Origin of the sequence: Paraglaciecola algarum (assembly GCF_021532655.1) — a bacterium.
Lineage (GTDB): Bacteria > Pseudomonadota > Gammaproteobacteria > Enterobacterales > Alteromonadaceae > Paraglaciecola > Paraglaciecola algarum.
Genome location: NZ_JAKGAS010000006.1, coordinates 1 through 57,671 on the forward strand (window position 1 = coordinate 1; position 57,671 = coordinate 57,671).

51 protein-coding genes and 1 pseudogene (1 of these 52 running past the window's edge) are annotated in these 57,671 nt (G+C 38.5%); 37 read left to right on the forward strand and 15 right to left on the reverse strand.

Translation table 11 applies throughout. The annotated features are described in order from the left end of the window. Positions 1–774: hypothetical protein (locus tag L0668_RS11765; protein WP_235312809.1), on the forward strand; the 774-nt coding region annotated here is incomplete at its 5' end. Between the two features lie 6 nt (positions 775–780). Here L0668_RS11765 and L0668_RS11770 read toward each other — a convergent pair. Then, a complete protein-coding gene (locus tag L0668_RS11770; protein ID WP_235312810.1) occupies positions 781–1,605 on the reverse strand; it encodes a BrxR family helix-turn-helix transcriptional regulator in 825 nt (274 codons plus the stop codon). A 103-nt stretch (positions 1,606–1,708) separates the two neighbouring features. Here L0668_RS11770 and L0668_RS11775 point away from each other — a divergent pair, with 103 nt between their 5' ends. The 7 genes from L0668_RS11775 (at position 1,709) to L0668_RS11805 (ending at position 9,665) form a co-directional block, all read left to right on the forward strand. Further along, entirely contained in the window at positions 1,709–2,518 is an 810-nt protein-coding gene (locus tag L0668_RS11775; protein WP_235312811.1) for a hypothetical protein, read from the forward strand. After that, on the forward strand, positions 2,511–5,384 hold the full coding sequence (locus L0668_RS11780) for a hypothetical protein (RefSeq protein ID WP_235312812.1): 2,874 nt from the start codon (positions 2,511–2,513) through the stop codon (positions 5,382–5,384). Before L0668_RS11775 ends, L0668_RS11780 begins: the two co-directional genes overlap by 8 nt. Then, the gene (locus L0668_RS11785) at positions 5,374–6,744 is read left to right on the forward strand and encodes a hypothetical protein (protein ID WP_235312813.1); all 1,371 of its coding nucleotides are present in this window, start codon (positions 5,374–5,376) and stop codon (positions 6,742–6,744) included. Before L0668_RS11780 ends, L0668_RS11785 begins: the two co-directional genes overlap by 11 nt. Then, positions 6,737–7,300, forward strand: a complete 564-nt coding sequence (locus L0668_RS11790; RefSeq protein WP_235312814.1) for a condensin complex protein MksE — start codon at positions 6,737–6,739, stop codon at positions 7,298–7,300. Before L0668_RS11785 ends, L0668_RS11790 begins: the two co-directional genes overlap by 8 nt. 18 nt (positions 7,301–7,318) lie before the next feature. Continuing rightward, positions 7,319–8,311, forward strand: coding sequence for an SMODS domain-containing nucleotidyltransferase (locus tag L0668_RS11795; RefSeq protein WP_235312815.1), 993 nt, complete (start codon positions 7,319–7,321; stop codon positions 8,309–8,311). After that, positions 8,311–9,249, forward strand: a complete 939-nt coding sequence (locus L0668_RS11800; RefSeq protein WP_235312817.1) for an S-4TM family putative pore-forming effector — start codon at positions 8,311–8,313, stop codon at positions 9,247–9,249. The genes L0668_RS11795 and L0668_RS11800 overlap by 1 nt, the downstream gene beginning before the upstream one ends. A gap of 116 nt (positions 9,250–9,365) precedes the next feature. Continuing rightward, entirely contained in the window at positions 9,366–9,665 is a 300-nt protein-coding gene (locus tag L0668_RS11805; RefSeq protein ID WP_235312819.1) for a hypothetical protein, read from the forward strand. A gap of 154 nt (positions 9,666–9,819) precedes the next feature. On the opposite strand, the gene L0668_RS11810 is transcribed toward L0668_RS11805, so the two are convergent. From L0668_RS11810 to L0668_RS11840, 7 genes are all read right to left on the reverse strand, one after another. Then, positions 9,820–11,016, reverse strand: coding sequence for a hypothetical protein (locus L0668_RS11810; RefSeq protein ID WP_235312821.1), 1,197 nt, complete (start codon positions 11,014–11,016; stop codon positions 9,820–9,822). A gap of 10 nt (positions 11,017–11,026) precedes the next feature. Further along, positions 11,027–12,064, reverse strand: coding sequence for a nucleoid-associated protein (locus L0668_RS11815; RefSeq protein ID WP_235312824.1), 1,038 nt, complete (start codon positions 12,062–12,064; stop codon positions 11,027–11,029). A gap of 154 nt (positions 12,065–12,218) precedes the next feature. Beyond that, complete coding sequence (locus L0668_RS11820; RefSeq protein WP_235312826.1) at positions 12,219–12,368, reverse strand: hypothetical protein; 150 nt, start codon at positions 12,366–12,368, stop codon at positions 12,219–12,221. 276 nt (positions 12,369–12,644) lie between these two features. Beyond that, the gene (locus tag L0668_RS11825) at positions 12,645–15,845 is read right to left on the reverse strand and encodes an efflux RND transporter permease subunit (RefSeq protein ID WP_235312827.1); all 3,201 of its coding nucleotides are present in this window, start codon (positions 15,843–15,845) and stop codon (positions 12,645–12,647) included. A gap of 11 nt (positions 15,846–15,856) precedes the next feature. After that, positions 15,857–17,152, reverse strand: coding sequence for an efflux RND transporter periplasmic adaptor subunit (locus L0668_RS11830; RefSeq protein WP_235312829.1), 1,296 nt, complete (start codon positions 17,150–17,152; stop codon positions 15,857–15,859). Between the two features lie 55 nt (positions 17,153–17,207). Further along, positions 17,208–18,425, reverse strand: a complete 1,218-nt coding sequence (locus L0668_RS11835) for a TolC family protein (protein WP_235312830.1) — start codon at positions 18,423–18,425, stop codon at positions 17,208–17,210. 82 nt (positions 18,426–18,507) lie between these two features. Beyond that, entirely contained in the window at positions 18,508–18,858 is a 351-nt protein-coding gene (locus tag L0668_RS11840; RefSeq protein WP_235312832.1) for a hypothetical protein, read from the reverse strand. A 165-nt stretch (positions 18,859–19,023) separates the two neighbouring features. Between L0668_RS11840 and L0668_RS11845 the strand changes: the two genes are divergently transcribed. The 5 genes from L0668_RS11845 to L0668_RS11865 all read left to right on the forward strand — a co-directional run bounded on the left by L0668_RS11845 (position 19,024) and on the right by L0668_RS11865 (position 25,778). After that, on the forward strand, positions 19,024–19,923 hold the full coding sequence (locus L0668_RS11845; RefSeq protein WP_235312834.1) for a cation efflux transmembrane domain-containing protein: 900 nt from the start codon (positions 19,024–19,026) through the stop codon (positions 19,921–19,923). Positions 19,924–20,008: 85 nt separating this feature from the next. Continuing rightward, the gene (locus L0668_RS11850) at positions 20,009–20,305 is read left to right on the forward strand and encodes a hypothetical protein (protein ID WP_235312836.1); all 297 of its coding nucleotides are present in this window, start codon (positions 20,009–20,011) and stop codon (positions 20,303–20,305) included. A gap of 73 nt (positions 20,306–20,378) precedes the next feature. Next, complete coding sequence (locus tag L0668_RS11855; RefSeq protein WP_235312837.1) at positions 20,379–21,671, forward strand: TolC family protein; 1,293 nt, start codon at positions 20,379–20,381, stop codon at positions 21,669–21,671. A 71-nt stretch (positions 21,672–21,742) separates the two neighbouring features. Beyond that, positions 21,743–22,639, forward strand: a complete 897-nt coding sequence (locus L0668_RS11860; RefSeq protein ID WP_235312838.1) for an efflux RND transporter periplasmic adaptor subunit — start codon at positions 21,743–21,745, stop codon at positions 22,637–22,639. A gap of 10 nt (positions 22,640–22,649) precedes the next feature. Further along, positions 22,650–25,778 (forward strand): efflux RND transporter permease subunit, encoded by a 3,129-nt coding sequence (locus L0668_RS11865; protein WP_235312839.1) that lies wholly within the window; start codon positions 22,650–22,652, stop codon positions 25,776–25,778. A gap of 83 nt (positions 25,779–25,861) precedes the next feature. Here L0668_RS11865 and L0668_RS11870 read toward each other — a convergent pair whose 3' ends face one another. Together L0668_RS11870 and L0668_RS11875 are read right to left on the reverse strand one after the other, a co-directional pair. Further along, the gene (locus L0668_RS11870; RefSeq protein ID WP_235312840.1) at positions 25,862–26,749 is read right to left on the reverse strand and encodes a cation diffusion facilitator family transporter; all 888 of its coding nucleotides are present in this window, start codon (positions 26,747–26,749) and stop codon (positions 25,862–25,864) included. Beyond that, entirely contained in the window at positions 26,736–27,467 is a 732-nt protein-coding gene (locus L0668_RS11875) for a transglutaminase-like domain-containing protein (RefSeq protein ID WP_235312841.1), read from the reverse strand. Before L0668_RS11875 ends, L0668_RS11870 begins: the two co-directional genes overlap by 14 nt. A 77-nt stretch (positions 27,468–27,544) precedes the next feature. Between L0668_RS11875 and cadR the strand changes: the two genes are divergently transcribed. From cadR to L0668_RS11950, 15 genes are all read left to right on the forward strand, one after another. Further along, positions 27,545–27,934, forward strand: a complete 390-nt coding sequence (gene cadR, locus L0668_RS11880; RefSeq protein WP_235312842.1) for a Cd(II)/Pb(II)-responsive transcriptional regulator — start codon at positions 27,545–27,547, stop codon at positions 27,932–27,934. Positions 27,935–27,976: 42 nt separating this feature from the next. Next, entirely contained in the window at positions 27,977–28,354 is a 378-nt protein-coding gene (locus L0668_RS11885) for a MerR family transcriptional regulator (protein ID WP_235312844.1), read from the forward strand. 61 nt (positions 28,355–28,415) lie between these two features. Next, entirely contained in the window at positions 28,416–28,805 is a 390-nt protein-coding gene (gene merC, locus L0668_RS11890; RefSeq protein WP_235312846.1) for an organomercurial transporter MerC, read from the forward strand. Then, positions 28,793–29,008, forward strand: coding sequence for a GDCCVxC domain-containing (seleno)protein (locus tag L0668_RS11895; RefSeq protein WP_235312847.1), 216 nt, complete (start codon positions 28,793–28,795; stop codon positions 29,006–29,008). The genes merC and L0668_RS11895 overlap by 13 nt, the downstream gene beginning before the upstream one ends. Positions 29,009–29,227: 219 nt before the next feature. After that, positions 29,228–29,605 (forward strand): hypothetical protein, encoded by a 378-nt coding sequence (locus L0668_RS11900; protein WP_235312848.1) that lies wholly within the window; start codon positions 29,228–29,230, stop codon positions 29,603–29,605. A gap of 104 nt (positions 29,606–29,709) precedes the next feature. Further along, on the forward strand, positions 29,710–30,207 hold the full coding sequence (locus tag L0668_RS11905; protein ID WP_235312849.1) for a DUF411 domain-containing protein: 498 nt from the start codon (positions 29,710–29,712) through the stop codon (positions 30,205–30,207). Further along, positions 30,207–31,592, forward strand: coding sequence for a TolC family protein (locus L0668_RS11910; RefSeq protein ID WP_235312850.1), 1,386 nt, complete (start codon positions 30,207–30,209; stop codon positions 31,590–31,592). The genes L0668_RS11905 and L0668_RS11910 overlap by 1 nt, the downstream gene beginning before the upstream one ends. Beyond that, the gene (locus L0668_RS11915; protein ID WP_235312851.1) at positions 31,592–33,346 is read left to right on the forward strand and encodes an efflux RND transporter periplasmic adaptor subunit; all 1,755 of its coding nucleotides are present in this window, start codon (positions 31,592–31,594) and stop codon (positions 33,344–33,346) included. Before L0668_RS11910 ends, L0668_RS11915 begins: the two co-directional genes overlap by 1 nt. 15 nt (positions 33,347–33,361) lie before the next feature. Beyond that, complete coding sequence (locus L0668_RS11920; protein ID WP_235312853.1) at positions 33,362–36,508, forward strand: efflux RND transporter permease subunit; 3,147 nt, start codon at positions 33,362–33,364, stop codon at positions 36,506–36,508. A gap of 39 nt (positions 36,509–36,547) precedes the next feature. Continuing rightward, positions 36,548–36,895, forward strand: coding sequence for a copper resistance CopC family protein (locus tag L0668_RS11925; protein WP_235312855.1), 348 nt, complete (start codon positions 36,548–36,550; stop codon positions 36,893–36,895). A gap of 14 nt (positions 36,896–36,909) precedes the next feature. Beyond that, positions 36,910–37,806 carry a CopD family protein gene (locus tag L0668_RS11930; RefSeq protein WP_035016405.1) on the forward strand — a complete coding sequence of 299 codons (897 nt, stop codon included), beginning with the start codon at positions 36,910–36,912 and terminating at the stop codon, positions 37,804–37,806. 50 nt (positions 37,807–37,856) lie between these two features. After that, positions 37,857–38,087 (forward strand): hypothetical protein, encoded by a 231-nt coding sequence (locus tag L0668_RS11935; RefSeq protein ID WP_235312857.1) that lies wholly within the window; start codon positions 37,857–37,859, stop codon positions 38,085–38,087. Between the two features lie 290 nt (positions 38,088–38,377). Continuing rightward, positions 38,378–38,806 (forward strand): MerR family transcriptional regulator, encoded by a 429-nt coding sequence (locus tag L0668_RS11940; RefSeq protein ID WP_235312859.1) that lies wholly within the window; start codon positions 38,378–38,380, stop codon positions 38,804–38,806. Continuing rightward, on the forward strand, positions 38,799–41,042 hold the full coding sequence (locus L0668_RS11945; RefSeq protein ID WP_235312860.1) for a heavy metal translocating P-type ATPase: 2,244 nt from the start codon (positions 38,799–38,801) through the stop codon (positions 41,040–41,042). The genes L0668_RS11940 and L0668_RS11945 overlap by 8 nt, the downstream gene beginning before the upstream one ends. 11 nt (positions 41,043–41,053) lie before the next feature. Then, entirely contained in the window at positions 41,054–41,407 is a 354-nt protein-coding gene (locus L0668_RS11950; protein WP_235312862.1) for a cupredoxin domain-containing protein, read from the forward strand. A gap of 181 nt (positions 41,408–41,588) precedes the next feature. On the opposite strand, the gene L0668_RS11955 is transcribed toward L0668_RS11950, so the two are convergent. Together L0668_RS11955 and L0668_RS11960 are read right to left on the reverse strand one after the other, a co-directional pair. Next, positions 41,589–42,320 carry a MauE/DoxX family redox-associated membrane protein gene (locus L0668_RS11955; protein WP_235312864.1) on the reverse strand — a complete coding sequence of 244 codons (732 nt, stop codon included), beginning with the start codon at positions 42,318–42,320 and terminating at the stop codon, positions 41,589–41,591. A 618-nt stretch (positions 42,321–42,938) separates the two neighbouring features. Beyond that, positions 42,939–43,544, reverse strand: coding sequence for a DNA-binding protein (locus tag L0668_RS11960; protein WP_235312866.1), 606 nt, complete (start codon positions 43,542–43,544; stop codon positions 42,939–42,941). A 252-nt stretch (positions 43,545–43,796) separates the two neighbouring features. On the opposite strand from L0668_RS11960, the gene L0668_RS11965 reads away from it, so the two are divergent. From L0668_RS11965 to yfbR (L0668_RS11975), 3 genes are all read left to right on the forward strand, one after another. Continuing rightward, positions 43,797–44,147, forward strand: a complete 351-nt coding sequence (locus L0668_RS11965) for a hypothetical protein (protein ID WP_184425365.1) — start codon at positions 43,797–43,799, stop codon at positions 44,145–44,147. A 1-nt stretch (position 44,148) separates the two neighbouring features. Continuing rightward, positions 44,149–44,742 (forward strand): recombinase family protein, encoded by a 594-nt coding sequence (locus L0668_RS11970; RefSeq protein WP_184425367.1) that lies wholly within the window; start codon positions 44,149–44,151, stop codon positions 44,740–44,742. A 155-nt stretch (positions 44,743–44,897) separates the two neighbouring features. Continuing rightward, complete coding sequence (yfbR, locus tag L0668_RS11975; RefSeq protein WP_235312868.1) at positions 44,898–45,491, forward strand: 5'-deoxynucleotidase; 594 nt, start codon at positions 44,898–44,900, stop codon at positions 45,489–45,491. A 118-nt stretch (positions 45,492–45,609) separates the two neighbouring features. Here yfbR (L0668_RS11975) and L0668_RS11980 read toward each other — a convergent pair. Both L0668_RS11980 and yfbR (L0668_RS11985) read right to left on the reverse strand, forming a co-directional pair. Further along, positions 45,610–45,933: pseudogene (locus L0668_RS11980) on the reverse strand (HD domain-containing protein); the annotation flags it as partial. 97 nt (positions 45,934–46,030) lie between these two features. Next, positions 46,031–46,639, reverse strand: coding sequence for a 5'-deoxynucleotidase (gene yfbR, locus L0668_RS11985; RefSeq protein ID WP_235312870.1), 609 nt, complete (start codon positions 46,637–46,639; stop codon positions 46,031–46,033). A gap of 557 nt (positions 46,640–47,196) precedes the next feature. On the opposite strand from yfbR (L0668_RS11985), the gene L0668_RS11990 reads away from it, so the two are divergent. The 4 genes from L0668_RS11990 (at position 47,197) to L0668_RS12005 (ending at position 53,284) form a co-directional block, all read left to right on the forward strand. After that, on the forward strand, positions 47,197–49,389 hold the full coding sequence (locus tag L0668_RS11990) for a bifunctional rhamnulose-1-phosphate aldolase/short-chain dehydrogenase (RefSeq protein ID WP_235312872.1): 2,193 nt from the start codon (positions 47,197–47,199) through the stop codon (positions 49,387–49,389). A gap of 59 nt (positions 49,390–49,448) precedes the next feature. After that, a complete protein-coding gene (rhaI, locus tag L0668_RS11995; protein ID WP_235312873.1) occupies positions 49,449–50,741 on the forward strand; it encodes an L-rhamnose catabolism isomerase in 1,293 nt (430 codons plus the stop codon). Between the two features lie 147 nt (positions 50,742–50,888). Beyond that, a complete protein-coding gene (locus L0668_RS12000) occupies positions 50,889–52,550 on the forward strand; it encodes a purine-cytosine permease family protein (protein WP_235312874.1) in 1,662 nt (553 codons plus the stop codon). A 140-nt stretch (positions 52,551–52,690) separates the two neighbouring features. Next, positions 52,691–53,284 (forward strand): hypothetical protein, encoded by a 594-nt coding sequence (locus tag L0668_RS12005; protein ID WP_235312875.1) that lies wholly within the window; start codon positions 52,691–52,693, stop codon positions 53,282–53,284. A gap of 101 nt (positions 53,285–53,385) precedes the next feature. Here L0668_RS12005 and L0668_RS12010 read toward each other — a convergent pair whose 3' ends face one another. Beyond that, a complete protein-coding gene (locus L0668_RS12010; protein WP_235312876.1) occupies positions 53,386–54,855 on the reverse strand; it encodes a tetratricopeptide repeat protein in 1,470 nt (489 codons plus the stop codon). 423 nt (positions 54,856–55,278) lie between these two features. On the opposite strand from L0668_RS12010, the gene L0668_RS12015 reads away from it, so the two are divergent. Further along, positions 55,279–56,694, forward strand: coding sequence for a sulfatase-like hydrolase/transferase (locus tag L0668_RS12015; protein WP_235312877.1), 1,416 nt, complete (start codon positions 55,279–55,281; stop codon positions 56,692–56,694). A 123-nt stretch (positions 56,695–56,817) separates the two neighbouring features. Then, positions 56,818–57,671 carry the start of an alpha-L-rhamnosidase gene (locus L0668_RS12020; RefSeq protein ID WP_235312878.1) on the forward strand. Its footprint extends 2,023 nt past the window's final position, so only the first 854 of its 2,877 coding nucleotides appear in the window; the start codon lies at positions 56,818–56,820; its stop codon lies beyond the right edge, outside the window.

Here is a 57,671-nt window from a genome sequence, read left to right on the forward strand (position 1 = left end):
TTCGTTTTATCATTTAACACCTCAATAATTGCATTATATTCCATTATTAAAGTGTCCTGTTTAATTAAAGCAGATTATTGCGACATCAAGATTAATAATGTGACTTTCAAAATATTGGCAACGAGAATTATCACGCCATGCATGTTTTCCGATAACAGTTTAAATGAGGTTTTGACAATAAAAGATGAATTTTCAAAATACAGATTTCCTCCATTAATGTGGACAGGATGGAAGAACTGGCAAGATGAGGCCTTAATATTTTATAACTCTTTGGGCCGCGAAAAATCGTCACGCAAGCCAAAGTTTGATAAATTGTCAGAACCTAAAAACAAGCTTCAAAAGATATTCCAAGATAGGCTGTATAAATCAATGACAGCATTATTTTGTGAATTCGTAGGGACGAAAATTCAGTACTGTACGGTTGAGAGGTATATGTTTTACATCATTGGTTTTCCAACTGAAGACGAAATTGAAGTACTAGATTATCCTGACTTTTACCTTACAAATGAGCACATTCAAAACGGTAAATGTTTATTTAATTTTGAAGATAACCTGCTCGCGTTAGAGTTATTTGAAATCAATAAAGACGGCGAGTTTGTGGGTGATGATGATGACTATTACAAAGCCCTTTCAAGTTCTTTACAACAGTTTGAAGAAGCGATGACAAAAAATATTGTAATTGACGGGAAACAATACGAGGCGTACATGCGGCCTTGTACACTTGCTGAATATTCCATATATCAAAAATCAGCCATTATACTTAACCACACATAAACATTATTACAGTGCGTTAATTTTCAGAACTTTGAGGGGGAAAAGCTTATCTGGTAGACAGTCGTACTCCAGCGGAGCAATATTCCAATCAGATAAAAAATAGAACACTAAGGCTTTTCTCATCTTAAGTACTATTTGTCCTGACTCTAATCCGTAATCAAAGGTAATGGTTTCAGGGTTTTTGGGTTTACCATTGATACCAATTGTAATTTCAACCTCTTGATTCCAATCAGGATCAAAAGTTTTGGTCTGATTTTCCTCAACTGAAATCTCAGAGTCACGAGAGGCAACGACTCGATTCAACTTAAAGCTTCTGAAATCTCCTGACTTGTGGTCAAAAGCCCTGATGTACACAAAATTACCTGTTTCGATCAGTGTATGTGGGGCAATTATCCTGCTGGATTCGCCACTGCTACGCGATAAGTAATTAATGTCTACTTTAATTCCAAGGTTGAGTGCTCTGAAAATCGGTGCGACAACCTTTAGCTCCGGCAAAACACTTGGAATTCTATAGCTATTTACGTTTTCGGCGAACTTTGGCTCACACACAAGTCGTTGCGTACCAGAAGAAATTAGATCAATTGCTTCTTCTATTTGATGTTCAAAACAAGGGCTGAACCATTTTGTCGGGGCGTAGGCTCTCAATCGATGATTATAAATAAGATTGTTCTCAGCCATTTCTTGGTAACGCTTAAAGTCACGGGTGGACCAAGCTTCTTTGATTTCAAAACGATTCATTAGCTGACGTCTGTTTGTTGTTCCGAGCACAAAAGCGCATAAATCGATATAACGTAGTCGCCTTTCTTGCCGAATGTCGGTGATGTTTTCCATTGATTAATAAAATCCCAGTTGATCTATCTACATAATATAATATATAGTGCCTACTAATGTATAGTGCATATTAATATACACACCAAGCGTTGTGGGATGCAAAATGAATTACGGCAAGCAAGTTGAAAAGTACTTAAAGAAGATCGATGAAGGAAAGGCAATTGATTATGCTCAATTCCTCAATTTATTGAATTCTCCTGAGTTAAATCTTGACGCAACTAATCGAGACTTTGAAGTAAGAAGGGTTGGAACGAATACCTATAAAGTTACGCGTGTAGCGCTTTGGCTCAGAGTTCAACTTGATAACATCATTGGAGAGATATATAAGGATCGCAATTCAGCAGCTAAACAAAATAACAGCCACGCATACAATGTAAATGGCTCAATGCTTCTCGTCAGAGAAGGGGCAATACATCCTCAGGTAGTAATGTTTGATACTGATGGAAATTACTTACCCAAACGAGAATGGCATGATTACGCATTATTAATTGAAAACAGACAAAACTTCATCAGCATTGATAAAACTTTATCTTTTATAAAAACATACTGCGATATCGGGGATGTAGATTTACAAAAAGCATTAACAGTTTTTACCGAAGGTAACGCAATTTCTAACGCTTTACACCTAAGATTTCTTTGTAAATTCAAGTCGATTTTCCTATTGCTGGATGTAGATGCTGGGGGGCTTCAGATAGCTAGTAACCTCCTCACTCTTTTACCTAATTCAAACGTAGTTTTTCTCGTACCAAGTGACATAAAAGATAGATTGAAAACAGTAAGGGCACCAGCAAAAACAATATCAATTGAGAAAGCCATCAGACTGGGACGAAAACACCCAGAGCTAACTCATGTTGCGCAACTGATTTACAAAACCGAAAGAGAATTGGAGCAGGAGAGCTACCTTGATGAATGATTTTGTTACTGATGGATTATTAGCAGAGGATTACATACTTAAGCGTCTAGTTTACGTTAACTCGGCAAATCATGGATATTCGGAGATATTACTGGATAGACACCTTGCAATGTTTGGCGGGAACAATGTTGGAAAAACCGCGAGTCTCGCTGGCACCAAATTGCTGCTGTATCCAGAAGTTAATTTTAGCCGCTGTGAAAAGAAGTTTAAATTTGTTGGTAATAGAGGAACCTTTTCACAAGAAGACTCCTATGATTTTTACTTTCCTGATTCAACCTCGTTCATCATTCTCGAAGTGCAGAACCCTGAGGGGGCGTTTTGTATGTTGTTATACAAAACTAACAATTACACCTACAGCCGACTTTTCGCACCCTTATCATTCGATGAAATGCGCCATCTTTTTTGGGATGTGGATAAAGATGATTTCAATGACGACTTGAGTGTCAAAACAGTTAAACAGTTTGTTATCGAAAACGACGGTTTACAAACATCGGACGCGGCAGAAATACGATCCTTAATGTTTGAAGGTATGCGTGGTACTAAAAAGCAACGTCGTTTTTGCATTCTACCTATGAAAGATGCTCGTTTGGACTCAATTGAAGCTTTCAGGAATATTTATCAATTAGCATTTGACATTAAAAGCTCAGAGACAGATACCTTACCTAAAGCCATTGCCACACTTCTTGAGATGGGCCGGGGCAGAGATGAAGAGCGACTGAGCGCAGATCTCCTCGACTTAGCAACAGACTACGAACAACTGTTTGCAAAACAAGCGCAACTTCAAACTTTGAAAAATGCTGAGCCAATTTTCAACAGATTGTCATCTAATTTTGAACAACTGACAAACAATTATAAACATTACACACTGGTCCATAAATCGTTACGACACCTGTTAAATGAAGCAAAAGAAAGCTTTGATGAAAGGTACGTCAATATGAAGAATCTTACTGATGAAGCGAATAAACAACAATTTACTACCAGAGAAGAAGTCGCAAAAGCTAACGAAGCTTCAATTAAAGCTAAAAGCCATGTGGAACACTTGGAAGAACAATTATCGCATCAGTCTAAGCGAGTCGTTGAGGTAAAAAATTTATATGCTTCTTTAGGCTTTTCTTCAGTCGAGAAAACTCTTGAGCATCTGGACCATGAATATGACGGCGTGAATACCTTACTAAGAGAACTTCGCAAGGAGAATGGCGTTAAAAGACAACTCCAGAAAGAGCTGACAAAGAAAAAGCAACTTTTAGGTACAAAAAAAGAACTACAAAACATAATTGAAGATCAATCGAGAACGGTTGCGAGTCAGTTAAACAATTCTACAAGTGCGAGTATTTTGTACTCATTGAATCAAAATATTGTCAAAACAATAGTACCTCTGACTGAGAGTCATCGCGATGCGGTTGTCAACTTTACATCATTATTTGACTCTGATAATACAGGGTTACTTACTTTCCTCGATAAGCCGATCAAAGATGTCAGTTTTACAGAGATAAATCCAGAAATAATGGTTGAAGAGGCCACTCTTGAGTTAGCTAGAGTTGAACAGCAACTTGAGATTGTGGAGCAAAATATCACCGAACAAGGTAGAGCTTTAAAAAATAATGATATTGAATCGCTAATAACGAACACTGAACAAGCCTTACAAAAAATTGAAATTCAGCGAGACAATATTCGTGCTTTAAGAGAACTCATAAGAGGCGAAGACGATACATCCAAAAAACTTAAAGATAAACAAGATGTGTATATTAAGGCGAATATCTCGTTTGAAAAAGGGTGTAATAAACTTCAAGAACACACTGCAACTGCTAATCAGTGTCAAAATAAACTTGATACCTTGAAAGATGAGTCGGAGAGACTTAAAAGGTATGAGAGTGTTTTTAATACCATCCAGAGGCATGCCGATATTGACTTTCTGTTTGAAGAGATCTCTGACGAAGTAGTTCTAGATGATTCGTGGTTTGAAAAGCTTTACAAATTAAGCACCGATCTGTCTTCTTTGAAAACGAGTGTTATTAGAGAATTACATCTTTTATCAGGACAGGTTCAGATCGAAGGTGTTGATCCCCACAAACAATTCGATTCAGTTACCGCAATATCTAAAGCTGTTGACAGTTACGCAGGCGAATACGCCACATTACAGTATGATTTGAAACAGTTGAATACAAGCATTTGTACACACAATCAATTTGTTAGCAATCAGATAAAAGAACTGAAAACATCGAAACAGTTTCTTTCAAATTTCATCAAAGAAATTAATGATGAACTCAATAGTAAACTTGTATCAAACCTTTCTGAGATCAACTTACGGCCAGAAATCAATGTACGATTTGAATCTTTACTGTCTACTATCGATAAGCAAGATATTTCAGATGAGACATTGTTGGAGCCTGAGTTTTATCATGCACTTACTCAGTTTGCGGATAGTTACTTCGATAAGCGGACACGCAAACTTAAGATGCATGACATTATTCATGCAGTGCATTATGAATATACTCTAGAAGAAACTGGTGAGCGTTTTACTAAAAGTCAGTCAGGTGGAACGACTAGTACAATCACAGCCTTCGTGCTATCGGTGTTACTTAAGAAAATTACTCCAGACTATGTATCGCTCAAGATGCCGATTATTGTAGATGAAGTGGGTACGTTGGATTTCAAAAATACAAAAGCTACTATTCAGCAAATCAGTGAGCACGGCTTTTCAATCTTTTGTGCCACACCTACATTTTCAGGCTTTGTTAGCAAAAACGTTGGTCGTTGGATAATGATTGATAGAGCCAAAATCAAGAAGCCACGTGTCCCAAAATGCCACATGCATATCCTACCTGAGTATATTGAAAGCTTTGGGAGTCAATCCAATGAAGCTTAATCGTGATGTTATCCTCAGTTCTATCCTCAAGCATCAAAATAGCTTTCTGAAAATATTGGATTTTATTGACAAGGAAGGAGGAGTGCCTGAGATACCAGAGAAGCTTTTTCTAAATTTGTATAGTCATTACATTTGTGAAGATGATGATCAAAATGTTCATGCGCAGTTAAGTTTGGCAGTCTTGCTAAAGAACGGAGTATTTATTCATCATGATAAGAATACTGGGACCATTTCAGTTGCGGATGTAATCATCAATATGCTCAGGTTTATAGATGTAAAACGGGCGAGGGAACTTAACAGGCACGATTTAGAAGATTTGCGCCAGCGTGTGTCTGACTTTGTAGATAGGTTGTTGGAGTGCGCCTATCTGGAAAATGATGATACAAGAGAACTGTATGGGAGTTTCTATCGATTACTTAGTGAAATACATTCGAAGATAAAAGAAAATGTATCGGCACTGGATGCACAAGTAAAGCGCGTATCTCAGCAGTACAAGGAGTTCAACGCAGGAGATGGTGAAACTTCGGTTTTCGAGCTATATGACCGTGTAACGGATCTTTACAGCAAGTATGTATTGCCGTGTTATGAATTTATTGACCCAAATATGGAAATGAAAGGGAAAAGAACTTTAACACAGTCTATTGAGCAGTTAATAAAGCATCTCGCAGATTTACCTGCAAAACTGCATGAGTCAAACCGTCTTCAATACCGTTTTACGGCAGTTAGCAGTTATTATAAAGACATAGGACTACTCGTACGTAAACTTAAGCAATATTCAACTTATTTGGCTCAAGATCGCGATAGATACATTGCAATTGACAATGCATTCAATGCCTTAATGGATGATGTTGTGCCATTGCGCCACGGAAAACAGAAAAATAAGTATTTAACTCCCAATGCACCAATATTCCTAAAACTGTCAACTATAGATGGATTAAGAGACCTACGTACAAACCACGCAGCAAAATTTAACTGGGTTGAAGGCAAAACAACACTTCGATTCAAAGAATATTTGAATATGCTCCAACGTGAGGAAAGCAAACCCAAAAAACAACTGATCAAACCTTTACCAGAAGAGGTCCGAATTGAAGAGGAGAGACAGATAGAGATTGCTAGATTAATAGCTCAGGCCGGACTTCCAATCTCAATTCCCGACGTACATAAGTTCGTATTTGAGTTGCTACGCCAAAATTTGGATAGTTTTTGGTTAGGTGACGTTTTGTTTGGTATTGAAGAAGTGATGCCGTATGCACCATTAGAACATTTGGTCTTTAGTCGAGAACGACGGAGGCAGCAGGATGAACAATATTACTTGGAATATTTAAATATTGAATTGGCACGAGGTGAACTGGATGTATAACACTGACTTGAGCGTAGAAATCTACCAAACACTAACGGCTGGAAAGATCATAAATAACTGGATGCTTAACAACAGTGGCCAGTGGATCTCGAATCCGCTCTTTGAAGAAATAATGAATAACCTTTCTACATACGCAACGCAATATGAAATGTCGGGACAAGAATTGGTTCGTAATAAAGACTTTGTTTACTTGAGAAAAGGCGCTGAATTATCGGAAGATGTTAAAACTGACGTTACGATGAAAGCCGCACTTCTATTGCTTATGCTAGGTAAGTACATTAATGAGCAAAACTATCGATTTAGCAAGTTGACTGAGCAAAATGGCGGAATAACCAAAACAGACATTCTAGCACTTCAAGAGATCGATGATGTTCAAGAGCTTATCGAGAAAGCAAGGCTTAAAAGTGATTTGTACACCGAATTCAAAAACGTGCTGATTAACCGCAACTTATTACTTGAGTTACCCGGTAATGAACGGTTTATTTTATCCGACGCGGGGCGAACTTTTTATGAAGAAGTTGTCCGTCTATATCTTGAGCCAGAATTGCATATTTAAAATAATTAAGGACTAAAATTGTCAATAACAGTCACCACAGCATTCAATGCATTTCAAAAAGAAACGGTTAATCTTGATGCCGAAAGAACCAAAAATGCACGTAATAGTCGAAATTGGTTGGTTGGGAAGATAAACACCTTTACTGATTTTTTTCCTTTATACACAGCTAAACATATTCATTTTGGTTCTTTTGCAAGGCGGACCAAAATTAGGCCTTTAGACGACATCGATATTATGATTGCATTGATGGGGGAAGGGTGCTCGTATTTTGAAGATACTTCCGGGAAAATAACAATCAATGTCCCTGATGATTGTGATGCCTATAAATATTATAAGCATGCTGCTTCGAATACATTGAACTCTATTCGAGTTGTGAATGAGTTCGTCAGGAAATTGTCTGAAATAGACCAATACAAATCAGCAACTATCAAACGAAACCAAGAGGCAGCCGTCCTTAACTTGAAATCATATGATTGGGCTTTTGACATTGTTCCCTGTTTTTTCACCACGGAAGATGCATATGGACAAACCTATTACATTATTCCTGACGGGAGTGGTCACTGGAAAAAAACCGATCCACGGAAAGACCGCGACAGAGTTAGGACAATTAATTCAACATGTTCAGGCAACATGCTGAACGTTTTAAGACTTGTAAAGTATTGGCAACGTCGTCCAACTATGCCATCTATGGGATCATATCTTCTAGAGTGTATGGTACTCAATCATTTTGAGAGCAATGGAACCTGTTCGCAATATCAAGATTTGGAGCTTGCTGGAGTGTTTGAGTATATCGCAAATCATATTTATTCAAACGTCTCCGATCCTAAGGGGATTCAAACTAACTTGAATGACAAACTAACATGGGAAGAGCGCTCGAAAATCTCTAATAAGGCGATAGCTGATGCTAATCTAGCATTGGAAGCTAGGCATTTAGAATCAAATGGAGATCAAAAGGGCAGTATCAACAAATGGCGGCAAATTTTTGGTGCTGAATTCCCGGAGTATAGTTAATGAATAACGAGATAAATTCCATGCAAAACTATGATAGCTCTATCAATATGATTGCGGCTTTCAGGCAGAAGTACTCTGATGTTAAGCAGTTAAGTTTTATACAGATGTTGATGTCTGTATGGATGCCAATTGTATTGGCATTATTCGCTTTGGCATTGAAGAGTCAGTTAATTGTAGGTTTTCTAGGTATTCCCCAATTAGACGTAACTATTTATGTCTCTTTCTACTGTATTGTGATTGCGCTCGCGGACTTATTTTTATTCAACAGCTTCATTGAGACTGGGAAAGAACTTGCGGCGAAAATCCAAGAACTTTTTGACACAAACGTTCTTGGATTGCCTTGGAATATAACCTTAGCTGGACCCAAGCCAGATGGCGAAGTAATTTACAACCTTAAAAATACTTTTTACAAAGTTAAGTGCAACAAAAGGGAACATCTGATTAACTGGTATAACCCGAAGGTCGCCAATGTTAGTCACAACAAAGCGGTTCTGTTGTGTCAGCGAATGAATCTGTACTGGGATAAGTCCTTAAGAGAGACCGTTAATCAGCGTGTTTTTATTTCCCTACTTTGCTGGTGTGTGTTTATTATGATCATTGCTCTTAACCATGATCTCTCGCTCAGAACGCTGCTATTAACCGTAATTTGTCCACTGCTACCTATCCTTAGTTATTCAATAAAATTAATTTCAGATAACAGGAAGTCAATTTCCACTATGACGAGATTGAAAGAACTGTTGGAATCGGCGTGGGCTGACGCAGCTAATCAAGAACTCACAATTGAAAAGCTTCGTGAAGTTCAAAATGAGATTTATCAACATAGGAAAACGAACCGTCCTATATCTGATCGCTTCTATTGGAAACGAAAAGATGACTTTGAAGGTGATGCAGAATACAGCATTGAGCAGATGATAACCGATATCGAACGACAGCCTTAATAGGCTGGGAGTTAAAGCTATGAAAGATAAAGACTTACACGCAGTTATCGAAACTCTTGTTAATAGAATTTCATTTTAAAGGACAGCTCATCGCCAGCTCAATCAGGAGTTGAAAAATGAAACGTAAGTTGATCCGCAGAATTAAATCTCGAATATCGTCGTGTTTAAAGTATAAGTGTAGCAAATGTAAGCGTCAGTCTTTCGATGCCTGCCAGATCACTTACGACTCAATATGTCGTAGCAAACAATTCGGCCAGCGTTGTCATCAACAGCGACTAGCTCGACAACAAAAAATGAACCCTCGGCAACTTAAAAATCTGAGGAAACGCCAGCGGATCTTAGGGTTAATTGGCAGCAAATACGGTCGTATCTGCAAAATCAAGTTGAAACCTGCATCAGCTATTCTAATCAAATAATGGCGATCTTAATGAGAATAGGCATCTTATTTCAATCAACGAGTAATCTGCCTTCGCCTCTTCAATCAAAGGGCCTCAGCGAATGTCCTAGTTGGTAAGCGTCTGAGGCCAGTCCGAACGGGTTGGTAACAAGGAAAATATGCTTTACACGAGGCTAATTTGCGGCTTTGCAGACAAGTACTATCACGACTATGAATAATACAATCGTGATTGATACAGAAAAAGCTAACTTCCACCAAACGACTTCATATCGATTTGATAGTTCATTTTTGGAGTTTTCAAAATCATCTTTATCAGCGCCAACCTCATTTTCCAATCGTTCAAACAGAGGTTTATATTCTGATTTTAAAGCTTTGAGAGAACTAAATTGGCCAAGTAAGTTAAGGCAAACAATTACTCCTAGCACCAAAACTGTGATTATAAAGGTGATATTCTTGTAAAACTCAAGCGTATTTACTTGAGCCATTTCAATTTGACTTGTAGCAAGCCATACACCAGCCGGGATAGCGAATGTTTTCGTTGCAACTTCATCGAACACTTTGTTTATTTTTACTATATATTGAGTCTTTTTCTCCTGATATTCGCGTCGAACTTTGTCGAACGAATAATTGCTAACGTATTGCTCGTAGCTAGCCAACAGTTGGCTAGAGAATGCATTAAAGTGTGTCAGAAGGTGGTTAAATCTAAATTTTTTATCTTGTTGCTTAAGGAAGGACACCAATGATTCACGTACCAAGGCCGTTTTTGCTTCCTTGTGTAGATCAGCAGTTAGCAATTCTTCCAATGGATTGGGGTCAAGGTCATACTCCAGAACTGACGAATCCACCTGAAAGCTGATATTTAAACTCTGTCCAAATACAATCAAATAATCTTGTGAAGTCGTTATATCGTTAGAGACCTGTTTTATCAACTGGCATACTTTGGAGATATTTTGATAGCGGCCAAACTTAAGCAAAGGTGTATCGGTACTGTAAATTTCGTTCTCATCACTTATGAAAACAGCACTTACTGGCTCCAAAACATATTGAGGATAGGACAGTAATGTATCCCAGTCTTTGCAAATGAAAAATTTGTCGTGGATTTTTTCGGATACAAGCTCGATCTGTATATGATACCCAGCGTATGTTTTCTCAAATTTAAACTCAGGAAGTTGTTTGGTAGCTTTAAATACCTCATCTTTGTATAAATCTATCCCCGCAGAACATAAATCAGCAGCAATTAAGCGATTTAGCTTATCAAGATTATTTTGACTAAACTCAATCGTGCCAACCAAAGTAGCATTGTCTCTTCGCTCCAATTTGCCCAACAAAGCAAATATGTCTGAATAGTCTTTTAAAAGCTGTAAATTCATGCTGAAAATATCAGTTTTCGTTACTTCTACTGGCTAACTCTTCCAGTATCTCTTCTTTTAGTATAGGCGGGATCTCATTAAATGTTAGCTTCCCATCGTTACCATAAATAATACTTTTGCCAAGTAAACTTCGGTCAAAGCTGATAGATACACCGCTCGCTTTTCCTGATATACGTAAATATTTCTTCAGCTCTGTATTACTAATGGCAACCTCTTCTCCCACATCATAAGTTTCACGAGCTAATACTAGAAAGTCATCAGGGGTATCTGGGAAGACTCGGTTTGCCACTTCAGTCAATTTTACTTCCAATCCATCTTTAAGCTGCTGCTTTATGAAACTGTGTGCATCGTCAACTTTAAACTGGACAACATCATCATCCATGCCAAGGGTATTTTTAGCGTAGTCTTGAATCGATTTTTTAAGGCTTTTTGTTTCGGCTATTGCTGCCTGCTTATCACGCTGACAGCCTATGAAATCCTCAAAATAATCCCTAACTTCAGCCGCTAATCCGGTCTTGAACTTTATATAACGACTAGAAAGATCTTCTTCCCAATCGGTTAGATTAATTGCAGCACCTAGGTGTAATTTGTTTATGTCGATAATTTGCGAAGCCTCTAGCTCCAAATCATCAGAAATGTCATATCCGTCAGCTCTTTGCAAAACAGCTAGCGCTAGCCATATCTTCCCTCGACTCTCATATTCGTAAAAAATAAGAAGGCCACCTTTAACCGATTGCAATTTGGGGCGGCGCATTATTGCTGCATACCTGTTAGCCATCACTGTGGTCATAACAATAAAATCACTGCATTCAAGATCATCATAATGCTCTGCTAATGTCTGTTCAAACGCTGGGTCTATTGTTGGATCTCCGTCAACAGCGAACTCCCCTATGTTCAAAGTTGAATGCGTAAATAGCTCAATAAGACTATCTGTAAGTGACCCAGCAAGGCCTAAAGCATTATTTTCTTTCTTTCGAAGGTTAACCTTGACGCGTTCTCCATCCTTCTCGCGTTTAACCTCATGCAGTATTACGTGATTAATAGCCATAACATCCCTTACTTCTTTTTTCCCGTGATAATATATTTCCGCAAAGCCGCCTCAAGTGCAACTGTAATCCTCTACGGAGCCATAAAAAAGCCTCCACCATCTGCTAAGGGCGGGGCTTTGGATTCAAAATTAAACAAATCTCTTAGGTTGGAGTCTAATTTTTACAGCCATTCTTATCACAAGTGATTTTTTGGTGTGAATCAACCCAATGGCTTGAGTGCTTTTTAGTATCAACGCCACATCCGGTTGTGCCACCTTTTTTGCCTTGATGTACAATTCCAGTTGGGTTATGTTTAACAGCCATGTAATTCTCCTTTAAAATACTATTTAATTGAAATATTGTGATTAAATTTTTTAACTATATTAATAACTTACCATTTATACTAAATAAATAACATACGATAAAGAGACCTGTTCTTTTGGCTTCAAAAGCAGCCAAAAATAAAAGGGCTAGCAAGTAGACTTGAAAACCAGAAAAAGCCCGGCAACCATAGGTCTGCTAGGGCGAGGCTTTGGATTCAAATACAAGAAATGAATCCCACACCAAATATAAGTTCTGCATGGGATTCAGTTTAATTTTTTAACGGCATAGCTCTTCTATTTTCTTCCTAGAAAACCAACTGTATAAAACAGGCAGCACAAATAATGTTAATAAGGTTGCCGTAATTAATCCTCCGACAATGACACTTGCTAAAGGACGTTGTATTTCAGCACCAACACCGCTAGACATTAACATTGGGATTAAGCCCAATGCTGAAGTGATAGCCGTCATTAATACTGGTCTTAATCTAGAGGTTGCGCCATCAAAAACGGCTTTGGAGGTGTCTAACCCATCTTTAATACGTTGATTGATGCTCTCTACCATTACTACACCGTTTAATACTGCAACGCCGAATAAGGTAATGAAACCCACCGAGCTAGGCACTGATAAGTATTGGTTTGACAAATACAGAGAAAACACACCACCAATCACAGCAAGAGGTACATTGACTAGTATCAACATAGCCTGACCAACGGAGCCAAAGGCAAAGTAAAGCAATAGTGCTATTAACCCTAATGATAAAGGCACCACTATAGCTAATCTTTTTTGCGCACGCTGCTGGCTTTCAAATTGTCCACCAATAGAAATAGAATAACCGGAAGGCAAATCAACCTTTTTGGCTATTATCTCTCTGATATCAGCTACAACACTACCCATATCTCGATTCTGGACGTTTGCTTGAATAACCACTCGCCTTTGTACGTCATCGCGCCTGACTTGCGGTGGACCAGACTCAAATGAAACGGATGCAACATCACCTAAGCGCACCCAAGCCCCAGTTGGTGATTGAAGTCGAATATCTGAGATAGATTCTTTGTTTCGACGATATTCTTCTTCCAAACGTACATAAATATCGTAGCGTTCATTGCCGTTAATAATTTGCCCTGCCTCGACGCCACCAATGCCGTCGCGCACAACCTCCATGACGTCAATAACGGACAGGCCAAATCGTGACAATTCTTGTCTATTAGGCTTGATCACTAATTGAGCTTCACCAGCAATTTGTTCTAAAGCGACATCTCTAGCACCTTCAACTTCTTTAATAACTGCTTCAATTTCCTGCCCTTTTTTGGCTAACACATCAAGCTCTGGTCCAAATAGCTTGATTGCTAATTGCGCTTTTACACCTGATAGTAATTCATCAACACGAGTGGCAATGGGCTGAGAAAAGTTAAGTAGCAACCCCGGAAACTCTTCCAGTGACCTTTCCATTTTAGCTTGAAGTTCATATCGATTAGAAGCGCTTGTCCACTCAGAAACTGGTTTTAATCCTATATAAATTTCTATGTTGTTCACAGGCTCAGGATCTCCACCTATCTCAGCTCGTCCAATTCTGCTCAGGGCATAAGTTACTTCAGGAAAGGCCATTAACTTTTCTTCTAGAATTGGAGCAACAGTAAGTGCTGTATCTAAACTAGAAGAAGGAGCAAGGGTTGCTCTTAAATTAATAGTCCCTTCCTCTAACTCAGGAACAAATTCAGTGCCAATAAATGGCACTAATGCAAATGCAGAGATAACTAAAATAAGTGAAGCTGAAATGACTAACTTCGTGCGTTTTAGTGCGAAAGTAAGCCCTTTTCTGTAAAGTTTGTCTAAAGGTTTTAGTACGAAACTTTCTTTTTCTTTTACACCAGTTTTAAACAGATAAGTAGCCAGAGCAGGCACAACAAACAAGGCCACCATGATGGCAGATACGACCGCTAAGATGATACTGATTGCCATAGGTTGAAAGAGTTTAGCTTCTACTCCTTCGAAGCTAAATAATGGCGTAAATACCACTAAGATAATAGACGCTGCAAAAAATACCGGACGAGCGACTTCTTTGCCTGCTTCCTTGAGACGCAATTCAATACCGTGATCATCATACTCAACATCGTGTGGGTCTGTATCAGACGCAGGAACGCTAGCGTGAACACTGTCTGAGTGAGTTGAATCTGGCTTATTTAAATGTTTAAACATGTTTTCAACCATCACCACCGAACCATCGACCAACATACCAATAGCCACAGCAATTCCACCCAGTGACATAAGGTTGGCAGAAATTCCCCACCACGCCATGATCATCAAAGCAATGCCAATTGAGATAGGAATTGAAATTAAAACCAAAAAGGTTGCCCGTAGGTTCATTAAGAAAAGCGCCAGTACAATACAGATGAAAACAAAAGCTAATGCTAGTGCTTCAACGACGGTATTAACTGCTTTCTCAATTAAATCAGCTTGATCATAGAAGGGTTCAAAGCGAACGCCTTTTGGAAGCGCTTGATTAATTAGTGGTATTCTTGCATTGATTCCATCAATGGTGGCCTTAGTGTTTGACCCCATCCGCTTCAATACAATACCTGAAACCACTTCAGCTAGATCCTCGACTTTGCCCTCTGCTGTTTTGCGAGTCATGGTAACCGCGCCTTGCCGAATTTCGCTGCCCATTCCTACTCTTGCTATGTCAGATACAGTTATTACTGTTCCATCGATGGTTTTTACTGGTACTTGCTTGATATTACCGATGCCAGCATCACCACTTTCGAACCAGCCTGTTCCTCTAATAACAAGTTGCTCTTGTCCACGGTTCATATACCAGCCGCCAACATTGGCATTGTTGCTATCTAAGGCTGTGACGATATCTTCTTGGGTTAGGTCGTATTCTAGAAGTTTTGAAGGATCAATATTTACTTGATATTGCCTAACGTTGCCTCCGAAGGACAGAACGTCAGTGACTCCATCGACAGGCATGATAAGTAGTTTGACAATCCAATCATTGAGGCTTCTAAGTGCCATCGCGTCAAAACCAGCGCCCTTATCTGATATCAATAAATATTGAAATACTTGACCTAACCCAGAGGTGTTCGGTCCCATATTCGGTGTACCAACACCTTCGGGGATCAATTCTTTAGCCGCTTGAAGTCGTTCAAAGACAAGTTGCCTAGCAAAGTAAATATCGGTGCCTTCTTTGAAAACCACCGTGACACCAGATAAACCTGTTTTAGAAATCGAACGTACTTGTTCAACATCCGGCAAGGCGTACATCACAGCTTCTATCGGATAAGTAATAAGTTGTTCAACTTCTTCCGCTGCCAATCCGGGGGCTTCAGTATTCACGGCAACCTGAACGTTAGTAACATCAGGGAAAGCATCCAAATTTAACTTTGGAATAACCATTACTGCACTAACAATAGCGGCAAAAAGAGCGATTAAGATAAGGAGTCGGTTGTTTACGGACCAATCAATAATTTTATTAAACATTGTATTTCTCCTTAGTGGTTGTGCGGATCAAATCCGCCTTTAGCAATTTCAGAAGCAACAAAGAAAGCACCTTTAGTGACAATTCGCGTTCCACTTTCAACGCCGATTATTTCTCTAAATTCACCTAAGGCTCGGCCCAGTTCAACCTCTATGGCTTTGAACTCTCCGGGGTGGTCTTCAACGAATATGGTCCAATCACCATCAGCACTGCGGATCAAGGCTTCTTCCGGCACAGCCATTACTTTCTCTTGGGTTGAAAATTGAAAATAGACTTTCACAAACATACCTGAATGTAGGTTGTCGTCTTTGTTTTCGACTGACAAACGAACTATCCTCGTTCTCGTTAACGGATCGATGGTGTGCGCTTCTTGAATGACTTTTGCGTTGTAACTTTGCCCTTCTAATTTGACTATACCCGGCGAGTTTTTGGACAAATCTAGCTTTTTATTAGGCGATACTTTTGCTTCTACCCATAGTTGCTTTTCGTCTGCTAGCAACATCACTGTATCACCAGCATTAACGCGTTGCCCTTGGATAAAATCATCTTGAAGCACTACGCCTTCACGCTGTGCTGTTAATGTATATTGCCCAAATGCTTTAATGTCTTTATTGGAAATACTCTGAATTGCTTTTTCAGTTAACCCTAAAGCAATGAGTTTTCCATAAGAAGCGTTGTAAGTTGTTTCAGCTTGTAACAATCGACTTTCACTCACCGCTTTGTTACCCAGCTTTTTCACTCGTTGCCATTCGGTTGAAGCGATTAAATAGTCAGCCTGTGCTTGTGCCATCGCCTCACTAAACAATGTGACTAACTTTTGGCCTATTTCTACGTGTTCTCCAAGAGCTGCGTGACGGCTAATAATGACCGACTCAGTACGAGGTGAAACCACGTAGCTTTTATAACCATTGGCTTTTATTTCGCCGGGTGCGTATATCGAACTGTATTGATATTCTGGAACAATGCTTTCCACTTTTATGTTAGCAAGTGACATCTTTTTCGGGCTAAGAGTTATACCTTCTTCATGCTCTTCCTCTTTACTTCCACCTCCATGTCCGTGCTCGTCATGGTCACCTTTATCTTCTTCATGTCCCTTTTCGTGCTCGTCATGGTCACCTTTATCTTCTTCATGTCCCTTTTCGTGATCGTCATGATCATCTTTATGTTCTTTTACATCTTGCTGTGAAATCTTTGCGGTAGAATCTGTAACACCTGACGATTGACCAAAAGCAATGTGACTCGTAGTAAGCCCAACTAAAAGGCTGCTCATTACTACGGCTAATAATTTTTTACTAAATATTGTATTCATTTTTATAACCTATATTTTATAAATTTGAGATTTCGCTTGTTTAAAATTGGAGCGGTTAAATCTCAAATTTGGATAACTGACCCATACTTGAAATGAAGGAAATCTCGGCAACTTTGAATTGCTTTTCCAATTGAATTCCTGTGTGAAGTCCTTCTGCCCGTTGATTTAAAGCAAATAAATAATCAGAAGTATTTATGTCACCTGCTTCCCAGCGTTTGTTTAGTAATTTTTCGCTGTTATTCAACCTGCCGTGGGTAAGTATTAACCACTGTTCGTAATATTTTTTACTAACCAAAAGTGATTCATAGTTAGCTTTTGCCTTAAAAGACTGCTTGCGAAAAACCGACTGAAATTTGGCTTCTGCGGCAATAGATTTTGAGTAGGCAAATTTAATAGTATCGGAGTAGTTATTCCTGATATTTAAAGGCATTGAAAATGTAAGTCCAACTGTACTTTCATTGCCACTTTCGCCTGCGCTAATCCCAATGGTGGGATTAGCTTTAGCTTCTATTGTGCTAAGTTGAGCCTTTGCTTGTTGCTCATGCCAATACGCTTTAGCAAGCTTTACTTTAGGGTGTTGTTTAACCCATTCTGTATTGAAGGAATAATTTGTTGTCTTAAACTCAAACTTCGGTCCTTTGGCTATATCAGGAGTCCAATCCGGCAGTAATTCTTGAACCTGAACTTCCGCATGCTTTAACGCAATTTGATATTCGGAAATTTCACTAAAGGCTTGTGCTAGGTTTAGATACACTAATTCAGCATCAATAGGGTCCAGTAGTCCCACTTTTTGCTTTTCATCAACAATGCTAACCAGAGTTCGCAGTTGTTCTTCTTTTTCAATTAACAATTTTGCTGCATCTTTGGCAGCCTGCCAATTAACAAGCGCGATTAGTGCTTCGGCTTTCTTTGATTCAAGTAAATCTAATAATTGCTGTTGATTCATGTAAAAAACAATTTCACCAATGTTTTTGTTGGATGACTGTTTATCCCATAAATCAATAGTTTGACTCAGACCAACTGAAAAGTTTTTAAAATCACCTTCCTTTTCATAACTAGCCTCAAACTCAGGGTTATAGATAGCTTTAGTCAAGCTTTTTGCCTGAAATTGACTAGCTTTGAGTAACTCTCTTGCCTCAATAATTTCAGGATCTTTATTTATTTGGTTTTCTAACCATGAAGTACTTTTTTCTTTGCCATAAGCATTAATTGAAAAGCTTATAGCAAGACACATAGACAGGCATACACCTGTATTTTTGAAATATAAATACATATGGACTCTTAATTTTTAAATTAATAAACACCAACTTTTTATCCTTGTGACAGGATATAAAGGTCATTAATAATCAAATAAATTAAGATTTAGGAGGGCGTAATATGGAGTCTTGGTAATCTTTTGTTTGATCTACCTGAGCGGAAAATCGGTTTATGAAATGTAACTTAGCGGTACTGTTTAAATTGCTGACTAATATCCATGATAGGTGGCTACCACTGCAATGCCCACAGTGATGACAATCTTTAATTTCGTGCTGACTATCACCTGCGTTTTCTTTGATAATATTAGGGTCATCTTTATGGTCATGTTGTGTTTGCAGGTGTTCAACGTCTACTTGATGACTATCATAAGTTGCGGACGCAATAGACGATAACGATTGCAAAACAATCGAAACGACTAAGAGCATTTTTAGCACAACATTAAGGTTCAAGGTTATCACCACTTAAAATATAGTTTAAAATACTAGCAGGAACTATTTACTTAAACTAGCTTTTCCTGTCAGTTTCCACGCTTTTACATTAAATAGCTTTTTTATTTGACTCTATAGCCACTATAGATTTTATACTTATTTTAATATTGTTTCGGAATGTTAAATATGTCAGAAAAATGTAGTGGTCAGTGTCAATCATCTCCTACCAACGAAGACGTAAAAATTGATACACAATTAGATAACTATAGTGGCGCGTTAGTTAGTACATTTAAAGTGCCTCAAATGGATTGTCCTTCAGAAGAGAGATTGATCAGATTAGCACTTGACTCAATTCAGCCTTCAGTTGGATTGCAATTTGATATTCCTAGTCGATTAGTCAAAGTTTTTCATGATGAAAATTTAGATGAGATAACAAAAAAGTTACAACAACTTAAACTCGGTGCAGAGTTAGCATCAACTAAACAAAGTTGCAGTACGGAAGCTGCACAGGCAAAAGAACTTGCTCAAAAAAATGAGATGAAAGAATCATCAACACTAAAATGGTTGTTGGCTATAAACGGAGTTATGTTTTTTATAGAAGTCATTGCAGGGATTATTGCACAGTCTGCTGGCCTAATTGCAGACTCATTAGACATGTTTGCTGATGCTGCGGTGTATGGTTTAGCTATATATGCTGTCGGTAAAAGTATCAGCATGAAACTTAGAGCTGCACATATATCTGGTGTGCTTCAAATTATTCTAGCGCTAGGAGCTTTGAGTGAAGTCGTAAGACGTTTTATTTATGGTAGTGAGCCTATGTCATCTTTAATGATGATATTTGGCGGTATTGCACTAATCGCTAACATTGCTTGTCTGTTTTTAATATTTGGTAATAAAGAAGACGGCGCTCATATGAAAGCAAGCTGGATTTTTTCCGCAAATGACGTTATTGCAAATGTTGGGGTAATCTTAGCTGGCTTTTTAGTTACAGTAACAAGCAGCCGTTATCCAGATTTAGTGATTGGTTTGATTATTGCTGTTGTCGTTTTAAACGGTGCTCGCCGCATCTTACAGCTAAAGTCTTAAGTAGAAAGTAGTTAAAAGAATGCACCCGTCATATTTTAAACCATATATATCATACGTGATAATGATTTTAATCGCGGTGCAGTCTGTGTTTTTTTCGCAAGAAGAGATTGAAGGAAACTTAATTGAAAGTTCTTTTAATATATCACTAACTGAGTCTATTACCCCGCTAAAAGCTCCTGAAAGCTCTAATTTATTTGAGGAGGGTAATAGCCAAACTTTAATTGATAATTGTAATTTTTGTTGCTGCTGTCAGTTATTTTTAAATACAGATTCTTCTTGTAATATTTTACAAGCAATAGAATATTTCCCTACCTACGCCTTAGTTTCCCCTGAGCTAAAAGGCTATATGTCGGTGCCATTCCGCCCACCTAAATACGCCTAAATTTTATAGAAAATTAAGAAAGGTCACATGTTAATGACCTAAATATTACATATAAATTTATAGGAAAGTATACATGGCACTTAATACCTGTGTGCATCGCAAGATAGCAATTTTGAGGTGTGTAACACCTCGGCTTAAATATATCGCGTTTCTCGCTTTGTCACTTTTTACATTTAATGTTTATGCGTTTGAAAATCAGTTAAACCTTCAAGAAGCAATTCAGTGGACGCTTAAACAAAATCCCGAACTTAAAATATTTGATTTCAAGCAAACGGCATTAACAGGACAAGAACAAACAGCAAGTTTAAATCCCGAATATGAACTAGAAATTGAAGCTGAGAACTTTGCAGGTTCAGGTGAATTTAATGCATTCGGCAGTGCTGAATTAACTGTCGCTCTATCTTCGGTTATTGAAATGGGAGACAAACGCTCAGCGCGAATTGGGCTTATTTCAAACTCAAGAGCACTGCTCACTGCTGAAAAAGAGGTAGCAGCGCTAAACTTAATGGCTCAAGTCACTGAAAAGTACGTGGAAGTACTAGCAGCACAACAAAGAGTAATATTGGCAAAAAATGCACTGAGTTTAGCGAAAGAAACGTTAGAGATTGTATCTCAGCGTAACCGTGCAGGTGCTACTCCTGAGGCTGAAGTGAAACGTTCAAAAGCAGTTATTGCTCAGGCAAATTTGACCGTTCAATCTGAACAAAAGCGCTTGGAATATTTGAAGCTCTCATTAGCAGCCTACTGGGGGGAAAACTCTGTAACCTTCTCTGAAGTACAAGGGGATCTTTTTCAGTTTGGCAATGATAGTGACTTTAACAGCCTTTTTGCGAAGTTAGAGAAGAACCCTGCTATTCAAATCTATGCAAGTGAACAGCGACTAAAAGAGGCTGAAATACAGTTAGCTAAAACAGAGTCAACGGCCAATATCAAATGGTCTGTTGGTGTTAGGCGCTCTCAAGAAGCCAATGATACGGCACTGGTCGCTGGCTTTAGCTTACCTTTGTTTGCTGAAAAGCGAAATTCTGGTGCAATCGCTAGTGCGCTAGCAGAGCGTGACCAAGTTGCCATAGAGAAAGAGGCGACTAAGTTGAGGTTTAGAAATCACTTACTACGAGCATACTCCAATAGAAAACAAGCCATATTAACAGCTAATTCATTAAAGCAGTCGGTTATCCCAATGCTTGAAGATGCACTGGAAGATACTCAAGACGCCTATCAAAAAGGTCGATATGGATATCTTGATTATGTATCGGCTAGACAAGAGCTGTTAAATGCTCGGCGAACCCTCATTGATGCGGCATCTGCTGCCCTAATTTATGGCGCAGAGATAGAAAAACTAACAAACGAAGCGCTGTCACTCTAAAAAAAGCATCACTTTAAGCTTAATAACAATTTATTGATTCAGTTATTAACTGAATCGTTTAGGAATTAAAAATGAAAAACTATTTACTCGCACTATTGATTTTTATTGGGTATTTGTCACCCATTCAAAGTGTTTTCGCTAGTGAAGATGAACATGAAGGCGAAGAAGGCATAAGCAAAATCGACAATAACATGGCAAAAAAGGTTGGTGTTGAAACAGCCTATTTAGCTTCAAAAACGTTGAACCAAACTATCCCTGTATACGGCTCTACGACGATAGGCGCTGAACAATTATTTCAAGTTGGCGCTAGATATAACGGCGTTATAAAGACAATAAACTTCACTGTTGGTGATACGGTAAAAAAAGGCGATCTATTAGCCGTTATTGAATCTAATGAGAGCTTAAATACTTATAAAATAACATCGCCTGTTTCTGGGACTGTTTTACAGCGAAATGGAAATATTGGCGGTATCACGCAAAACACTAGCTTGTTTGAAATCGTCAATTTTGACACCTTGTGGGCTGAATTTAAGGTGTTTACCAGCCAATATAATCAAATCAAAGTCGGTCAGCATGTTGATATTGAGCAAGGTGAACACGCATTCAGTTCAGTCATCACTAATATTATTCCAGCTAAAGACCAACCTTATGTATTGGCACGGGTACGATTAAACAACACTGAGTTAAAGCTAACGTCAGGTCAATTATTAAAAGGCAACGTCAAAATAAATCAATTCAAGGTGGATTTAGCCGTTGAGAAAGTTGCTATCCAAGAACTGGGGGGACAATTAGGTGTATTTGTTAAAGAAGATGAAGAGTACGAATTTGCACCGCTTGTATTAGGACGTTCAGATAAGAACTATATCGAGGTTATTGGTGGCCTCAGTAAAGACACTGAATATGTAAACAAAAACAGTTATCTGATAAAAGCAGATATATTGAAATCTGAAGTAGAAGACGACGATTAGGAGACGCAATATGATTGAATCAATTTTGCGTCTTGCAATAAATAGGCGCTACTTAGTATTAAGCTTGCTGATGGTAATCATCGGCGTTGGTATGTGGAGTTATCAAAAACTTCCCATTGATGCTGTTCCAGATATAACAAACGTGCAGGTACAAATAAACACTTCTGCCCCCGGTTATTCACCTTTGGAAGCGGAACAAAGGGTGACCTTTCCTGTAGAAACAGCCTTAGCCGGATTGCCAAAGCTGTCTCACACCCGCTCCCTGTCAAGATATGGATTATCTCAAGTAACCGTTATCTTTGAAGAGGGAACCGATATTTATTTTGCTCGCAACTTAATCAATGCAAGATTAGCTGCGATAAAAGGCGTTATTCCCTCTGGCTTAGAGCCAGAAATGGGTCCTATTTCCACAGGGCTTGGCGAAATATTTATGTATACCGTACAAGCTTCTCCTGACGCTAAAATGCCTAATGGAGAGCCTTACACCGCTATTGCCCTGAGGGAAATTCAAGACTGGATCATTAAACCGCAATTGGCTCAAGTTAAAGGCGTCATTGAGGTCAACAGTATCGGCGGCTACAACAAGCAATATCACATAACACCGAAACCTGAAAAATTACTTTTTCATCAGGTGAGCTTTGAAGAAATATCTGATGCATTACGTAAAAATAATGATAACCGTGGCGCGGGTTATATCGAGCAAAACGGACAGCAAGTTTTAGTACGCTCCATTGGGCAACTAGCGACAATAGATGAGATCCTCAATGTCATCATCAAAAAGAACGATGGTATTCCTGTAAAAATAAGTGATGTTGCCAATGTTGCTATAGGCAAAGAACTTAGAACAGGGGCTGCTACTCGTAATGGCATTGAGACAGTGCTTGGTACAACCATGATGCTGATTGGTGAGAATTCTCGCACCGTTGCTTTAGAAGTGGAACATAAGCTCAGCGAAATACAAAAATCTCTGCCAAAGGGCATTACCGCAGAGCCTGTTTACGACAGAACAACGTTAGTAGATAAAGCGATTGCAACCGTTACCAAAAACCTCGTTGAAGGTGCGCTTTTAGTTATTGTTGTGTTATTTATTCTACTTGGAAATTTACGTGCAGCTCTCATTACCGCTGCTGTTATCCCTATTTCCATGTTAATGACAATCACAGGTATGGTGCAAGCAGGAGTATCTGCCAATTTAATGAGTCTCGGCGCATTGGACTTTGGCTTGATAGTGGACGGGGCTGTAATCATCGTTGAAAACTCTGTCCGTAGGTTAGCACAGGCCCAACACAACGGTCATAGGCAAGACTTAAGAGAACGCCTAAATACCGTTTTTGAAGCCACTTCAGAAGTGATACGTCCAAGCTTGTTTGGTGTGGCAATTATCACTGTTGTTTACATCCCCATTTTCACGCTAACTGGCGTTGAAGGGAAAATGTTCCACCCTATGGCGGCAACTGTCGTTATGGCGTTAATTTCCGCAATGATCCTTTCAGTTACACTGGTTCCTGCTGCTGTAGCTGTGTTTATGAAAGGTAAAATCAGCGAAAAAGAAAGTGTTGTTATTCGTTCAACCAAGTCTATTTATGAACCATTGTTAAAAATGGCGATGAAATTTCGTTGGATTATTGTTTCATTTTCAACGCTGTTAATGGGGTATAGCCTTTGGTTAGCAACTACGCTTGGGACAGAATTTGTTCCTCAATTAAATGAAGGTGATATTGCACTACAGGCATTAAGAATTCCATCGACTGGCCTAGAGCAATCAGTAGAAATGCAAGAAGTACTTGAGCAACGTATTAAAGCGTTTCCTGAAGTTGATAAAGTATTCTCGCGCATCGGCACACCAGAAGTAGCAACTGATCCAATGCCACCGAGTATTGCTGATATCTTTGTTATTTTAAAACCACGTAAAGATTGGGCCGAACCTTCAAAGCCAAAGAGTGAATTAGTTGAAGAAATGGAAGAGGTACTGAAAAACATTCCGGGCAACAACTATGAATTCACTCAGCCTATTCAAATGCGTTTCAATGAATTGATTTCTGGCGTTAGAGCTGATGTGGGCATCAAAGTATTTGGCGATGATTTGGATCGGTTATTACTTACTGCAAAAGATATTCTAAATATTGTGAAAACCGTAGATGGTGCAGCAGATGCCAGAATGGAACAAGTCACAGGTGTTCCATCTTTATCGGTAATCCCTAAACGCGAAGCACTTGGTAGGTATGGATTGAACGTTACCGAATTGCAAGACTGGGTTGCCACTGCAATAGGGGGGGAATCTGCGGGGATCATTTATGAAGGAGACAGACGATTTGAGTTAGTTGTTCGTCTACCGGAGCAAACTAGAACGGATATTGATGGTTTGAAATTTCTGCCGCTTCCACTTGAGAATGGTAACTATGTGCCACTTGAAGAAGTGGCAGAGCTTAAATCTGAGTCTTTACCTGCTCAAATTAGCCGTGAGAGCGGTAAAAGAAGAGTTGTGGTTACCGTCAATGTTCGTGGTAGAGATTTAGGCGGTTTTGTCAAAGAAGTGAAAGCTAAAATTAATCAGGAAGGAGAAATTCCAGCAGGATACTGGCTTGATTATGGCGGAACCTTTGAACAGCTAGAGTCAGCGAGTAAAAGATTAAGCTTAGTTGTGCCGATCACACTAATTGTTATCTTAGGTATTTTGGTTATTGCATTTGGTTCATTAAAAGATGCATTGATCATTTTCAGTGGTGTACCGTTAGCATTAACTGGGGGCGTAATTTCTCTTTATTTAAGAGACATGCCTTTATCTATTTCGGCAGGTGTCGGCTTCATAGCATTGTCAGGTGTTGCCGTATTAAATGGCTTGGTTATGTTGGCTTTTATTCGAGACCTTTGGCATGAAAAAGGCGACCTTTACGTAGCGATCATTGAAGGTGCCATCATTCGTTTAAGACCTATTTTAATGACGGCACTGGTTGCTAGTTTAGGTTTTATTCCAATGGCGCTAAATACTGGTATTGGTGCAGAAGTACAACGACCACTAGCAACAGTTGTTATCGGCGGTATTATATCTTCTACAATTTTAACTTTATTTGTATTACCTATTTTATATCAATGGGCGCATGGCTCTGAGAGTAGCAAACAGCAATCCGACGAAATTTAAAATCAAAAAAGCAGCTTAATTACTAGGTTATGCCTAATTAAGCTGCTTGTTATATTTTATGCCTAACATTTGGTTGATAAAGCTTACTGAGCTTCATCTCTACAATTTTCATTTAAAAACTCAAACTCTATCGTCGTGTGCGATAAGTGATAGGAAGATAATTTAGCTGCAATTTCTTGTTTAAGTCTAATTAATTCTTTAACTTCAAAGTTGTCTCTCAGCTCAAGATGCGCTGTTAGAACATGACTTTCACCATCCAATGACCAAAAGTGAATATGGTGAATACCATTAACTTCAGGAAATTCATTTAATGATTGCTTAATACGCTCTTGAGTTTCTTTATCGGGTGCGGCTTGAAGAAACAAGACGAGTGTTGATTTCAGGTTTCTGAAAACATTAAATAAGATGAATAACGTGAAGCCAATCGATAGTAGAGGATCTAATATCGGCAGTTCAACGAACAGCAGTACAATAGAGACTATAAGAACGGCAACCCAACCAAGTACATCTTCAAGTAGGTGCCATGTCAGTACTTTTTCATTTAATGTCTCACCCGCTTTTAATTTGAATACGGCATATCCGTTCACGGCAACACCGAGTATGGCAAGTCCCAGCATCCCCTCAACTACAGGCATTTCAGGATTGGACAACCTTGGTATGGCTTCAAATAAAACCCAAATAGAGCCAATAATTAAAACAATACTATTTACCAAAGCACCAAATAGTGTAAGTCTACGATAACCATAACTAAACCTATCTGATGCTTCTTTATTTGAAAAACGACTCAATAACCAAGCAAACCCTATAGACAGGCTATCACCCAAATCATGAACTGCATCTGCCATTATCGCCGTACTGTTGGTAAGCCAGCCACCTATAAACTCGATAATAGTAAATGTCACATTCAGAAAAAATGCCCAACCAATACGGTTGTCTTGTCCATGTTGATGACTGTGGTTATGGTTGTGCATTTTGTACCTCCAGTACTGTCTTTTTTCTAATATTAGCGACATTGAAGTTGATCAGATGACGGATCACTCGTTGATACATCCAACGTTTCACGCCTGATAAGTTAGTTCCTTGCTCACGATAGAACTCATCAGGGGAATCATAAAGTCCGAAATCGTCATGAATACCTTCTTTTTGAATATAGGTATCCTCTCCACGCCAATCCGTATCAGGTGATGAAAAGCACTTTGTCGCAACACCATAGCCACAAAAAACATCTTTTTCTTGGCTAAACCTTTGCTGTAAGGATGTTAGATATTGTGCATCCAAGATAAAGCCTTCTAAGTTGATCCAACGACCATCAAGGTATACCTCCACCCAACTGTGGATAATGTATTTAGGAGCTAACCAAAAAACATAGGTTGGTATGGCACCTTTTTGCAACTGTTGATTTATAGTAAACCCGTGAAATCGGCATGGAATGCCTAATCCACGCAATAGAGCCATCAATAGATTGCCTTTGGTATTACATTGACCATAACCATCAGACAGCACTTCACTCGCTGAAATATCATCGCTCTTGTTGTAGCCAAACAACATTTCATCTTTCACAAATTGGTAGGCTACACCAATTTTGTTGAAATCATCCAAGCTTTTCCACCTTCGTTGATTTATGAGGGATTGGATATTTTTGTGTTCAAAATTGACTATGCTGGTCTTGGTTAGATACTTATCACACATTTTCACCCCTTATTCACTTGTATGCTTTAACTATAAACCCTATAGTAACTATAGGGTCAAGTTTATTGGGAAGCTTTATGAAAATTGGCGAATTATCGAAGACATCAGGCTGTTCTATTCAAACGATTAGATATTATGAAAGACAAGGGTTGCTTTCAGATCCTGAGCGCTCTGAGGGTAACTTTAGGTTGTATTCCAATAAGGCGTTAAAAGAGCTGGAATTCGTTAAGCATTGTCGCAGCCTCGATATATCTCTTGATGATATCAAACGTCTTATTGAATTAAAGAATAAGCCAGAAGAAAGCTGCTCTAGTGTGAATGAATTGATTAAGCAGCAATTAAATTTAGTCAACAAACGCATGAAAGAATTAAAGGCCTTAAAAAATGAATTACAACATATGGCAAGTACATGCAATTCTGATAATACCATTGAAGGATGCGGTATTATTAAGTCGTTGGATAGTTAATCTAAATTCTGCTTTGAACTATTCTTAGTCGCAAAGGCAATTATGAAAACCATTGGTAAATTAGCACAATCATTAAATTTAAACGTAGAAACCATTCGTTTTTATGAGCGAGAAGGACTTATTACACAACCTACAAAACCAATATCAGGTTATAGACAATATGACGAAACAATAGCAGGACAACTTAGGTTCATCACAAAAGCCAAAATGCTCGGCTTTACGTTAAAAGAAATTAAATCGCTAATGTCTATGGACAACGACTGCGCTAAAGTTGAGTTATTAAGCCGACAAAAGTTAGCAATCATTCGAGAAAAAATTAGCGACCTTCAACGTTTAGAGAAAGTAATTGTGGATATGACAAATACCTGTATACAAAACGATGATCCAACATATTGCCCTATTATTGATGCATTAAAATGATTGACTCTGTACTTATGTACGGAGTTTAGAGTGTTGGTCATATCAATCAATAGACTTTCAAATGATAAATAAAATATTAGACAAAGTAGGCTCTGGTGGTGTTTGGCTAGCGGCACTTAGTTGTACAGGGTGTTTCCCTGCACTCGGTTCTTTAGCATCAGCGTTGGGGTTAGGATTTCTTTCTCATTTTGAGGGGATTGCTGTAAATACCTTATTACCTATATTTGCAACTCTGGCATTATTAGTAAACTTATACAACTGGCATAAAAATAAAAGCCATACCAGAGCTATCTTCAGCATTCTAGGGCCTGTAGCAGTGCTATTAACGCTTTATCCTCTATGGCAATATGATTGGAGCACATATCTATTTTACTTAGGTATTTGTTTAATGGTTGTTATGTCTGTATTAGATATCGTAAAACCAGTAAGGGTACAAGCATGCAAAATATAGAGCTTAAATCGACTATTACATGTCCTGAATGTGGGCATAGAAAAATGGAAAAAATGCCGACTAGCGCTTGTCAGTGGTATTATGAATGCGAATCATGCAAAGTTTTGTTAAAACCATTAAAGGGTGACTGCTGTGTTTACTGTTCGTATGGAACAGTAAAATGCCCACCTATTCAAGAAGGACATAATTGTTGCGCCAGTTAGCATAAGTGAATGTTTAATTTGTGCTAACTATTGTGATTATATAAGGACAGCTTTAGGCTCATATCTGCCAAAGATATAAGGTTACAAAGGTCGCTTAATCCGAAAAGTGATCAATGTTCTTATCATTAGGGTTAATTCAATCGACTAAAAAATAGTTCTTAATTTACATTGGGCGAAATATACATTAATATTTATTCGGTATTTTATCTAGAGAACTTTATGTTTAAACCACTTTCAAAAGTCTTAGTTTTAGTAGCTATGCTGATTGCCTTTGTTGGGCAAGCATTAGCTTATACAGCTATGTCTTGTGAAATGTCGGAAAATTCTCATCAATCTCTTATGACTATGGATCATTCTTCAATGAATTCTCATGAGGGAATGGATCATAGTGATATGAAAACTAGTGCTTCAAGTTCAGAAGACTGCTGCGACCAAGATTGTATTTGTCCTGCAAATGCATGTACATCAGTCACATTTTTGAATGCAAACAGTGGTTCAACTGATATTTTAGGGTTTACTGACACTATAGTGAACCAAGGTGCTGAACACCCAAAGTCAATTTCTACTTCCCTTTACCGCCCTCCAATATTTGCCTAACACAGGATTAGTGCGTCCAAAATTTACGCACAAAATAACTTTTCTTGTTAATTAATTAAGCGCTATTGCGCCTAAATATTGTCCAGCATTGTCTGGGGGCAAAAATGATCAAAATATTTTTTAAGTTAGCGGTAGTTGTGCTGCTAGTACCAGCATTTACTCACGCAACCGAGCATAATCATAAAAGTAATGCTGAAGTTAAACCAATCGAGTTATTAGTTTATAAAACTCCTACTTGTGGATGTTGTAAAAAATGGATATCTCATATTGAAGATGAAGGAATTATTGCGGACTCCAAAGATTTCCGAAACATCTCCAATATAAAAACTAAGTACGGTATCAAACCTAATTATCGCTCTTGTCATACAGCCGTTACAAGAAATGGCTTTGTGTTTGAAGGTCATGTACCTGCCAAATTCATAAAACAATTTTTATCTGAAAAACACGACAACGCCATTGGTTTGTCAGTTCCTGCGATGCCTATTGGCTCTCCGGGAATGGAAGTCGGTGAACGTTTTATGCCTTATAACGTGTTGGTTTTTTTTAAGGATGGAACTAGCAAAGTCTATGCAAAAGTGAATACCTATGAGGAGCAATTCTAATGAAATTAGGAATTCAAAACTTATCAAAGGTTACTGTTGGTTTAATGATTGGGTTTTCTGCATTTTACGCCCAAGCCGAAAAAGTTATTTCACTTCAACAGGCTATAGAGTTAGCTCAACAAAATGATCCTTGGTTACACGGCAGCAGCTTGAAACAAAAGGCTGTAGAGAATATGAGTATAGCTTCCGGGACATTACCTGACCCTAAAATATCTGTTGGTATGATGAACTTGCCAACAGATACATGGAACTTCGATCAAGAAGGTATGACTCAATTTAAAGTTGGAGTGTCTCAAATGTTTCCTAGAGGAGATAGTTTGGCACTCAAACAACAACAGTTAAAAATAGAATCAACTCAATACCCATTGTTACGTGAAGACCGTAAAGCAAAATTAAAAAGTGAAGTTTCCCAACTTTGGTTAGATGTATTTTTAGCGCAACAAACGATTAAGTTAATCGAAAACGATTGGGAGCTATTCGAGCAAATGGCGGAGGTTGCAAAAGCTAGTTATTCGAATGCGGTAGGAAAAACAAGGCAACAAGATGTCATTCGAGCACAGCTAGAAATCGTTCAATTAGAAGATAGATTGACAGTTCAAAAGCAAAAATTAGAAACGTCTATCGCTCGTCTAAACGAATGGCTTCATCTTTATAATGACAGTGATTTTGAAAAAGCGTTTGATTTTGATTCACAGCCAATAGAGTTCAATGTCTCAGAAGGTCTACCTGCAATTCGATTGCAAAATCCTGCTGTTTTAACTGAGGTTCATTATTCGCGAAATGCTCTGGCATTAGCATTAGAAAACCATCCTGCCATTCGTGCAATTGATGTTAAGAAAAAAGTGTCTGAAAAAGCAATTACTATAGCCAAACAACAATATAAGCCCCAGTGGGGAGTTAACGCTAGCTATGCCTATCGTGATGATATGCCATCAGGAGATAGTCGATCGGACTTGTTTTCTGTTGGCGTGACATTTGATTTACCGTTATTCACTGAAGATAGACAAGATAAACAAGTTGCTGCATCAATCGCTGAATCAGAAGCTATCAGAACAGAGAAATTGTTATTAATAAAACAAATGATTAGCGCAATTGAAAAAGAGCTACGTCAGCTAAAAAGATTATCAGAAAGACAATCGATATATAAAGATCAATTGCTTAAACAAACCAACGAACAGGCTGAGTCTTCATTGACTGCTTACACCAACGATGATGGCGATTTTTCTGAAGTGGTTCGAGCAAGAATAGCTGGGCTTAATGCCAGAATATCAGCCTTAAAAATAGATGTTGATGCATTAAAAACAGTCGCTCGTATCAATTATTTCTTCGCACAGTCAAATACCAAACCAGTACTTGCGCACACCAGTAAATTTGGAGAAAAGTAATGTCATCTAATACGAAAATAATTATCGCAATCATCATAGGAGCTGCAATAGGTGCTGGGACCTTGAGTATATTCCAAAACTCGAACTATGATAGCTCGATCGCCAAATCTGAAGAAAAGAAGGCGCTTTATTGGGTTGCCCCGATGGATTCTAACTACCGCCGGGACAAGCCCGGTAAGTCTCCTATGGGGATGGATTTAATTCCCGTATATGAAGATGAATCATCAAGTGATGACTTCGGCCCCGGCGCAGTTAAAGTTTCTCCTCATGTCGTAAACAATCTTGGTGTTCGTACCGCACCTGTTGAACTAAAAAATATGCATACTGAAATCTCTACGGTAGGTTATGTACAATATGACGAGGATAAGCTAATTCATATCCACCCACGTGTTGATGGCTGGATCGAAAAGCTTTATGTCAAGGCTACTGGTAACCCTGTAGAAAAAGGGCAGCCACTCTACACCTTATATTCTCCCCAGTTAGTTAATGCTCAAGAAGAATTGTTAATTGCCTTAAAGCGCAATAACAGCTCTCTAGTTACGGCAGCTAAAGATCGTCTTAAAGCGCTGCAACTTTCAGCAGACTTTATTAAAGAATTAGAGCAAACAAGAAAAGTTCAGCAATCCATTACTTTTTATTCACCTCAAGCTGGTGTTGTGGATGGGTTAAAGATACGAGAAGGCTTTTATGTGAAGCCGGGAAATACGTTGCTTAGTATCGGCAAACTTGACCAAGTATGGGTAGAAGCTGAAGTGTTTGAACGAGATGCTGCGATGATCAAAGAAGGGTTGCCAGTATCAATGACTCTGGACTATCTGCCCGGTGAAGATTGGACTGGTGTTGTTGATTATGTTTACCCAACTTTAAACAACAAAACTCGCACCCTTAGAGTTCGGTTGAAATTTGATAATCCTGATTTTCAATTAAAGCCCAATATGTTCGCACAAGTTTCGATTCATGCAAATCAAACCGACAGTACGATTATTGTCCCTAAAGAGGCCGTCATTCGCACAGGTAAGCAAGACCGAGTGGTACTTGCTTTAGGTGAAGGACAATTTAAGTCTATTGAAGTCACTATTGGTCGAGTCGATATCGATAGTATCGAGATTTTGCATGGATTAACTGAAGAAGATGTGGTTGTTACGTCTGCTCAATTCTTAATTGATTCTGAATCAAGTAAATCATCCGACTTTAAACGTATGACCCATGATGAGGTGCCGAACTCAATTTGGATGCAAGGTGAAGTCAATAGCGTCATGACAGGACATCGTATGGTCAATATTACACATGGCCCGGCTGAAGCTTGGGATTGGCCTGAAATGACAATGGACTTTGATGTGGCTGAGAAAATCGATGTTGATTCTTTAAAGTCAGGTCAATCTTTACACTTCGAGGTGTCTAAAACCGAAGATAGTGGATATGAAGTAACTGGTATTCATATCATGAGTGAGCCAGAAGTATCCTCTGCAACAGTCTCAGGTTTAATTAATGAAATAACCTTAGGCAATCGCACTTTCAATATTAGTCGAGGCCCTGTAGAGAAGTGGGATAGACCTGCTGCGACGAAGGATTTTGTCGTCGGGGAAAATATAGAAATCGCTGACTTTAGTGTTGGTGACAGCGTCATATTCACATTTGAAGAGAGAGGTGAATTGGTTATCACTGAAATGTCCCTTGAATCAAATGAACAAAACAGCAACGAGCATGAGACAAATCATGTACAGAAAGCTGTTGTCGATCATTCGAATCATTAAATAGGGAGATTAGTAATGATTGAATCAATAATTAGATGGTCAGTGGGCAACCGTTTCTTTGTTTTATTAACCACGCTTATCCTCGCTTTTGGTGGTATGTTTGCGTTAAAAAATACACCAGTCGATGCGCTACCTGACTTGTCAGACGTACAAGTAATTATCAAAACCAGTTATCCGGGCCAAGCACCTCAGGTAGTACAAGATCAAGTTACTTTCCCTTTAACAACCGCAATGCTTTCAGTGCCGGGAGCACAAACGGTTCGAGGGTACTCTTTCTTCGGTGACTCTTACGTCTACATTATATTTGACGACGATACAGACCTTTATTGGGCAAGGAGTCGGGTGTTGGAGTATTTGAGTCAAGTAGCTCCGAGTTTACCTGATTCGGCAAAACCACAGTTAGGGCCTGATGCAACAGGTGTGGGCTGGGTTTATATATATGCGCTTACGGACACGTCAGGAAATCATGATCTTAGTCAGTTACGTAGTATTCAAGACTGGTTCCTCAAGTATGAACTCCAAACTGTGCCGGGAGTTTCTGAAGTAGCTGCAATTGGTGGCATGGTTAAACAATATCAAGTGCAAGTTGACCCAGATAAGTTGCGAGCTTACGGCATACCATTGACTCACGTTCAAATGGCGCTGAAAAGAGGTAACCAAGAGACAGGTGCATCTGTAGTTGAAATGGCCGAAGCTGAGTATATGGTAACGGCGACTGGTTATATTCAATCTGTCGGTGACATTGAAGAAATTCCGTTAGGCGTTAATGAGCAGGGCACGCCATTGCGTATTGGCGATATTGCTGATGTTGGACTGGGTCCACAGATGCGTCGTGGGATAGCTGAATTAAATGGTGAAGGAGAAGTTGTAGGCGGCGTTATAGTCATGCGCTTTGGAGAGAATGCACAACAAACAATCATTGGTGTTAAAGACAAACTTGATTCATTGAAGTCTTCTTTACCTGAGGGAGTTGAAGTTGTGCCTGTTTATGACAGATCTAAGTTAATTGATCGAGCAGTTAGTTACCTATCAGATAAATTGGTTGAAGAATTAATAGTGGTAGCACTTATTTGTGCAGCATTTTTGTTTCACTTGCGATCTTCTTTTGTGGCAGTTATTACGTTGCCGTTAGGTATTTTGGTGTCTTTTATCATCATGTATATGCAAGGTATCAATGCCAACATTATGTCATTAGGCGGAATTGCAATAGCGATTGGAGCTATGACGGACGGCGCAATTGTCATGATTGAAAATATGCATAAGCATATGGAAAAGACACCTTTAACGGATGAAAATCGCTGGCAAATCGTTGCTAAAGCAGCAAGTGAAGTTGGACCTGCGTTGTTTTTCAGTTTGTTAATTATCACAGTATCATTTTTACCCGTCTTTATTTTAGAAGCGCAGGAAGGAAGAATGTTTGCCCCTCTTGCCTATACAAAAACCTACGCAATGGCAGCTTCTGCTGGATTAGCAATCACGCTAGTTCCCGTTCTTATGGGCTATTTTATTCGTGGCAAGGTTATATCTGAAAAGAAAAATCCATTGAACCGCGTGCTAACGGCGCTATATATGCCTGTCTTAAGGCAAGTGATGAAATTCCCTAAATCGACAATTGTAATAGCAATATTGATTACGGTAGTTGGTTTTTGGCCTGTTAATAAGATTGGTAGTGAATTCATCCCGCCACTAGATGAAGGTGACCTGATGTATATGCCAACCACTTATCCGGGCATTTCTATTGGTAAAGCTCGTGAGTTATTGCAACAAACGGACAAGTTACTTCGCACAGTACCTGAGGTTGAAACCGTTTTTGGTAAAGTTGGTCGTGCTGAAACCGCCACTGACCCAGCCCCTTTAACTATGATTGAAACTTTCATTCAGTTGAAACCACAAGAGCAGTGGCGAGAAGGTGTAACCACTGAAAGTTTAAAAGCTGAATTTGATAAGTTGGTTAAATTCCCCGGCTTAACAAATGCTTGGGTAATGCCAATAAAAACCCGAATAGATATGCTAGCGACAGGCATCAAAACGCCTGTTGGAATAAAGGTAGCTGGACCTGATCTTGATACGATTCAAGAAATTGGTCAACAGATAGAACAATTGTTGCCAAAGGTAGAAGGAACAGCGTCTGTTTATTCTGAGCGTGTTGCAGGAGGCCGTTATATCAAGGTCGATATCTCTCGTGAAAAGGCGAGTCGATTCGGGCTAAATATTGCTGACGTCCAGCAGGTGGTATCGACGGCTATTGGAGGCATGAACGTCACTCAAACAGTTGAGGGACAAGAGCGCTACCCCGTCAATTTAAGATACCCACAAGACTATCGAGATTCGCCAGAGCAACTCGCAAGATTACCTGTTATTACACCGAATGGTCAGCGCATCGCACTAGGTGATGTTGCAGATATCCGTGTTGAAAATGGCGCACCGGGAATAAAAAGTGAAAACGCTCGCATTAATGGCTGGGCATTTATTGATATTGAAGGCGTTGATGTCGGCACATATGTAGAAAATGCCAAAGAGTATCTTGATAAAAATTTAGACATACCAGCAGGCTACTCAATTTCTTGGGCTGGACAGTATGAATATATGGAAAGAGCAAAAGAAAAATTAACTTATGTATTGCCTTTAACGCTAGCGATAATCTTGATCTTGCTTTATTTGAATTTCCGCTCATTTAGCGAAGTGGCCATTATTGTTGTGACATTGCCAATGGCGATGATTGGCGGTCTATGGTTGATGTATTTAGAAGGGTTTAACTTCTCTGTTGCAGTAGGCGTAGGCTTTATTGCGCTAGCAGGTGTTGCCGTTGAGATTGGGGTGATCATGCTGGTTTACTTGAATCAAGCTCTTACCGAGCTTAAGGAAAAAGCCAAGGAGCAAGTAAAACCTATATCAGATGGTGAGTACCGCGAAGCTTTACTGCATGGAGCTGGTTTGCGTGTGCGCCCTGTCATGATGACGGTAGCTACAATCATCATTGGTCTTTTCCCTATTTTATATGGAACAGGAACAGGTTCGGAGGTAATGAGTCGCATAGCTGCGCCAATGGTAGGTGGTATGACGAGCGCAGTATTACTAACACTCATTGTACTGCCAGCAATTTATTCAATTGTTAAGAAGCGAGACATAAATATCTTCAACCAAGCGTTATCCAAAAAATAAATTTCGTCGTTAAATTATAAACTTAAAAAAGAGGTAAATATGAAAACATTAATTAAATTTTTAACCGTAATCAGTGTCGTTTTTAGTAGTGCGGTATTTGCGCATGTGCATCTTGAAAAAACCGTGCCTGCTGATAATGCAATGTTAATGAAAACACCGGAAGAACTTAAACTTAAGTTCAGTAAAGAAGTGCGTTTAGTCAAAGTATCGTTAAAAAATAAGCAAGGGGAAAAAGTAAAATTTGGTTTTATACCTTCAAAAGAAGCAAACGGCACATTTTCGTGGAAATTACCTAAATTGTCTCCCGCCAATTATATCGTGGACGTGACTTTCTTAGGTAATGACGGTCATAAAATGAAGAATAGCTTTGGATTCATGGTTCATTAATTAGAGTAATCATTATGGAAATGTATATCTGGAATGCAATCATAGTTTTGTCAAAAATTTTGTTTTACGTGGGCTTTGCTTGCATAGCTGGATATACATTTTGGGGAGGATCGTATAGCGGCAATACGATGAAAACTGAAGATAAAAGGTCGTTTAGTCAAATTACCTTTATGACCGCCTTAATCGCTTTTATAGCAAATACTGTCTGGTTTTTTGCTAATACGGGTGCAATAGCTGAAGAAGGAATTGGTGGGGTTTTAGACCTTGATATGATTATTATCATGTGGGATTCATCCATAGGCGATACTGCAATTTGGCGCTCAATTGGTTTGATTGGGGCAATAATGTTAGTAGTTTTTTCTTCTCCAATGACAGTAAGAAATCGAAGTTTAAATGTCCTACAACTCTTGCTAGTCATATGTCTACTTGTTTTTTCTTACTCTTATACGTTGGTTGGGCATGTTTCCGAAATGGGAGTATTTGAAAAAGGGCTATTAATGGTACATGTCATAGTTATGGCATGGTGGTTTGGTGCCCTTTATCCTCTTAAAAAAGCCTGCGATATGTTGGAACTTGAAAAGCTCTATCAAATAATGGAAAGGTTTGGAAAACAAGCTAGCGTCATGGTGAGCTTACTTTTAATCGCAGGCTTATTATTGGTAATTCAGTTGGTTGGCGGAATAGAGGCTCTTCTTACTAGTAATTATGGACAAACCATATTAGTTAAATTGTTACTAGTGACTAGCATATTGACGATAGCCGCTACACACAAATTGAAATTAGTTCCGCAACTCAAAAGCAACGATGGCAGAAAAGCATTATCCAAATCAATCTCAATTGAAATGTTTGTAGCTATTGCCATTTTATCTGTAACAGCAGTGCTTACTAGTATTGTCGGCCCTGTAAATTAAACCTAAAAAGAGAATGAAAATAAAAAATAAATATACTACTCGTTCTATTAATGACGTTTAACTTTGGAGTTCAGGCTCATGGTGACAAACAAAAAGATAAAAGAATATTCAAAGGACTAGATACCCCTGCCGCAATGGTTGTATTAGCTTTTAATGAAGCGTTAAAACCAAGTAACAAAGAGCTTGCGCGTGCTCAATTAGCTGATGATGTCACCATTTATGAGGGGCATGTCGAAACAAAGAAGTGCAGACGGATACGCTCATCATTATATGTTGTCTGATATGAGTGCTTTGCGGCTATGAAGAGCGAATCACTAGAGCACCAAGTGATGGTATTTGGTAATACCCAATATCAGCCTCGCGTAGACACTCCATAGGTATTCACAAGCGTAAATAGCGCGATTACCAAGGTATGAAAACAATGGTGCTAGAAAAACAAAACGGTGAATGTAAAATCAAACACATCCACTGGTCACATTAAATTAGAAATTATTATATTAGGCTTGACCTGTGTCTTACACACAGGTTTAAACTGAGCTTAGTTAATCAATTTATTGAGTTAGGATTGTTTATGAAAGTTACCGAATTAGCCAAAGAGTTTGGAACAACACCCGATACTGTCAGGTACTATACTCGCTTAAAGTTACTTAACCCAGCTAAGTCAGAAAACGGATATAAGTATTACCCTTTAACAGAAATCTCTCGACTGAAGTTTATTTTAAGTGCAAGACATCTCGGATTTTCAGTGTCGGATATACGACATATTATTGATGAGGCAAGTCTCGGAAAATCAGCATGCCCTTTAGTTAGATCTCTTATTAAAGAAAGGTTAGCTGACACCGAAAAACAATTTCAGGCAATGTTAGCGTTGCGTAAAAATATGAACGATGCGCTAGCACAATGGGATGTCAAGGAAGATAAAACTCCAACGTCAACTATGGTATGTCACCTCATAGATAGTTTTGAACCTACAAAGGAATATGGTGGTTCCCATGACTAATACTAAATCCGATATTCATCTCATTATTGAAGGAGCTGGGTGTGCTAGCTGTGTAGGCAAAATTGAAGGGGCGTTAAAGGCAACTCTTGGTGTAGTCAGTGCGGAAATGAATTTTGCTGATAGGACTGTAATAGTATCAGGGACAGCTAAAACCGAAGAATTGATCAAAGCTGTTGAGTCTGTGGGTTATAACGCGAAACCAATTGATGATAGCTCGGAAACTGATGTACTAGATGAAAAAGAAGCGGCTGATTGGGCTTATTACAAAAAGCTGATGAGAGATACGTTTATTGCACTTTCACTAGGCATACCCCTTATGATCTACAGTATTGTTATTGGCGAAATGACAGTAGAAACAAACGCTGAACGAATGTCGTGGTTCATGGTTGGTGTTTTAACTTTTGGCGTTATGTACTTTTCAGGTAAGCATTTTTATGTTGGTGCTTGGAAGAGCTTTAAAAACCATTCTGCCAATATGGACACTCTGATTGCATTAGGAACTGGTACAGCGTGGATTTACTCAATGGTTGTTGTCTTTGTGCCTGATGCTATCCCGATGATGGCTAGGCATGTGTATTTTGAAGCAACCGCTATGATCATTGGTTTGATTAATTTGGGTTTAGCACTTGAACTGAAAGCCAGAGGAAAAACATCGGAAGCGATAAAGCGTCTCATTGGGCTGCAAGCTAAAACAGCAACGGTGATTCGCGATAAAAAAGAAGTTCAAATTGGTATTGAGCAAGTCCTTTTGAAAGATGTGGTTAAAGTAAAGCCCGGTGAAAAAATGCCTGTTGATGGTGTTGTCATTGAAGGTCACACATCTATTGATGAATCAATGCTTACTGGTGAGCCAATGCCTGTAGAGAAAACTGAAGGAGATGAAGTTGTTGCGGGCACTTTAAACAAGTCAGGTGTGATTTTCTTTAAGGCAACACGAGTAGGGAAAGATACTGCGCTAGCACAGATCATCAATATGGTGAAAAGAGCACAAAACTCTAAACCACCAATAGGTCGTCTTGCTGACGTGATTTCAGGCTACTTTGTTCCTGTGGTGATGATTATTTCGGTTTTAAGCGCATTAGCATGGCTTAACTTTGGGCCAGCTCCTGCGATAGCATTTGCAATCGTTTCTGCAACTACGGTGTTAATTATCGCTTGCCCTTGTGCATTAGGTTTGGCAACGCCTATGTCGGTTATGGTTGGGGTGGGCAAGGCAGCCGAAGCAGGTGTACTTATTCGAAATGGAGAAGCATTACAAACAGCCTCCAAAATCACAGCAATGATATTTGATAAAACAGGCACAATTACCGAAGGGGCACCTAAGGTAACAGATATCGTTTTGGCACATTCAAAGGACGATAAAAAAGTATTACAGCTTGCCGCTAGTCTAGAGAGTGGTTCAGAGCACCCCTTAGCACAAGCCATTGTAGAGAGTGCTTTGGAAAGAGACATTGAACTTTTAAAAATCGATTCTTTTAAAGCCATCACAGGATTTGGTGTAGAGGCAAACTGTGAAAATCGCGTTTTACTTTTCGGCAACGAAAAGCTGATGAAAATAAAAGGTGTCGATGTAACTGGTCATATTGAGCAAGCTCAAACCTTAGCTAAAGAAGCAAAAACACCAATGTACTTTGCTATTGATGGACACCTTGCAGCTCTTATTGCAGTGGCTGACCCAATAAAACCTGATTCCATTTCAGCTATCAAGCGACTTCAAGCGAATAACATACGCGTAATTATGCTAACTGGCGATAATAAGGAAACTGCCACCGCAGTTGCTACGAAAGTAGGAATTACTGAATTTCTAGCTGAAGTTTTGCCAGAAGATAAAGCCAATAAAGTTGAAGAATTACAACGCAGTGGTGAAATTGTTGGCATGACAGGAGATGGAATAAATGACGCGCCAGCGCTTGCATTAGCTGATGTTGGATTTGCTATAGGTACAGGTACAGATGTAGCTATTGAAAGTGCAGATATTACCTTGATGAGAGGCTCTCTGCATGGTTTGGCAGATGCTATCGCAGTAAGTAAGGCAACCCTTCGCAATATTAAGCAAAATCTATTTGGAGCGTTTATTTACAACGTAGCTGGTGTCCCATTAGCAGCAGGCGTGATGTATCCATTCTTCGGTATCTTGCTAAGCCCTGTAATAGCAGGCGCTGCGATGGCACTTTCATCGTTGACAGTAGTGTCTAACGCTAATCGACTCCGTTTGTTTAAAGCTCAAGAGCACTAAGGATAATACACATGATTGTAATCAATATAATTGGACTAGTTTTGATCGCAATAATAGTTTGGTGGTTTTGGCTATATAAGCCACAAGAAACTGTTGTCGAAAATAATGAAATTATGATTGAAGTAAAAGATGGAATTTATTCGCCAGCCTTAATTCAAGTGGCAGCAGACAGACCTATTTTATTGACGTTTTTTCGTAATGATCAGAATCCTTGCTCTGAAACATTATTATTTCCGTCCTTGGAAATAAGTGAACAGCTCAAATTAAATGAAATAACTCAAGTGAATATTAAAGCACTAATACCCGGTGAGTATGAGTTTCATTGCCAGATGAAAATGTATCACGGGGTTTTAAAGGTAATTTAAAATGTGCAGTGTGATTACTAAGAAATATTGGCGGCATAATCATTGCGCGATTTTGTCACAGTTAATTTGGTGATATCTTGTCAGTTATATAAACTATATTGACGTTTTTAGTATTAGGCGATATCTGATGCTTATCAAGCCTTCGACTCATCCGTGAATCGAAGGCTTGATATACGTTTAACTATTTCAAAAGCATAATTAAACTTCCAGCGATCATGAATAAATTTTCAGACAGTGATATAAATCCGAGAGGGACATTACTATCACCACCAACGCAGGCGCATTTTAGCTCTCGCTTATCTATATAGACAGCTTTAAATACTGAGATAGCGCCTACTGTTCCAATAAATAGAGAAAAGGGCGCTACCGCCAAGGCTGGTAATTGTGCAACCATTCCAATACCCGCATATGCCTCAACAAATGGATAAATATATCCGTACCGAATCCATTTCATCGCTAGTAAATCATATGTGATAAATGAATTGGTAAAGCTATACAAATCTTTGAGTTTTTGTACTGCGAGCATCGTCATAGAGAACGCGATAAAAAGCATCAGGGTTCGAGTGGATAAATATTCACCTGTAGCAAAATGCTGAAAAGCCCAAGTCAATAACGCTGCTATGGAAAAGATTACAATTACGGGGGTGTAAGTGGTGCCCGTTTGACCTGCTTCTGCTTTACCGAAATATTTGCGCAAGTCGTCATATCCGCCTATTCGTTCATCATCAATGAAAGTTTGTGGTGTAGTTTTAACTCCGTGCTTATCTTTAAACTTATCGGTATCTTCACGCGAAGTTAAATGGTTGTCTTCGACTTTATAACCTTCTCTTTTTAATAAGTCTTTTGAGCGCAACCCATAAGGACAGATATGATCGTTAGTTACCATTCTGTAAACTATTGCGGTTTTACTCATCGTTATCTCCTTAATTTTCTTGACCTTTATTATTGGTAGTTACTTTAACGTTATCTTCATCAGAATAAATATTACAATTATCGAGGTTAGTATCATCGCTACAAATTTATGCATTTCATATGTAATATTTACTCGGTAATACATATGTTTTGAAATATTTTCTTAAATAACTTCTATATTTCGAGATTATTAAAATACTTTCAATATTCGTACCAACGCGCAGGTGAGAAATTATTGGGTACTTCGTATCGATTTTTCCTTTATTAGTTTCAAAAAGTGCTCTCATTTAATTCTAATTATCTTTATTTAAAACCCAATAAACAGAAAACAATGCAAGCTCAATATGCATAAAAAAATCGAAATCATGTTTATTTATAAATAAATCATATGGTCAGTTAACATCAGTTAGATTTAAGAGGCTGTAACGAATTTTGTGTAACTGCTTATCATAAATTACTCTATTGAGAGTTAAGGATAGGCAGATGCAAATGAACAGCTCAAATTAAATGAAGTAAATCAAGTGAATATTAAAGAACTAATACCCGGTGAGTGTGAGTTTCATTACCAGATGAAAATGTACCACGGAGTTTTAAAGGTAATTTAAAATCAATTAATGGGTTATTTGCTTAATAACTCAAATCTCCCTTCTAGCTTGCCGTAAGCTCGTTGGAGCTTATCAAACTCTACTTCTTTAATTTCAAGTTGTTTGATACGACTCTCATTTGCTTCTAGTAACCCAAGTAGTCTTGAGTTTTCTGCCACTAGCTCTTCGTTTCTAGATTGCAAAACATCTATTTCAGCTTCTAGTTCGTCAATTTTATTGTCGCTTGATTCAATAGCGAGGCTTGCTTGATTTTCAGATTCCTCATATTCAAGGATTTTTGATTGGTAATCATCAATAGTTGATTTAACTCTTTTTTCTGCAACTTGTTGTGCGACTTTGTAGCTTTCCATTGCTAGCTTCTCAAGTTGATTTATAGCTGTTTGTTGGTTCTTCTCCAACTTTTCAGCTATTTCCGTTGGTAGTTCAATTTCTTCTACTTTTTCCTCAACTATTGATTCTTGTTGGGATAAATATTCAGACCAAACGATCTTAATACGCTCAGAACTTCCACCTTGCAACCTGTTTCGTATTGCAAATGGACTAACTAATTTACCTTCAGCGGTAATCGCTTTTCCAGCTTCAATTATCTGTTGATCTGAAAATTCAGCTCTTCTACCCATATCACCCTCAAAATAAGTTAATTAAGTTATTTAACTTAATTAACTTTAGTATGTTTTTTGATTTTTTCAATTAAATGTGCAAATAAAGTCACTTTTAGGCTGTTCGATAAAATATTGGATTATTTTGAACGTTTTATCTCGAATGTGAACGTATGTATATTTTTTAATTCGTTCATGTACGAAACTGTATTTGTTGACTTTCGTTTATCTGGTTGCTAGTGTGTACGAAAGTTATAACTTTGGTGCATGAAGATGACGAATGAAGCAGAAATAAGAAAATTATCTTTTGAACAAATAAAAGAGTTACTTACAGATCCTTTCAGGGTTCTGGTAGAAGAGGGTCGTGTTATTCATATATGTGCATACGGCCAAGATTCCAGTGAGGTGCTTGAAGAAGTATCGATTAGTACTGCGGCACATGATTTGATTAGACAACTAAGTAGATCAAATATCATTCACAAAGCAAAGTGGGGGCAAAATATTATTTCTGATATTCCTGACTTCGCTTCTTTTTATGATATTCATCGTGGGGATATTTACGGTATTCAAACAGAAGACGAATATCAGCTTGCTAAGTCATTAGAGCTAGCAGAATCTAGATAAAATGAAAGTAGGTTTTGCTAGAGTCTCTACAAATGAGCAAGATTTAGAAGTGCAACTTTCTAAATTATCAGATTTTGGCTGTGAGAAAGTTTTCAAAGGTAAGCAATCAGGTACATCAATAAAAAATGATGAAAAGCTTAAAGAGCTTATCGATTTCATTAGAGAAGGTGATGAAGTAATTGTTACTCGACTAGATCGGCTTGGACGTTCATTAAAAACAATATTGGACTCAATAGACAATATTCATAGAAAAGGCGCTTGCTTGAATATCATCGATGGATCATTAAATACGAGTAACGACAATCCTTTTTCAAACGCAATGATTAATCTATGTGGCGTATTCGCTCAACTAGAGCGTGACCTAATAAAAGCGAGAACAGCCGAAGGCAGAGCTGAAGCAAAAGCAAAAGGAAAACACTTGGGGAGAATGCCCGCACTTAAAGATCAGCAAGCTAGAGAGTTATTTAATGCAAAATTAAATGGGGAGTCTATTTCTGCTTTAGCAAGAAAATATAAAGTGAGTCGTCCTACCGTTCACAGAACAATTAGTCGGATAAAGAAAATCATTGAGCAGAGTAAATCAATAACCCTATAACATTACAATATATGGAAATATTCCACTTGATGAATCAAGTGGGGAGGAAATTTATTTATAGCGCATCCTTTAGCAGGAAACTTTTTGAGTCATTGAAATTGTATTTTCAATAGTCAAATAAAAAATAACATTAGTTTTATTAAGAGGTGGTTTTTGTGAAAAATAGTTCATTTTTAGCGTGGATACTTCGAATGAACCTTATTAAACGCTGGTCTCCTATGCATTTAGTGAAGGAAGAGAATGTAGCTGAGCATAGTCATCAGGTAGCCGTAATTGCACATTTATTAGCAACGATTAAAAATGTTTATTGTGATGGTCATATAAGTCCTGAAAAAGCTGCCACTATCGCTTTATATCACGAAGTTTCAGAAACAAAACTTCAAGATATAAACCATGTTACCAAGTACAGTTCACCCGCGTTAACAGAGGAATTTAAAAAAATAGAAGATTTAGCTGAGATTGAGTGTTTGAATTCCTTACCTGAAAAGTTGCAACCGCTATTCAAAGAGCTAGTTATACAAAAGCAGGTAGATAAAGAGTATAAGAAGTTAGTAAAAGCAGCCGATGTTCTTACTGCTTATTTTAAAGCATGCGATGAACTAAAATTTCATAACCCAGAATTTGTCTCTGTTAAAAAGCGTTTATCTTTGAAAGTAGAAACTTATAAGAAAGATATGCCTGAGGTAAGTATTTTTATGGAACTTTTTGAACAAAATTGTTTGGCTAGTCTGGATGATTTATCTAATTAAACTTGACAATAATAATACGTATGTAATAAAATGTATCTATTGATTCTTTCCCTTTGCCTTTATAATTAAGGCGTTAGAGTTGCAACCCTCCAAAATAAATACGTTTATGGTGTTTTGTTCCGAAGGGAGGATGACCAATATCGTGAGCTAAACAAAGCGCTTCAATTAATATGTCACTTAACCCAAGTTGTTTGGTTAATGCGGGATATTTGCTTCTTAATTGCGCGGCAATACCCTGGCCAATTTGTGATGCTTCTAGTGAGTGGGTGAGGCGAGTTCGATAGAAATCGCTCATACCTACACCTAACACTTGGGTTTTGGATTGTAATCGACGAAAAGCAGCAGAATGCAGAATACGGGCTTTGTCACGTTGGAAAGGTGTACGATGATCACCTTCTCGTTCAGTTTTTTTGTTTAAAAATCTGCTGCTCCATGGATCCATTGATAAACTTATCTTGATAAATTATAGATGTCTAATCTGAACAAAGTTACTGATGTAAATCAAGGTGATAGTCTTAGATAATTAATTAAAATCGAGCTTATTTATCTTCTTGAGTAATTTCATCAAGACTTAAACTAAAACTAGGTACATAAGCTTTCATAAAGTAGTCCACTTCTTCAGAGTGATAATCCTTTAACATTTGATCCAAGCGTTTTTTAGCTAATTCGAATTCCCTATTGCCTGCAGATAATTCTTCCAAAGTTTTTAAATAGGCACAAATCACATCTGCAGCTTTTACGATAAAAGCTATGTCTTCACTATGATAATGATGATCAATTAGTTTTGCATAGTCATCGTGAAAGTCTTCTGGGGCCATATTGATTAGCTTTTTCTCAGCTAACTTTTCAATTTTTTTGTATTCATCACGAATAACTGGATTAGAATATTTTACTGGGGTTGGTAAGTCACCTGTGATGACTTCAGATACATCGTGAAACATGGCTATTGTGGCGACTTCATTTGGGTCAAGCTTACCGCCGAAATATTTATTACGTATTAGTGCTAAAGAGTGAGCCACCATGGCCACCTGTAGACTGTGCTCTTGTACGTTTTCGGTGCGTACATTGCGCATTAACGGCCAGCGATTGATCAACTTCATTCGAGCTAGATGAGCAAAAAAGTGGCTTTTGATAGTATGGAAACTCATGAATTAGTGACCCTGTTTATAATTTTGAAACTTAATACTCCATTCTCTCATCCAATTAGTACTCTTTGAAAGCTAATTAATTTAATAATCAATTTTGATCTTAATCAAAGTTAATGAGGGTATTAAAAGAACATGATGGCATGCTAGTCATTTGTACTATTTGGTTCATTCCTGAAAACTATCTTGCAATTAAGCGCTAATTTCCGTTTAAATGGCTTCTCTCCAGCGTCTCTTTTCATGAGTATAGTGTGTATCCAGCTGGCAAATAAATAGCTAGCATTAAGATGTACTTATGTTAAACAAATGTTATTGGTGTGATTTGTATTTGCATGTAACTTATTAATAAATCAGTTGTAATCAAAATGTTTAAATTTTTATCTTTTAAGTGGCGAAGTCACTCATTTCATGACATTGGATAGTGCTGGATAAGTACTCAAATTAATATTTGATTGAAAATGATTGGTATTGCTTGACTATATTTATGATGGATGTAAAATAATGTTAACAAATTAAAGCTAAGAGCTTTTAGTACATCAATCGCTGGAGTTAAACAGAAGATGCCAAGCAAACAAAGTGAATTTAAACATGTTGATTATAGTTGGGACGACGCGGTCGCTGACACGTTAACGCCAATCGAAAGTCTAGTATATCGTTCAAATATATTAGGTGCAGATCAACGTATTACTAATACAGGTGGTGGTAATACTTCTGCTAAATTGATGGAGATTGATCCATTGACAGGTGAAGAAGTTGAAGTTTTGTGGGTAAAAGGTTCTGGTGGTGATTTACGTACCGCTAAAGTAGAAAACTTTTCATCCTTATATCAAGGCAAATTAAATGCCTTAGATGCGACTTACCAAGCACGTGATGATAAAGGGTATAAACAAGCAGGTGAAGATGCCATGATTGGCATGTACAAACACTGTAATTTTTGTTTAAACCCTCGTGCTTCATCTATTGATACCCCATTACATTCGATGATTGCTGACAAACATGTTGACCATTTACATCCGAATGCGGTTATTGCAATTGCTTCATGTAAAGATCAAGAAGCCTTAACTGAGAAAGTGTGGGGCGGAAAAATGGCCTATGTGCCATGGATGCGTCCGGGGTGGGAAGCAGCAAAAGTATGTGAAGAAGCTTATGCCGCTAAACCAGACAGCATCGGGATCCTTTTAGGCCAGCATGGTCATACCAACTGGGAATCAGAAAGCAAAAGTTGTTACGAGACGTCTTTATGGGTTATCGAAACCGCAGCGCGTTATATTGAAGAACATGACAAAGGTGAACAAACCTTTGGTGGTGCTAAAGTAGAAAGTCTCTCTGAAGAAGCACGAACTGAACTATTAACTCAATTTTTACCGGTTGCTCGTGGTGTGTTGTCAAACAAAGTGAAGTTTATCGCTACCGTACAGTCAGACGAAACTGCTTTACGTTTTGTAAATAGTGTGGATGCTCCGCGTTTAGCTAAATTAGGTACTTCATGTCCTGATCATTTCTTACGTACTAAAATTCAACCTTTGTATGTTGATTATAATCCTAAGACTGACGATTTTGATGCATTAGTTGAAAAACTAAATACGGGTATTGAACAATACCGTATTGAATACGCTGAGTATTACAACAACTGTAAACGTGATGATTCACCAGCTATGCGTGATCCTAGCCCAACAGTTATCTTGATCCCTGGTGTCGGTATTATTGGTTGGGGTAAAAATAAATCAGAGTCTCGTGTAACCACTGAATTCTACAACTGTGCAATCGAAGTAATGCGAGGTGCAGAAGCCATCAGTGAATACACAGCCTTACCTCAGCAAGAAGCATTTGATATTGAGTACTGGGCACTAGAAGAAGCCAAGTTACAACGTATGCCTAAAGAAGCGCCACTTGCTCGTGACATAGTGGTAGTGGTTGGTGCTGGAGACGGCATTGGTAAAGAGACAGCATTTCGTGTTGCTCGTGAAGGTGCACATGTAGTTTGTGCTGATTTACGCCTTGATGCTGCGCAAAAAACAGCTGACGAATTAACTGCTATCTATGGCCAAGGTATTGGCGTAGCGGGCACTGGCATTTCAGGTTGTGGCCCGGCTATAGCACTTGAAGTCAATATTACTGAGCGCGAAAGTGTTAAAAATATGTTTGACCAAGTGACCTTAGCTTATGGTGGTATAGATAAAGTTATCGTAACTGCCGGTGTATTCTTAGCGCCGGGTCAATCAGGCATGAGCAATGAACAACAATTTGATGTTAGCTTTGCGGTTAACGTCAAAGGTGGCTACATTGTTGGCACCCAGGCCAATGAAATTTGGCAAGCTCAAGGCCTTAAAGGTGCTTTGGTATTAACTACAAGTGTTAATGCGGCTGTAGCTAAGAAAGGTTCTTTAGCTTACGACACATCTAAAGCTGCAGCCAATCACTTAGTACGTGAACTAGCTGTTGAATTATCACCACTAGTCAATGTTAACGGTTTAGCGCCAGCTACGGTAGTGAAGGGCAGTACTATGTTCCCTCGTGACCGCGTGATAGCATCGTTAACTAAGTACGATGTTGAATTTGGGACAGATGATTCAGATGATGAATTACGAGACAAACTAGCCATGTTTTATGCACAGCGTACTTTGACTAAGTCTCCGATTACACCAGCAGACCAAGCTGAAGCAGCTTATTTGATGGTTTCAGGTCAGTTAAGTAAAACAACCGGACAAATCATTAGTGTAGATGGCGGATTGCACGAAGCATTCTTACGCTAAGCTAACGTAACCTTTTTAGAGCGCCTTTTTAGGCGCTCATTTTGATAAGAGCAGAAAATATGACACAACGTATCGATAAAGGCCTAATTGCAGAACAAAATGCAAAACTAGAAGCCAACCTTAAAGAAGATTATCAAGCACTGGGTAACAAGTTATCTCGTGATGGAATTAATATTGACGAAATCACAGCTAAAGCTGAAGCGTTTCAAATCGCTGTTCCTTCATGGGGCACAGGGACTGGCGGAACACGTTTCGCACGTTTTCCAGGTGAAGGTGAACCACGTAATATTTGGGAAAAGTTAGAAGACAGCGCCGTTATCAATGATTTGTCTCAGTGTACCGAACGTGTATCACCACACTTTCCTTGGGATAAGGTAGATGACTTTTCTGAGTTAAAACAAACTTCAGATAGCTTAGGCTTGAAATGGGATTCAATTAACTCGAATACCTTTCAAGACCAACCAGGCCAAGAGCATAGCTTTAAGTACGGTAGTTTAAGCAACACCAGCGCAGCATCTCGTGATTTAGCTATTCAACACAATCTTGATTGTATTGAATACGGTAAAGCCCTTGATTCAAAAACCTTAACGGTATGGGTAGGTGACGGTTCTAACCACCCTGGCCAACAGCATTTTCAACATGCTTTTGAGCGTTATTTAGAAAGTATGAAAACTATTTATGCTGGGCTTCCAGCTGATTGGGAATTGCATATCGAGCACAAAATGTTTGAGCCTGCTTTTTATTCAACCATTATTCAGGATTGGGGCAGTAACGTATTAGCCGCAATGGAGCTTGGTCCTCAGGCTAAGTCATTGGTTGATTTAGGTCACCATGCGCCAAACGTAAACATTGAAATGATAGTGTCTCGTTTGATCCAATTTAAGAAATTAGGTGGTTTCCACTTTAACGATTCTAAATATGGTGATGATGATTTAGACAGTGGTAGTTTACACCCGTATCAGCAATTCTTGATTTTTAACGAGTTGGTGGACGCTGAATATCGTAATCAAGCAGAATTTGGTCCTAACTACATGTTAGATCAATCACATAACGTGACTGACCCAATTGAAAGCTTAATGAACTCTGCTGCTAGTGTACAACGTTCATACGTTTCAGCTTTGATTGTAGACAGAACAAAATTAACCGAATATCAAACGGCTAATGATGCATTGATGTGTAGCAATACTTTGAAGAAAGCCTTTACTACAGACGTATCGCCAATTTTAGAAATGGCCCGTTTACGTAAAGGTGGAGCGATTGACCCAATTGCTGTCTATCGTCAATCAGGTTACCGAGCACAAGCAGGTGCAGAACGTCCAAATACGGGCGGTAATGGCTCTGGGATTGTTTAATATCCCAATGATGTAAAAATAAACTCAAAAATGCTTCGGCATCTTTGAGTTTTTTTGTATTTTCAGAATATAAAAAGAAAAAGTTAAAATAATAATAATTATCACCTATAGCCTTCGAAATTGGCTATGAGTGAAATCGGAGGTTATATGTCATCAGCAGAAGAATTTGAAACGCAACCGGTCAGCCCTCAAAAGCTGCAAGGTCCTAAAACCTTTGCGGCTAGTTATGCCGGCGAACACGTTGCGGGAACCGAATTTGTAATTGGAGCACTTTTTGTGGCTTGGGGGGTCGGCGCTGCTGATGTTCTCATCGGTTTATTATTTGGTAATCTATTAGCCGTGTTAACTTGGGGCTTAATTACTGCTCCCATCGCAACCGACACGCGTCTAACTTTATATGCTTATTTAGAAAAAATCGCAGGCCCAGGTACAATCAAACTGTACAGTGTAGTGAATGGTATTTTGTTCTGTGTATTAGCAGGTGCCATGATCACAGTTTCGGCCTCAGCCGTGCGTATATTGTTTGGTATTGAAGACCAAGTTGGCTATTTACCCAATGACTTTAGGTTTGTGTTAGTCGTTTTAGGTGTCGGCGCTGTTGTGGTTTACATGGCTGTTAAAGGCTTTAAAAAACTCGCTGCTTTTGCTGAAGTCTGCGCTCCTTGGATGATATTGATGTTTTTTGTTGGGGCATTAGTCATGATGCCAACTACGGTTGCCGCCACGGCAGGTGTAGATGGTATCAATAGTTTTAGTGACTTTTTGACCGTTGCCAGTGAATCAATCTGGAAAGACACTGAAGGTGAAGTGGGAATTTGGCATGTCATTGCTTTTGCATGGGTAGCCAACTTAGCTATGCACGGTAGTTTAGGTGATATGACTTTGTTACGCTTTGCTAAGAGTGCTAAATATGGTTATTTCTCAGCATTAGGTATGTTTATCGGCCATTATATGGCTTGGATATGCGCTGGTATTATGGGAGCAGGTGCTGCCATTATTCTTAAAACTAGTATTACCGCGATTGACCCAGGTTCGGTTGCTTATACGGCTTTAGGGGCTTCTGGTATTCTAGCGGTAATTATTGCTGGTTGGACAACATCTAACCCAACAATTTACCGAGCGGGTTTGGCCTTTAGTTCGCTAAACAACACTTGGGGTCGCACTAAAGTGACTATCGTAGTCGGTATTATCACCACTATTATTGCTTGTTCTCCGTTTGTGTTCTCTGGCTTGTTAGGGTTTGTTGGTTATATGGGATTGTTGTTGGCTCCTGTAGGTGCCATTATTGTGGCTGAACACTGGATCTTTCCTAAGATTGGCTTAACACGTTATTGGTCATCTTATAAAGGCAACACGACTAACGTAGCTGCGTTCGCAACTTGGATTGTGTCTATGGTGGTGGGTATTGCTGTAGAACAAGCTGGCTTATTGCATTTGTTCTTCATCTTAGTGCCTTTATGGATATTCTCAACTGTGATGTACATAGTGTTAGCTTCATCTATGGGGGCTAAAGATACTTATCCTGAAGCTCAGGCTGCTGAACAAACTGAATCTGAGCGTAAAGTTGCAGAAGTCGCATATTTAGCTTCTGAGGTCACCAGCCAAGAATTAGCGACTGATAATACACCTTTAATCGCTAAATTAGTCAAATATGTATCTTGGGGGGCTTTAGTTGCTTGTTTGTACATGGGGATAATGTCTTACGTGAATCAAGACATTGAAACGATAACGACATGGTTAATAGTGCCTACTTTAATTTATTTTGTAACGGCAACCTATGCTTATATTGCTAAGAACGAAGAAGATTAATCATCGAGTCTTGTGGTTAACGTAATTGGCACAGAATAAATCTAAATTTATTCTGCCATTTTCATCTTTAATTAATAATGCCGCGTAAACCAATTACACGGCATTTTTTTATTACCCATATATTTAAAAGGAATTAAGGCATGGTGAAATTTAGTGTGGTTTATATAAGTGTTGTTGTCTTGATCGGTTGCCAGTCAACGCCACAAAGGGAAGTTAACAAAACGCCAATATTTAATCTTGAAATTAGTGAAACTATTACGCCTGAGGCTGCATTAGTAGTAAAGCCAATAGCGGCAGAGCCAATTGAAACGTCCCTTCCTACCATTAATGGATCCCCTTCAACACTAACTGGTGTTAAAGCTCCCACAGGGCGTAAGTCTATTCAGGATTTGGTTCCAGCATCATTAGGGGCAAATACGGATTTCCCATTATTTAATCAACAAGTATGTAGAGATAATGTTGATGTTACCTATAGGGTAACTAGCCCAGAAGGTATCAAGTCAACTTTTTCAGCTAATGTTCAAGCTCAAGGCGTGGCGGTGGGTTTGTCACCTGGACAAGATAAAATTAAAGTCAAAACGAATGGGTGGTATAGTCAAAATACTAATCTAAGTCGATGGCGGCCTTTCTTATCTCAGCCACCTAGTGCTAAGGGGATTTTACTTGAAGTTGATGCAGAGTTTTGGGATACCAAAACAAACTGGTATCGGTGTGATTTAACCCCGTTAAAATAGTGGTGGTTATAGGCGGGCAAAAAGTAACAGTCAGTAAATCTTGCTATACCAAGCCCCTAGTATTTATAAAACACTAGGGGGTATAGAAAGAATACGTACTTTTACTCGACTATGGTTACGCTTCCTTGGGTCAATTTAGCAAGCAAATCTTGCCATTCTTCAGTATCCCAATTTTTAATTTGTGCCATAAAAATGGCTTTTTCAAGATTAGTTATGACTTGAGTGTAATCTCTATTTTCACGGTTTTTATGAGATAAAGCTAATAGGTAAAAATATTCTGGATTATTGGTCTGCGCAGCTGCAATTCTGTCTAACAATACCTCGGCTCTATCTTGATCATGTAACGATTTATCATTGGCGGTCAGGTTTAATTCAATGGTTTTTAAAGTGGCTGGTATATGGCCTTTCTTAACCGCAGATTCAAACCAAAATAGCGCTTTTTTCTCGTCATATGTTACCCAAGGACTAGTGGTTAATAGTTTACCTAAACGATATTCCGCATTTGCTAAGCCATAACTGGCGGCTAAAGAAATCCATTCTATGGCTTTTGGAATATCGTTTTGTTCACGGTATAACTTTAACCCATGTTCGAACATAGCTAATGGATGTCCTTGTTTAGACAAAGCAAGTAAACGCTTATCAACTTCCCCTTCTTCTTGTGTTAACCAAGTGAAGCTCTGTAAAGCCATAGCGTATTGATATTGGTCACTGAGCGAGGTACCTGATTTTAGTCTTTTTGCTGAACGGATAATGTTTTCGTACATGGCTTCATTTTCATGCACCATAGTAAATTTACTATAAGTGGCTGCTCCCATATACGCTCTATGTACAAATTCTACTGGTTGATCTTTAAACATAGGAATAGGAGTAGGGAATAGCGCATATTCATCTTTGATTGTAAGTGTTGAACCCATTTTTTGAATATCTATTAGATTACGTTTGCTGCCATCGCTTGCTATGTCGTGATCTAATATTAAAAAAGGTAGTTTAGGTGCAGACATGATTAAAGTTAACGAATCACCTTCCTCTAGGTCTCCATCATCATTGGTAAAACTCCCTTCATCAAATTCAAGTAAAGCATCTTCATATTCTTCACTAAAAAATTTTCCATCAATGGCAAGCTCGCCATTAAAGGTCACTTTATCAGCTAAATTCTCAGTCTTTATTACTGGAAAATACTGCTCTTGAATAATAGCTTTGCCAGCTTTTTGTTTATGCTCCTTTAATACTTGATATATGGTCGTTTTTTGGTCGTCATTAAATGGCGCCATCATTGAACTAAAGGTAGTTTGGGCTTTCTCTAATGGATAATCCGCCGCCATAGACATATAAATAAGTGCATTTAGTGTGTCTTTTTCAACACCTAAACCTTTTTGATACATAGTCGCTAATTGATAGTAAGCATGGGGGTTACCAACTTTTGCAGCCTCTGTATATCCTTGTTTAGCTAATTTATATTGTTTAGCGGCAAACTGTTTGTCTGTCTTAAAAATATCAGCACTGAATACAGGAGCTGTCATTACAATACTAACAAATGCCAATGGCGTTAAGTGTCTAACTAAAGTTTTCACTGCTTAGTCCTTTCTATGGTTTTGCGTGACTATGATTTAAATGGAGTTTATATGATTTTTGAAAAAGAGGAGGGCGTTTACTTTTAATTTACATTAACTTTTAAGTAACTCCACTTAACATAATTATACTTTCCTTCCTAGAACAGTTGACTAGCAAAGGCCTAGATATAATTCGAAACCCCATCTTATAATGTTGTCATACAAGATGATTGTGAACATTATTGTTTAAAAGAAGCTAAATGAAAAGCTCTAAGAAAATTACCAACCTTACATGGTGTCAATATCAATCACAAAAAATCACAATAAGTCTTTTTGTGGGCGTTTTATTCAGGTAAGATAGCTTGAACTTGTTATCAAATTGTATGGTTTGTGTGCTATTTGTTGCATTTAAATTAGAGCTTGCTTAGAAAGTGGAATTAGAAAATGAAATTTAAAAGTAAAAGTCGTTTGTTGTTAGGGGCACTAACTACTGTATTGGTCAGTCTAGGATCTACAGTCAGTCATGCTGCCGAAAAACCGAACATCATTTTTATCCTCACCGATGATTTAGGTTTTAATCAAATTGGGGCTTATGGCAATACTCCCATCAAAACACCTAACCTAGATAAAATGGCGAACAACGGTATTCGATTTGATCAAGCTTATGCGGGTAATACAGTATGTTCTCCTTCACGTGTATCTTTATTTACAGGGCGTGATGGCCGCTACATGAGCAACAATTCTAATACTGTTGAATTGACGCATATGGACATTACTTTGGCTCATGTACTAAAACACGCTAATTATGATACCGCTTTGTTTGGTAAATATTCTATTGGTCAACAAATGGGCGTGACCGACCCTTTAGCTATGGGGTTTGATACTTGGTATGGCATGTATTCAATACTAGAAGGTCACAGACAATACCCACATATCATGTGGCGAGACGGTAAAAAAATTCGAATTAGCGAAAATGAAGGTGGTAAAAAGGGCGCATACGCTCAAGAACTATTTACCGAAGAAGCAATTAATTACATTAAACAAGATCGTGAAAACCCGTTTTTTATGATGTTAACCTTTTCTTCCCCTCATGCTGAACTTGGTGTACCAGAAAAATACAGTAAACAATATGAATTAGAAGAAACCCCATACATGGGAATGAAAGGGGGAGTACCGGCTGATAAGTATGCAGCGTATTACCCTGAACCAGTAGATAAGCCTAATGCGACCTTGGCTGGAATGGTTACTGCTTTAGACGATTATGTTGGCCAAATTATGGCTCAGCTGAAAGCCACAGGGCAGTTAGATAATACAATTATATTTTTTACCTCAGACAATGGGCCCCATGACGAAGGTGGCGCTGATCCAGAATTTTTTAAAGCAGCAGCACCTTACAAAGGACAAAAACGAGACCTGTATGACGGCGGTATTCACGTGCCTATGTTAGTGCAGTGGCCTGCCAAAATTAAACAAGGGCGTGTGGACAATACTCCTTGGTTGTTTGCTGACGTTATGCCTACTTTGGCTGACATTGCCGATGTTAATTTAAACCTAGTGCCTAGGGTTAGAACTAATGGTGTATCTATTAATGGTTTATTAGATGACTCTCCGCAAAAAATGGCTGAACGTGTCTTATATTGGGAGTTCGCTAAACAAGTCGGCGACCCTAATTCAGGAGTCATTGGTGATACTTTTCAAGCGGCTCGTAAAGGAAATTGGAAAGCGGTACGTTACACAGTTCAAGGTGAAATGGAGCTATATGACATCATTAACGATCCCCATGAATCAAATAATTTGGCTAGTAAAAAACCAGCACTGACCAAAGAGTTTTTTGACTTATTTGAAAAATATAAAGATTAAATAAATCGACTTTTGATTTGCAGAATATTATATAAGGGCCGTAGGGCCCTTTTTTTAAGTTGTTGTACCGTATTGTATTAATTATGAACGGATAACGCTCGTAATAATGAAAGGTTAAATTACATGCTCAACTCGCTAAAAACTCAGTGGATTAAACTTCTAATAATTTGCCCTTTGATCTTAGGCAGCGGTTGTTTTAATCAATCAACAAATAACGAGTCGACAAGTGATCAAGTTACCCATAAAAAGAGTATCTCTGCCAGTCCAGAGCAGCTTTTAGTTGAAGGCAATACCCAACCACTCAATGTACATAATTTACAACCTAGATTGTCTTGGTTAGCGAATGTTAAAAAACAAACTGCTTATCAAATTCAAGTAGCAAGTTCTGCTCAAGGGTTAACAAAAAATCCTGCAGATTTATGGGACAGTGGCAAAGTGCTAGCTCAGGAGTCTCGTAATATTCCCTATAAAGGCAATAACCTCACCACTAATGACCAAGCATACTGGCGAGTAAGAGTGTGGCAAGAAGGGCATGAAAATCCTAGTGATTGGAGTGCTGTAAGTCATTGGGAAATGGGCTTGTTAAACAAAACTGATTGGCAAGCTAAATGGCTACAGGTACCTGTAAGAATTGTGGCTGAAGATAAGCAAACTATCAGCCAGTGGATAGATTTAGTCGGCACAGTAGAAAAAGAAAACGGCGCGATTGAAACCCCTGCCATTGAACAGTTACACCAAATGCCAACCGCGAGCTTGTTTCGTCATGAATTTTCTATCGACAACCAAGACAAACAAATAGTGCAAGCCAAATTACACAGCACTGCGGGTGGTTATTACCAGGTATTTATCAATGGAAAACAAGTAAAAGACCGGCTGATGGATCCCGGTCAAACGGATTTTGACAAGCGTATTTTATACAATACTGATGAAGTCAGTGATTGGTTGGAATCAGGTCAAAATGTGATTGGTGTGCATTT

Coding starts and splice junctions, on each gene's coding strand:
- L0668_RS11770 (WP_235312810.1), bottom strand. CDS start 1,605: ATGGAAAACATCACCGACATTCGGCAAGAAAGGCGACTACGTTATATC.
- L0668_RS11775 (WP_235312811.1), top strand. CDS start 1,709: ATGAATTACGGCAAGCAAGTTGAAAAGTACTTAAAGAAGATCGATGAA.
- L0668_RS11780 (WP_235312812.1), top strand. CDS start 2,511: ATGAATGATTTTGTTACTGATGGATTATTAGCAGAGGATTACATACTT.
- L0668_RS11785 (WP_235312813.1), top strand. CDS start 5,374: ATGAAGCTTAATCGTGATGTTATCCTCAGTTCTATCCTCAAGCATCAA.
- L0668_RS11790 (WP_235312814.1), top strand. CDS start 6,737: ATGTATAACACTGACTTGAGCGTAGAAATCTACCAAACACTAACGGCT.
- L0668_RS11800 (WP_235312817.1), top strand. CDS start 8,311: ATGAATAACGAGATAAATTCCATGCAAAACTATGATAGCTCTATCAAT.
- L0668_RS11805 (WP_235312819.1), top strand. CDS start 9,366: ATGAAACGTAAGTTGATCCGCAGAATTAAATCTCGAATATCGTCGTGT.
- L0668_RS11810 (WP_235312821.1), bottom strand. CDS start 11,016: ATGAATTTACAGCTTTTAAAAGACTATTCAGACATATTTGCTTTGTTG.
- L0668_RS11815 (WP_235312824.1), bottom strand. CDS start 12,064: ATGGCTATTAATCACGTAATACTGCATGAGGTTAAACGCGAGAAGGAT.
- L0668_RS11820 (WP_235312826.1), bottom strand. CDS start 12,368: ATGGCTGTTAAACATAACCCAACTGGAATTGTACATCAAGGCAAAAAA.
- L0668_RS11825 (WP_235312827.1), bottom strand. CDS start 15,845: ATGTTTAATAAAATTATTGATTGGTCCGTAAACAACCGACTCCTTATC.
- L0668_RS11830 (WP_235312829.1), bottom strand. CDS start 17,152: ATGAATACAATATTTAGTAAAAAATTATTAGCCGTAGTAATGAGCAGC.
- L0668_RS11835 (WP_235312830.1), bottom strand. CDS start 18,425: ATGTATTTATATTTCAAAAATACAGGTGTATGCCTGTCTATGTGTCTT.
- L0668_RS11845 (WP_235312834.1), top strand. CDS start 19,024: ATGTCAGAAAAATGTAGTGGTCAGTGTCAATCATCTCCTACCAACGAA.
- L0668_RS11855 (WP_235312837.1), top strand. CDS start 20,379: ATGGCACTTAATACCTGTGTGCATCGCAAGATAGCAATTTTGAGGTGT.
- L0668_RS11860 (WP_235312838.1), top strand. CDS start 21,743: ATGAAAAACTATTTACTCGCACTATTGATTTTTATTGGGTATTTGTCA.
- L0668_RS11865 (WP_235312839.1), top strand. CDS start 22,650: ATGATTGAATCAATTTTGCGTCTTGCAATAAATAGGCGCTACTTAGTA.
- L0668_RS11870 (WP_235312840.1), bottom strand. CDS start 26,749: ATGCACAACCATAACCACAGTCATCAACATGGACAAGACAACCGTATT.
- L0668_RS11875 (WP_235312841.1), bottom strand. CDS start 27,467: ATGTGTGATAAGTATCTAACCAAGACCAGCATAGTCAATTTTGAACAC.
- cadR (WP_235312842.1), top strand. CDS start 27,545: ATGAAAATTGGCGAATTATCGAAGACATCAGGCTGTTCTATTCAAACG.
- L0668_RS11885 (WP_235312844.1), top strand. CDS start 27,977: ATGAAAACCATTGGTAAATTAGCACAATCATTAAATTTAAACGTAGAA.
- merC (WP_235312846.1), top strand. CDS start 28,416: ATGATAAATAAAATATTAGACAAAGTAGGCTCTGGTGGTGTTTGGCTA.
- L0668_RS11895 (WP_235312847.1), top strand. CDS start 28,793: ATGCAAAATATAGAGCTTAAATCGACTATTACATGTCCTGAATGTGGG.
- L0668_RS11900 (WP_235312848.1), top strand. CDS start 29,228: ATGTTTAAACCACTTTCAAAAGTCTTAGTTTTAGTAGCTATGCTGATT.
- L0668_RS11905 (WP_235312849.1), top strand. CDS start 29,710: ATGATCAAAATATTTTTTAAGTTAGCGGTAGTTGTGCTGCTAGTACCA.
- L0668_RS11910 (WP_235312850.1), top strand. CDS start 30,207: ATGAAATTAGGAATTCAAAACTTATCAAAGGTTACTGTTGGTTTAATG.
- L0668_RS11915 (WP_235312851.1), top strand. CDS start 31,592: ATGTCATCTAATACGAAAATAATTATCGCAATCATCATAGGAGCTGCA.
- L0668_RS11920 (WP_235312853.1), top strand. CDS start 33,362: ATGATTGAATCAATAATTAGATGGTCAGTGGGCAACCGTTTCTTTGTT.
- L0668_RS11925 (WP_235312855.1), top strand. CDS start 36,548: ATGAAAACATTAATTAAATTTTTAACCGTAATCAGTGTCGTTTTTAGT.
- L0668_RS11930 (WP_035016405.1), top strand. CDS start 36,910: ATGGAAATGTATATCTGGAATGCAATCATAGTTTTGTCAAAAATTTTG.
- L0668_RS11935 (WP_235312857.1), top strand. CDS start 37,857: ATGACGTTTAACTTTGGAGTTCAGGCTCATGGTGACAAACAAAAAGAT.
- L0668_RS11940 (WP_235312859.1), top strand. CDS start 38,378: ATGAAAGTTACCGAATTAGCCAAAGAGTTTGGAACAACACCCGATACT.
- L0668_RS11945 (WP_235312860.1), top strand. CDS start 38,799: ATGACTAATACTAAATCCGATATTCATCTCATTATTGAAGGAGCTGGG.
- L0668_RS11950 (WP_235312862.1), top strand. CDS start 41,054: ATGATTGTAATCAATATAATTGGACTAGTTTTGATCGCAATAATAGTT.
- L0668_RS11955 (WP_235312864.1), bottom strand. CDS start 42,320: ATGAGTAAAACCGCAATAGTTTACAGAATGGTAACTAACGATCATATC.
- L0668_RS11960 (WP_235312866.1), bottom strand. CDS start 43,544: ATGGGTAGAAGAGCTGAATTTTCAGATCAACAGATAATTGAAGCTGGA.
- L0668_RS11965 (WP_184425365.1), top strand. CDS start 43,797: ATGACGAATGAAGCAGAAATAAGAAAATTATCTTTTGAACAAATAAAA.
- L0668_RS11970 (WP_184425367.1), top strand. CDS start 44,149: ATGAAAGTAGGTTTTGCTAGAGTCTCTACAAATGAGCAAGATTTAGAA.
- yfbR (WP_235312870.1), bottom strand. CDS start 46,639: ATGAGTTTCCATACTATCAAAAGCCACTTTTTTGCTCATCTAGCTCGA.
- L0668_RS11990 (WP_235312872.1), top strand. CDS start 47,197: ATGCCAAGCAAACAAAGTGAATTTAAACATGTTGATTATAGTTGGGAC.
- rhaI (WP_235312873.1), top strand. CDS start 49,449: ATGACACAACGTATCGATAAAGGCCTAATTGCAGAACAAAATGCAAAA.
- L0668_RS12000 (WP_235312874.1), top strand. CDS start 50,889: ATGTCATCAGCAGAAGAATTTGAAACGCAACCGGTCAGCCCTCAAAAG.
- L0668_RS12005 (WP_235312875.1), top strand. CDS start 52,691: ATGGTGAAATTTAGTGTGGTTTATATAAGTGTTGTTGTCTTGATCGGT.
- L0668_RS12015 (WP_235312877.1), top strand. CDS start 55,279: ATGAAATTTAAAAGTAAAAGTCGTTTGTTGTTAGGGGCACTAACTACT.